51 protein-coding genes (2 of these 51 cut by a window edge) are annotated in these 55,796 nt (G+C 68.8%); 19 read left to right on the forward strand and 32 right to left on the reverse strand.

Annotated features, from left to right (window positions below; all coding sequences use genetic code 11):
- Nucleotides 1-1,016, reverse strand: partial view of a tyrosine-type recombinase/integrase gene (locus FBY21_RS09285; protein WP_409563790.1) — the 5' portion only. The gene continues 121 nt to the left of window position 1, outside the view; the window shows 1,016 of its 1,137 coding nt (coding positions 1-1,016); the start codon lies at nt 1,014-1,016; its stop codon lies off the left edge, out of view.
- 99 nt (nt 1,017-1,115) lie between these two features.
- Between FBY21_RS09285 and dusA the strand changes: the two genes are divergently transcribed.
- Nucleotides 1,116-2,126: a tRNA dihydrouridine(20/20a) synthase DusA gene (dusA, locus tag FBY21_RS09290; RefSeq protein WP_142010552.1), complete on the forward strand. Its 1,011-nt coding sequence runs from the start codon at nt 1,116-1,118 to the stop codon at nt 2,124-2,126.
- On the opposite strand, the gene FBY21_RS09295 is transcribed toward dusA, so the two are convergent.
- Nucleotides 2,096-2,398 carry a Fur family transcriptional regulator gene (locus tag FBY21_RS09295; protein ID WP_253543694.1) on the reverse strand — a complete coding sequence of 101 codons (303 nt, stop codon included), beginning with the start codon at nt 2,396-2,398 and terminating at the stop codon, nt 2,096-2,098. The two genes, dusA and FBY21_RS09295, sit on opposite strands and share 31 nt — an antisense overlap.
- A 259-nt stretch (nt 2,399-2,657) precedes the next feature.
- Here FBY21_RS09295 and tal point away from each other — a divergent pair, with 259 nt between their 5' ends.
- A complete protein-coding gene (tal, locus tag FBY21_RS09300) occupies nt 2,658-3,581 on the forward strand; it encodes a transaldolase (protein ID WP_142010554.1) in 924 nt (307 codons plus the stop codon).
- Between the two features lie 61 nt (nt 3,582-3,642).
- On the opposite strand, the gene rssC is transcribed toward tal, so the two are convergent.
- Both rssC and rssB read right to left on the reverse strand, forming a co-directional pair.
- Entirely contained in the window at nt 3,643-4,125 is a 483-nt protein-coding gene (gene rssC / locus FBY21_RS09305) for an anti-sigma factor antagonist RssC (RefSeq protein WP_044404192.1), read from the reverse strand.
- Nucleotides 4,122-5,306 (reverse strand): two-component system response regulator RssB, encoded by a 1,185-nt coding sequence (gene rssB / locus FBY21_RS09310; protein ID WP_107330778.1) that lies wholly within the window; start codon nt 5,304-5,306, stop codon nt 4,122-4,124. The genes rssC and rssB overlap by 4 nt, the downstream gene beginning before the upstream one ends.
- 216 nt (nt 5,307-5,522) lie before the next feature.
- Between rssB and FBY21_RS09315 the strand changes: the two genes are divergently transcribed.
- Entirely contained in the window at nt 5,523-5,825 is a 303-nt protein-coding gene (locus FBY21_RS09315; protein WP_044404188.1) for a PilZ domain-containing protein, read from the forward strand.
- Nucleotides 5,826-5,892: 67 nt separating this feature from the next.
- Here the strand turns inward: FBY21_RS09315 and FBY21_RS09320 are convergent, their stop codons facing one another.
- On the reverse strand, nt 5,893-6,594 hold the full coding sequence (locus FBY21_RS09320) for a VacJ family lipoprotein (protein ID WP_107330776.1): 702 nt from the start codon (nt 6,592-6,594) through the stop codon (nt 5,893-5,895).
- Nucleotides 6,595-6,703: 109 nt separating this feature from the next.
- On the opposite strand from FBY21_RS09320, the gene FBY21_RS09325 reads away from it, so the two are divergent.
- From FBY21_RS09325 to FBY21_RS09335, 3 genes are all read left to right on the forward strand, one after another.
- Nucleotides 6,704-7,132 carry an acyl-CoA thioesterase gene (locus tag FBY21_RS09325; RefSeq protein WP_142010556.1) on the forward strand — a complete coding sequence of 143 codons (429 nt, stop codon included), beginning with the start codon at nt 6,704-6,706 and terminating at the stop codon, nt 7,130-7,132.
- A 57-nt stretch (nt 7,133-7,189) separates the two neighbouring features.
- A complete protein-coding gene (locus FBY21_RS09330; protein WP_044404183.1) occupies nt 7,190-7,930 on the forward strand; it encodes a phosphatase in 741 nt (246 codons plus the stop codon).
- Between the two features lie 128 nt (nt 7,931-8,058).
- Nucleotides 8,059-8,319 carry a DUF4404 family protein gene (locus FBY21_RS09335; RefSeq protein ID WP_142010559.1) on the forward strand — a complete coding sequence of 87 codons (261 nt, stop codon included), beginning with the start codon at nt 8,059-8,061 and terminating at the stop codon, nt 8,317-8,319.
- A gap of 82 nt (nt 8,320-8,401) precedes the next feature.
- Here the strand turns inward: FBY21_RS09335 and queF are convergent, their stop codons facing one another.
- The 4 genes from queF to FBY21_RS09355 all read right to left on the reverse strand — a co-directional run bounded on the left by queF (nt 8,402) and on the right by FBY21_RS09355 (nt 12,251).
- Complete coding sequence (gene queF, locus FBY21_RS09340; protein WP_142010561.1) at nt 8,402-9,232, reverse strand: NADPH-dependent 7-cyano-7-deazaguanine reductase QueF; 831 nt, start codon at nt 9,230-9,232, stop codon at nt 8,402-8,404.
- An 85-nt stretch (nt 9,233-9,317) separates the two neighbouring features.
- Nucleotides 9,318-10,019: a copper resistance protein B gene (locus FBY21_RS09345; protein WP_142010563.1), complete on the reverse strand. Its 702-nt coding sequence runs from the start codon at nt 10,017-10,019 to the stop codon at nt 9,318-9,320.
- The gene (locus FBY21_RS09350) at nt 10,006-11,685 is read right to left on the reverse strand and encodes a copper resistance system multicopper oxidase (RefSeq protein WP_142010564.1); all 1,680 of its coding nucleotides are present in this window, start codon (nt 11,683-11,685) and stop codon (nt 10,006-10,008) included. Before FBY21_RS09350 ends, FBY21_RS09345 begins: the two co-directional genes overlap by 14 nt.
- Complete coding sequence (locus FBY21_RS09355; protein ID WP_253543696.1) at nt 11,685-12,251, reverse strand: plastocyanin/azurin family copper-binding protein; 567 nt, start codon at nt 12,249-12,251, stop codon at nt 11,685-11,687. Before FBY21_RS09355 ends, FBY21_RS09350 begins: the two co-directional genes overlap by 1 nt.
- A 142-nt stretch (nt 12,252-12,393) precedes the next feature.
- Between FBY21_RS09355 and FBY21_RS09360 the strand changes: the two genes are divergently transcribed.
- The 3 genes from FBY21_RS09360 (at nt 12,394) to FBY21_RS09370 (ending at nt 15,651) form a co-directional block, all read left to right on the forward strand.
- A complete protein-coding gene (locus FBY21_RS09360) occupies nt 12,394-13,074 on the forward strand; it encodes a heavy metal response regulator transcription factor (RefSeq protein ID WP_044404171.1) in 681 nt (226 codons plus the stop codon).
- Nucleotides 13,074-14,420 carry a heavy metal sensor histidine kinase gene (locus FBY21_RS09365; RefSeq protein ID WP_222119521.1) on the forward strand — a complete coding sequence of 449 codons (1,347 nt, stop codon included), beginning with the start codon at nt 13,074-13,076 and terminating at the stop codon, nt 14,418-14,420. Before FBY21_RS09360 ends, FBY21_RS09365 begins: the two co-directional genes overlap by 1 nt.
- 229 nt (nt 14,421-14,649) lie before the next feature.
- Complete coding sequence (locus FBY21_RS09370) at nt 14,650-15,651, forward strand: DctP family TRAP transporter solute-binding subunit (protein WP_142010567.1); 1,002 nt, start codon at nt 14,650-14,652, stop codon at nt 15,649-15,651.
- A gap of 98 nt (nt 15,652-15,749) precedes the next feature.
- Here the strand turns inward: FBY21_RS09370 and FBY21_RS09375 are convergent, their stop codons facing one another.
- The 4 genes from FBY21_RS09375 to FBY21_RS09390 are packed head-to-tail and all read right to left on the reverse strand — an operon-like array spanning nt 15,750 to nt 24,754.
- Nucleotides 15,750-17,240, reverse strand: coding sequence for an efflux transporter outer membrane subunit (locus tag FBY21_RS09375; RefSeq protein WP_142010568.1), 1,491 nt, complete (start codon nt 17,238-17,240; stop codon nt 15,750-15,752).
- The gene (locus FBY21_RS09380; protein WP_142010569.1) at nt 17,237-20,344 is read right to left on the reverse strand and encodes an efflux RND transporter permease subunit; all 3,108 of its coding nucleotides are present in this window, start codon (nt 20,342-20,344) and stop codon (nt 17,237-17,239) included. Before FBY21_RS09380 ends, FBY21_RS09375 begins: the two co-directional genes overlap by 4 nt.
- A 37-nt stretch (nt 20,345-20,381) precedes the next feature.
- A complete protein-coding gene (locus FBY21_RS09385; RefSeq protein ID WP_142010571.1) occupies nt 20,382-23,477 on the reverse strand; it encodes an MdtB/MuxB family multidrug efflux RND transporter permease subunit in 3,096 nt (1,031 codons plus the stop codon).
- A complete protein-coding gene (locus FBY21_RS09390; protein WP_142010573.1) occupies nt 23,474-24,754 on the reverse strand; it encodes an MdtA/MuxA family multidrug efflux RND transporter periplasmic adaptor subunit in 1,281 nt (426 codons plus the stop codon). The genes FBY21_RS09385 and FBY21_RS09390 overlap by 4 nt, the downstream gene beginning before the upstream one ends.
- 237 nt (nt 24,755-24,991) lie before the next feature.
- Between FBY21_RS09390 and FBY21_RS09395 the strand changes: the two genes are divergently transcribed.
- Both FBY21_RS09395 and FBY21_RS09400 read left to right on the forward strand, forming a co-directional pair.
- Complete coding sequence (locus FBY21_RS09395; RefSeq protein ID WP_142010576.1) at nt 24,992-26,422, forward strand: TldD/PmbA family protein; 1,431 nt, start codon at nt 24,992-24,994, stop codon at nt 26,420-26,422.
- Complete coding sequence (locus FBY21_RS09400; RefSeq protein WP_142010578.1) at nt 26,422-27,762, forward strand: TldD/PmbA family protein; 1,341 nt, start codon at nt 26,422-26,424, stop codon at nt 27,760-27,762. The genes FBY21_RS09395 and FBY21_RS09400 overlap by 1 nt, the downstream gene beginning before the upstream one ends.
- 37 nt (nt 27,763-27,799) lie before the next feature.
- Here the strand turns inward: FBY21_RS09400 and FBY21_RS09405 are convergent, their stop codons facing one another.
- Nucleotides 27,800-28,798, reverse strand: coding sequence for an amidohydrolase family protein (locus FBY21_RS09405; RefSeq protein ID WP_142016375.1), 999 nt, complete (start codon nt 28,796-28,798; stop codon nt 27,800-27,802).
- Between the two features lie 147 nt (nt 28,799-28,945).
- Between FBY21_RS09405 and FBY21_RS09410 the strand changes: the two genes are divergently transcribed.
- From FBY21_RS09410 to FBY21_RS09420, 3 genes are read left to right on the forward strand one after another with little or no spacing between them, the layout of a single operon-like run.
- A complete protein-coding gene (locus FBY21_RS09410) occupies nt 28,946-29,905 on the forward strand; it encodes a substrate-binding periplasmic protein (RefSeq protein ID WP_142010580.1) in 960 nt (319 codons plus the stop codon).
- A gap of 22 nt (nt 29,906-29,927) precedes the next feature.
- A complete protein-coding gene (locus FBY21_RS09415) occupies nt 29,928-30,347 on the forward strand; it encodes an OsmC family protein (protein WP_074969475.1) in 420 nt (139 codons plus the stop codon).
- Nucleotides 30,348-30,402: 55 nt separating this feature from the next.
- Nucleotides 30,403-31,266, forward strand: coding sequence for a pirin family protein (locus FBY21_RS09420; RefSeq protein ID WP_142010582.1), 864 nt, complete (start codon nt 30,403-30,405; stop codon nt 31,264-31,266).
- A 98-nt stretch (nt 31,267-31,364) separates the two neighbouring features.
- Here the strand turns inward: FBY21_RS09420 and pobA are convergent, their stop codons facing one another.
- Nucleotides 31,365-32,552, reverse strand: a complete 1,188-nt coding sequence (gene pobA / locus FBY21_RS09425) for a 4-hydroxybenzoate 3-monooxygenase (RefSeq protein ID WP_142010584.1) — start codon at nt 32,550-32,552, stop codon at nt 31,365-31,367.
- Between the two features lie 192 nt (nt 32,553-32,744).
- Between pobA and FBY21_RS09430 the strand changes: the two genes are divergently transcribed.
- A complete protein-coding gene (locus tag FBY21_RS09430; RefSeq protein ID WP_142010586.1) occupies nt 32,745-33,635 on the forward strand; it encodes a helix-turn-helix domain-containing protein in 891 nt (296 codons plus the stop codon).
- Nucleotides 33,636-33,653: 18 nt separating this feature from the next.
- Here FBY21_RS09430 and FBY21_RS09435 read toward each other — a convergent pair whose 3' ends face one another.
- A complete protein-coding gene (locus FBY21_RS09435) occupies nt 33,654-34,154 on the reverse strand; it encodes a lactoylglutathione lyase family protein (RefSeq protein ID WP_044407880.1) in 501 nt (166 codons plus the stop codon).
- Between the two features lie 95 nt (nt 34,155-34,249).
- On the opposite strand from FBY21_RS09435, the gene FBY21_RS09440 reads away from it, so the two are divergent.
- A complete protein-coding gene (locus tag FBY21_RS09440) occupies nt 34,250-35,128 on the forward strand; it encodes a LysR family transcriptional regulator (RefSeq protein WP_142010588.1) in 879 nt (292 codons plus the stop codon).
- Nucleotides 35,129-35,194: 66 nt separating this feature from the next.
- Nucleotides 35,195-36,016, forward strand: coding sequence for an ROK family protein (locus tag FBY21_RS09445; protein WP_142010591.1), 822 nt, complete (start codon nt 35,195-35,197; stop codon nt 36,014-36,016).
- Between the two features lie 10 nt (nt 36,017-36,026).
- Here the strand turns inward: FBY21_RS09445 and FBY21_RS09450 are convergent, their stop codons facing one another.
- Genes FBY21_RS09450 through FBY21_RS09495 form a run of 10 tightly spaced genes read right to left on the reverse strand, consistent with a single transcriptional unit; the run spans nt 36,027 to nt 46,299 of the window.
- The gene (locus FBY21_RS09450) at nt 36,027-36,968 is read right to left on the reverse strand and encodes a helix-turn-helix domain-containing protein (protein ID WP_142010593.1); all 942 of its coding nucleotides are present in this window, start codon (nt 36,966-36,968) and stop codon (nt 36,027-36,029) included.
- 55 nt (nt 36,969-37,023) lie between these two features.
- On the reverse strand, nt 37,024-37,797 hold the full coding sequence (locus FBY21_RS09455; protein WP_142010595.1) for a 2-keto-4-pentenoate hydratase: 774 nt from the start codon (nt 37,795-37,797) through the stop codon (nt 37,024-37,026).
- Nucleotides 37,794-39,401, reverse strand: a complete 1,608-nt coding sequence (locus tag FBY21_RS09460; protein WP_142010597.1) for a bifunctional 3-(3-hydroxy-phenyl)propionate/3-hydroxycinnamic acid hydroxylase — start codon at nt 39,399-39,401, stop codon at nt 37,794-37,796. Before FBY21_RS09460 ends, FBY21_RS09455 begins: the two co-directional genes overlap by 4 nt.
- Nucleotides 39,398-40,267 (reverse strand): alpha/beta fold hydrolase, encoded by an 870-nt coding sequence (locus FBY21_RS09465; RefSeq protein ID WP_142010599.1) that lies wholly within the window; start codon nt 40,265-40,267, stop codon nt 39,398-39,400. Before FBY21_RS09465 ends, FBY21_RS09460 begins: the two co-directional genes overlap by 4 nt.
- A 28-nt stretch (nt 40,268-40,295) precedes the next feature.
- Nucleotides 40,296-40,898: an amino acid synthesis family protein gene (locus tag FBY21_RS09470; protein WP_142010601.1), complete on the reverse strand. Its 603-nt coding sequence runs from the start codon at nt 40,896-40,898 to the stop codon at nt 40,296-40,298.
- A 10-nt stretch (nt 40,899-40,908) separates the two neighbouring features.
- Nucleotides 40,909-41,358: a VOC family protein gene (locus FBY21_RS09475; RefSeq protein ID WP_074969451.1), complete on the reverse strand. Its 450-nt coding sequence runs from the start codon at nt 41,356-41,358 to the stop codon at nt 40,909-40,911.
- Nucleotides 41,359-41,368: 10 nt separating this feature from the next.
- On the reverse strand, nt 41,369-42,424 hold the full coding sequence (locus FBY21_RS09480; protein ID WP_142010604.1) for a WD40/YVTN/BNR-like repeat-containing protein: 1,056 nt from the start codon (nt 42,422-42,424) through the stop codon (nt 41,369-41,371).
- A 12-nt stretch (nt 42,425-42,436) separates the two neighbouring features.
- A complete protein-coding gene (locus tag FBY21_RS09485) occupies nt 42,437-43,231 on the reverse strand; it encodes an SDR family NAD(P)-dependent oxidoreductase (RefSeq protein ID WP_074969446.1) in 795 nt (264 codons plus the stop codon).
- Between the two features lie 25 nt (nt 43,232-43,256).
- Nucleotides 43,257-44,744, reverse strand: coding sequence for an aldehyde dehydrogenase family protein (locus FBY21_RS09490; RefSeq protein ID WP_074969444.1), 1,488 nt, complete (start codon nt 44,742-44,744; stop codon nt 43,257-43,259).
- Between the two features lie 13 nt (nt 44,745-44,757).
- Nucleotides 44,758-46,299 (reverse strand): acetolactate synthase large subunit, encoded by a 1,542-nt coding sequence (locus FBY21_RS09495; RefSeq protein ID WP_142010606.1) that lies wholly within the window; start codon nt 46,297-46,299, stop codon nt 44,758-44,760.
- Between the two features lie 187 nt (nt 46,300-46,486).
- Between FBY21_RS09495 and FBY21_RS09500 the strand changes: the two genes are divergently transcribed.
- Nucleotides 46,487-47,251 (forward strand): IclR family transcriptional regulator, encoded by a 765-nt coding sequence (locus tag FBY21_RS09500; protein WP_074969440.1) that lies wholly within the window; start codon nt 46,487-46,489, stop codon nt 47,249-47,251.
- Between the two features lie 86 nt (nt 47,252-47,337).
- On the opposite strand, the gene FBY21_RS09505 is transcribed toward FBY21_RS09500, so the two are convergent.
- The 5 genes from FBY21_RS09505 to FBY21_RS09525 all read right to left on the reverse strand — a co-directional run bounded on the left by FBY21_RS09505 (nt 47,338) and on the right by FBY21_RS09525 (nt 54,071).
- Entirely contained in the window at nt 47,338-48,657 is a 1,320-nt protein-coding gene (locus tag FBY21_RS09505) for an alginate export family protein (RefSeq protein ID WP_142010609.1), read from the reverse strand.
- Nucleotides 48,658-48,752: 95 nt separating this feature from the next.
- Nucleotides 48,753-50,102, reverse strand: a complete 1,350-nt coding sequence (locus tag FBY21_RS09510; protein ID WP_142010611.1) for an aminotransferase class III-fold pyridoxal phosphate-dependent enzyme — start codon at nt 50,100-50,102, stop codon at nt 48,753-48,755.
- A gap of 11 nt (nt 50,103-50,113) precedes the next feature.
- Nucleotides 50,114-51,535, reverse strand: a complete 1,422-nt coding sequence (locus FBY21_RS09515; protein ID WP_142010613.1) for an aldehyde dehydrogenase family protein — start codon at nt 51,533-51,535, stop codon at nt 50,114-50,116.
- Between the two features lie 66 nt (nt 51,536-51,601).
- Nucleotides 51,602-53,056, reverse strand: a complete 1,455-nt coding sequence (locus FBY21_RS09520) for an APC family permease (protein WP_142010616.1) — start codon at nt 53,054-53,056, stop codon at nt 51,602-51,604.
- A 211-nt stretch (nt 53,057-53,267) separates the two neighbouring features.
- A complete protein-coding gene (locus tag FBY21_RS09525) occupies nt 53,268-54,071 on the reverse strand; it encodes an AraC family transcriptional regulator (RefSeq protein WP_142010617.1) in 804 nt (267 codons plus the stop codon).
- A gap of 84 nt (nt 54,072-54,155) precedes the next feature.
- On the opposite strand from FBY21_RS09525, the gene panB reads away from it, so the two are divergent.
- Nucleotides 54,156-54,986 (forward strand): 3-methyl-2-oxobutanoate hydroxymethyltransferase, encoded by an 831-nt coding sequence (gene panB, locus FBY21_RS09530; RefSeq protein WP_142010619.1) that lies wholly within the window; start codon nt 54,156-54,158, stop codon nt 54,984-54,986.
- A gap of 34 nt (nt 54,987-55,020) precedes the next feature.
- On the opposite strand, the gene FBY21_RS09535 is transcribed toward panB, so the two are convergent.
- Nucleotides 55,021-55,796: the 3' portion of a two-component system response regulator gene (locus FBY21_RS09535; RefSeq protein ID WP_142010621.1), read on the reverse strand. The gene runs 232 nt beyond the window's last position; the window shows 776 of its 1,008 coding nt (coding positions 233-1,008); its start codon lies beyond the right edge, outside the window; its stop codon occupies nt 55,021-55,023.

Below are 55,796 nucleotides of genomic sequence, written 5' to 3' on the forward strand. Positions count from 1 at the left end.
AGTGAGTTCCAGTCCCGATGGCCCGACACGCTGGCCACGCGCGGAATGTCCCACTCCATTTCGAACAGGCGACTGACACCGTCGTGGCGAAGGTCGTGGAAGTGCAGATCCTCGATGCCGAGGAACTTGCAAGCCTTGGACCACGCAGTCCCAATCGAATCGCCGTTGTAGGGGAAGATCTCGGGGCACTCCTTGGGCATCGACTCGATGATGCGCATGGCCTCGTCCGGCAGGTGGCACCAGACGTCGTTGCCGATCTTCTGCCCGGGGTTCTTCATGTCGCGCACCAGGACGCGCCGGCCGGGCACGTCCAGGTCATCCCAACGGATGCGGGTGATCTCTTCCTGCCGGCGGGTGGAGAAGATGGCGAAGCCCACTACCTTGGGCATGTTGATCGCCGAGGGCTTCCAGCGGAGGGTGTCGAAGAAGTGCGCGAGCAGCTTGTCCAGCTCCTCCGCGGTGGGCCGGCGGTCGCGCTCCCGACTGCGGCTGATGGCCCCGAGCTTGCGCAGAACCTTCCGGGCATCGCTGACTGCATGGGGGTCGATCTCGTAGCCCCAGGCCGGGCGGGCGACCGATAGCACGGCGCCGAGGTGCGCCAGGTCGTTGCCAACCGTCTGCGGCATGACCGCCCCACCCTCGGGGCTGATGCGCCACTGGGCGAACTCGACCAGCTTCTGACTGGTCAGCTCGCGATCACTCACCTGGCCGAGCCAGGTCTTGCCGATGGCCTCCAGGCAGGTCCGCTTGGTCCTGCCCAGCGGGCGGATGCGTTCGTACTCTTCGAGGTAGCGGTCGATTATGTCGACCAGCAGCTCGCTCTTGCGACTGGCCCTGTCGATGGCACCCGGCTCGGCCAGTTCCGCCTCCCTCCGGCCAGCCCAGGCCTTGGCGGTCTGCAGCCGGTCGAATGTCTGGCTTTCCTGATAGACTTGCGCGCCATCGCGCATGATCCGTATCTGCGCTGTATAGCCGAAAGTCCCGTCCTTGCGCTTCCGCTTTCTGATGGTCGCCATAATTTGGTACATGAGGTTTTGAGGTTGGTACATTGTACCAGTGACATCTCAAAAACAAGCGGAAACGGGGTAAAACGGGCAGAAATCAGACGTACCCAAATGCCTCTAGAATCAAGCTCTACGCCAGTAACCCCGCGCCCTGCGCTGTCCCGCCGCTTCTCCGTGGCGCCGATGATGGACTGGACCGACCGGCATTGCCGCTTCTTCCTCCGCCAACTGTCCCGGCACGCGCTGCTGTACACGGAGATGGTGACCACCGGCGCGATCCTGCATGGGGATCGTGCTCGCTTCCTCCGCCATGACGAGCAGGAGCATCCGCTGGCGCTGCAGCTGGGCGGTAGCGTGCCGGCCGACCTGGCAGCCTGCGCGCGGCTGGCGCAGGAAGCGGGTTACGACGAGGTGAACCTCAACGTCGGCTGCCCCAGCGACCGGGTGCAGAACAACATGATCGGCGCGTGCCTGATGGGGCATCCGGCGCTGGTGGCCGACTGCATGAAGGCCATGCGCGATGCGGTGGAGATCCCGGTGACGGTCAAGCACCGCATCGGCATCAATGGCCGCGACAGCTACGAGGCGCTCTGCGATTTCGTCGGGCAGGTGCGAGATGCCGGTTGCCGGAGCTTCACCGTGCATGCTCGCATCGCCATCCTCGAAGGCCTCTCACCGAAGGAGAACCGCGAGATCCCGCCGCTGCGCTATGAGGTGGCCGCCCAGCTGAAGCGGGACTTCCCGGACCTGGAGTTCATCCTCAACGGCGGCATCAAGACCCTCGATGAGTGCGAGGCGCACCTGGCCACCTTCGACGGCGTGATGCTGGGCCGCGAGGCCTACCACAACCCCTACCTGCTGGCATCGGTGGATGGGCGCCTGTTCGGCTCGGAGGCCCAGCCGATCACCCGCGCCGCCGCGCTGGAGGCCATGCGCCCCTATATAGAACGGCACATCGCCGAGGGCGGGCAGATGCATCACATCACGCGCCACGTGCTGGGTCTGGCCCAGGGATTCCCGGGGGCACGACGCTTCCGCCAACTGCTCTCGGTGGACGTGCACAAGACCCAGGCGCCGCTGGAACTGCTCGATCAGGCCATCGACCTGCTGCGCGGCCACTGAGCCGCGTTCTGCGGGGCCAGGGCATAGCCCTTGTGCCCCTCCGGCACCACCAGGCCGCTTTCCAGCATCCGCCCTAGCACCTGCCGCACGCTGACCAGGGAGAGCGGCTCACCGGCGGCGTTCAGCCGCTGGTGCAGCAGGCGGGTGGAGATGCCGCCGTCTTCGTTCTGCGCGTCGCAGAGTATCTCCAGCACCTTCAGGCGCGGCAGGCTGGCCTTCAGGCCGGCGTCCTGCAGCATTTGGCGCAACTGGGCATGGTCACTGCGGGGCATGGCGAAGCTCCTTCTGGTCTGTTGCCTGTGGCGTGTCGGCACCGAGGCGGCCTTCCTGCGCCACCCCACCCGCTCAGCGGGCCCTCATCAATAAAGACGAACCAGCACGGAAAACCCGCAAGGAAATACGGAATTTTTTTCGCGGCCATGGTCTGACGAACGTGGCGGCAGCGCCGCCATGAAATTCCCCTGGCCGCCCGTTGAGCCCGCCCGGGCTGCTCGGGTAAGGTCACGCAACCTGCAACGACAAGGCCTCGTCATGACTTCCAAGCTGGACCAACTGAAGCAGTTCACCACCGTGGTAGCCGATACCGGCGACCTGGATGCCATCGCCCGCCTCAAGCCGGTGGATGCCACCACCAACCCCTCGCTGCTGCTCAAGGCAGCAGCCCTGCCCCGCTACGCCGATCTGCTGGACCAGGCCGTGGCAGGCAGCGCCGGCGACCTGGGGCTGGCATGCGACCGTTTCGGGGTGGCCGTGGGCCAGGAGATCCTCAAGGTGATTCCGGGGCGCATCTCCACCGAGGTGGACGCGCGCCTGTCCTTCGATACCGAAGCGACCCTGCGCCGTGCCGAGCGCCTGGTGGGGCTATATGACAAGGCCGGCATCGGCCGCGAGCGCGTGCTGATCAAGATCGCCTCCACCTGGGAAGGCATTCGCGCCGCCGAGCGCCTGGAGCGCAGCGGCATCCAGACCAACCTGACCCTGCTGTTCAACTTCGCCCAGGCAGTCGCCTGCGCCGAGGCCGGGGTGTTCCTGATCTCTCCCTTCGTCGGGCGCATCTACGACTGGTACAAGAAGGCCGAAGGCCGCGACTACGCAGGCGCCGAGGACCCGGGCGTGCAGTCGGTCTCGCGCATCTACCGCTACTACAAGGCCCACGGCTACGAGACGGTGGTGATGGGTGCCAGCTTCCGCAACCTGGGGCAGATCGAGGCCCTGGCTGGCTGCGACCGCCTGACCATCAGCCCGGACCTGCTGCAGAAGCTGGCCGAGGATGACGGCCAGCTGGTTCGCCAGCTGAGCGAGGGCGCGGCAGAACCGCGCCAGACACTGGATCAGCCGGCCTTCCGCTGGCAGTTTAACGAAGACGCGATGGCCACCGAGAAGCTGGCCGAGGGCATCCGCCTGTTCGCCCGGGATCAGGAAAAGCTCGAAGCCCTGCTCAAGGCACGCGCCTGATACGAAAGCGCCTGGCTGCAACAGCCAGGCGCATCAGGTTCAAGCGGGGAAGGTTGAAAGGTCAGCTGCGCTCGAGCGCGCTGACCAGATCATGGAAGGCTTCGCGGTTGGACTCGTTCAGCCCCATCAGGATGCGGTGTGCTTCGAGCACCTTGGTGCGCACCACGTCCTCGGTCTGGTCCTGAGGCGGCAGGTCCTCCAGGCACTCAGGGCACGGCAGCGGCTTGTCGACAATGTTGAACACCTGATCGAAGCCCATCGACTGCAACAGCCGGGTGATGTCCGGGTGGGTGGTGACGACGGTGGGCAAGAGCCCGACCTTCTGCCGGGAGAGGATCGACAACTTGGCCAGCAGGCCCAGGGTGGTGCTGTCGATGCTGCGCGTTTCGGTCAGGTCGATGACGATCGCCGAAAAGTTAAGCGCGGAGAAGATCTTCTCGATAGTGGCGTCCAGGGCCGAACACAGGGTCAGGCGGATTTCACCGACGAACTTCAGGACAAAGGTGCCGTCCTGCTCGGCAAACTGGATTTTACCGGTACTCATGCAAGGTTCCTGCTCAACACCAGCAAGGCGATATCATCTGGCATATCCCCCAGGTTGGCCAGGCCAAAGGCCTTCTTGAGGCCATCCAGGGATCCACCAGCTGCCTGCACGATTTCCGGCAGGGCAGCTTCTTTCTCTTTGAGCGTGTCGCCCGGCAAAAGGTCCAGGATGCCGTCGGACATCAGCGTCAGGCTGAACGAGGCCGGCAGGTCCATCACCTGGTCCTCGTAGGTCGCTTCCTCGAACAGGCCGACGGGCAGGCCGCGCCCGGTGAGGTAATGCGCCTGGCCTTCGCTGTACAGCACAGGCAGGGGCAGGTGCCCGCCGATGCTGTAGGTCAGCTTGCCGCTCTCCTCGTCGATCACCCCGCCCAGCATGGTCACGTGCTTGCCCAGCTTGCAGTTGATCAGGCCACGGTTGATGTGGCCGAGCACCTCGGAGGGCTTGAACTCCGGCAAGGTACCGCCACGTCGCGACTCGTAGAGCAGCCGGGTGGTCATGAACTTGAGCAGGACGGTGACGAAAGCGGACGAGGCGCCATGACCGGAAACATCCGCCAGGTAGAAGGCGATGCGCCGCTCGTCGACCCGGAAGTAGTCGACGAAGTCCCCCGACAGGTAGAGGGACGGGATGATCTGGTGGGCGAAGTGCAACCCGTCCACCGTCCAGGGCGTGACCGGCAGCATGTTCATCTGCACCTGGCGCCCGGCGTTCTGGTCTTCCTGCAGCAGGTGCAGGCTGGCCTGGAGTTCGCGGTTGGCGGCTTCCAGCTCCTCGCGGTAGCGCTGGTTCTCCAGCCGCAGGGCGTGGCGATCCAGCGCGCGGCGCACGGAGTGCTCCAGCACCGCCAGATCTTCCAGGGGCTTGATCAGGTAGTCCGCCGCTCCGAGGCGCAGGGCTTCGACGGCGTCGCTCATCACACCGGCCCCGGACACGACGATCACCGGCGTGTCGGTTTCCAGCTGGTTGATGCGGCGGATGAGTTCCAGCCCGTCGACCTGGGGCATGCGCAGGTCGCAGATGATCAGATCGGGATGTTCCTGCTCGAAGACCTGCAACCCCTGCAGACCATTACCTGCCTGCAGGACGTTGAAACCACTGTCTTCCAGATAGGCTGCGAGGCTGGTGCGGACAACCTCGTCGTCGTCGATGATCAGCAGCTTGGCACTGGTATTGTGCATGGAGTATCCAGGCAAACGGCGCCGGGGGTGGGCTGGTTGAGGCACCGACCTAGGCCGGATGCGGGTAAGGGGTTCGCTTCAAGGCGCAGACGGTACTCCCATCCGCAGGGCGATTCAAGCGTGCGCCGATTGTCGAAACCTGCCTTTACACATGAAAAGAGCGGGAGTTATAAGAGGCCGGGGGTCAGTCCATCCAATACCAGAGGACAGCAGATAATGAGTCAGAACGATCATCGTTCTTACAGCGAGAAGCGCGACTTCATCCGCATGCAGGTCGAGGCGCAGGTCGTTCTGCACCATGGAGGCCGCGAGTACCCGGCCCTGTGCCGCGACCTGTCGAGCACCGGCATGCAACTGGAAGCCGATGCCCACCTGTCGATAGGTGACAAGGTGCGCGTCCACATCCCGTCCGACCACGCCGAGCTCAAGGGCCTGGACGCCGAAGCCGAGGTGGTCCGCATATCGGCCGGCGACGATGGGCGCATGTCCATCGGCCTCGCCATCACCTCGATGAGCTGATCGGCGCACATAGAAAGAAGGCGGCCCATTGGCCGCCTTTTTCATACCCGCAAAACGAGGGAGGCGATCAGAAATCGTCCTCAACCTCGCCGTCGCGCACCTTGAACTCGCGGTTCTGCAGGTAGGCGTTGCGGATGAACACGTACTTGTCGCCGGTGATCATCTTCTCGGCCGACAGCAGGCTGGCGCGGGTGTCCACGGTGTTCACCCCGAGGATCACGTTACGGGTCGGCACGTGGTCGATGTAGGGATAGGGCGTGGTGTAGCTGTCCACGAAGCGCGCCGGCGCATCGCGCAGGGTGCTCGGGCCCAACAGCGGCAGCACCACGTACGGGCCGCTGCCCACGCCCCAGGCGCCCAGGGTCTGGCCGAAGTCCTCGTCGCTGCGCTGCAGCCCCATGCGGGTCGCCACGTCGAATACGCCAAGCACGCCGAAGGTGGTGTTGAAGATCAGCCGGCTGGTGTCCACGCCCGCCGCGTGCAGCTTGCCCTGCAGCAGGTCGTTGGCCAGGTTGCCGACGTCACCGACGTTGCGGAAGACATTGTGCACGCCGTCTTCCACGAACTGCGGCGTCACGTACTGGTAGCCCTGGGCGATCGGCTTCAGGGCGTAGGTGTCGACCGTGTCGTTGAAGCTGAACACCGCGCGGTTGACGCCCTCCCACGGGTCTTCATCCGCAGCCTGGGCCACCAGCGGCAGCGCCACCAGGCCGGCGACCGCCAGCAGGCGGCCCATTCGATCGAGCCAACCCGCACCGATCATTCGCATTGCAGTCTCTCCTAGGGAAAAGTAGTGTGGCGCCCCCAGCGGGCCGCCCGACAAGGCGCGCAGTATACGGCCATTGGATGGCCAATAGGCAGCATAGGTAACGCGACCAATGGCGGAAAAGAATTTACTCCATGTAGCGCACATCCCCGTGCGCTGGGGCGATATGGACAGCTACGGCCACGTCAACAACACCCTCTATATCCAGTACCTGGAAGAAGCCCGCGTCGCCTGGTTCGAGCGCCACGGCATCGCCATGAACCACGTGGCCCAGGGCCCGGTGGTGCTGCAGACCCTGCACACCTACCTGCGCCCCGTCGTGCACCCGGCCACCGTGGTGGTGGAGCTCTACGCCGGCACGCTGGGCAATTCCAGCCTGGTGGTCGAGCACCGCCTGGGCACCCTGGAGGCACCTGGCGTGGTCCATGGCGAAGGCCACTGCAAACTGGTCTGGGTCGACCACGCCAGCAACCGCCCGGTCCCCGTACCGGAAGCCCTGCGGCACATCTTCCAGGGCCCGCTGGCCGTCACGGAACCGTAACCTGCGCGTCATCCCGGGCAGCTAGGCTGGAAGCGCCCACGTCAGGATGACCTGCCCATGCCCAGCACCCCGCCGCCCCCTTTCACTGCCCTGCTCCTCGGCCTGACCGGCTGCCTGGTGGACTTCGGCTCCCGGACCCTGCCCCTGGCCCTGCAGCGCACCGTTGTGCGCCACACCGACGGGCAGCTGGATGAGGTTGCCCCCCTTGCCCCGACCGACCAGTTGGAAGCGCTGCTGAAGCGGCGCCCCCGCCCAGCCGAGCGGGCCCGGCTGCAGGATGCCCTGGTCGAGGCCGCCCATGAGCGTGCTGAACCGGCACCGGGCCTGGACGCCCTCCTCGATCGCCTGGCCAGTCAGAACATCCCCGCAGCCTGGCTGGACGAACTGCCCGAACACGTCACCACGGTGCTCGCCCAGTCGCTGCCCGACTCGCTCCCACCGGCCCAGGCCGGCACCGGGCGCCCCTGGCCAGCCCCGGACAGCTGCTGGAACGCCCTCACCGGCCTCGGCGTCGAACGCCTGGAAGGCTGCGTGCTGGTCAGCGGCGAACCCCGCCTGCTCCAGGCCGGCCTCAACGCCGGGCTCTGGACCGTCGGCCTCGCCGCCAGTGGCCGACTCTGCGGCCACGCCCTGGGGGACTGGCAGGCACTGCCGGCCAACGAGCGCGACGCCCGGCGCGCCCGCGCCACCCTGGAGCTGTATCGCCTCGGCGCCCACTCGGTGATCGACCACCTCGGCGAGCTGCCCGACTGCCTCGACGACCTGGCGAGCCGCCGGCAGAAGGGCGAGAAGCCCTGACCCCGTTTTGTAACGGCATTGATCACGATCAGGCAGCGCCGCCCCGCCTGGATTAATCTCACAGGCACCGGGACCTTTTGCCGTCAGACGGCGGTCCACTCCTGAGTCATGTCAAAAGGGAGAACACCATGTCCGAACGCCTGCAGCAGCAACTGAACGAACTGCGCGACCAACTGGCCCAAGACACCCCGATGGATGCGGAAGAGCGCGCCCACCTCAACGGCCTGATCCGCGACATCGAACTGAAGCTGGCGAACGAGGCCCACACTCCGGAAGACAGCCTGGTGGACGGCGTCAACCTGGCCGTCGAGCGTTTCGAGCTGAGCCACCCGACCCTGGCCGGCACGTTGCGCAACATCATGCAGAGCCTGGTCAGCATGGGCATCTGACCCCCCACCCCGAATGCAGGAACCCCGGCCAGGTGCCGGGGTTCTTCGTTTCAGCTTGCCGCTGGGCGCAGCCCGGAATCAGTTACTGCCGCACCAGCCGACCGTTGTCCGGGCTGATGGGGTGCGTGCTGCGGTAGGGGTTGATGTCCAGCCCGCCGCGGCGCACATAGCGTGCCTGCACCGTCAGGTGCTCGGGCTCGAGCAGGCGCAGCAGGTCGAGGAAGACACGCTCGACGCACTGCTCATGGAAGTCGCAATGCTGGCGGAAGCTCACCAGGTAGGCCAGGAAGCTGGCGTGGTCCAGGCGAGCCCCCTTGTACTGCACCACCAGCGTGCCCCAGTCCGGCTGGCCGGTGACCGGGCAGTTGGATTTCAGCAGGTGGCTGTGCAGTGCCTCCTCCACCAACTCGGCGGCATCGGCGCGCAGCAGCTCCGGTTGCGGATGGTCGTAGTGGTCAATGCTCACATCCAGGTCATCGATGCAGGTGCCGGCGGCGCGGGCCACACCCTCGGCCTCCACCTCCGCCAGGCTGCGCACGCGCACCTTCACCTCGGCCCCTGCCGCGGCCGACAGGTCCCTCTCCAGCACCGCCACCAGCTCCGCCGCCGTGGCAAAGGCGCTCTGGTTGAGGGAGTTGAGGTACAGCTTGAAGGACTTCGACTCGATGATGTTCGGCGAATCGGCCGGGATGGCGAACTCGCCGATGGCCACCACCGGCTTGCCCGACGGGGTCAGCCACGACAGCTCGTAGCAGTTCCAGAAATCCACGCCTTTATAAGGAAGGGTCTCCGCCGTCAGCCCCAGCTCGTTCCACTTCGCCACGCGGGAAATGGGGAACAGCAGCTGCGGGCTGTAGGTGCTGATGTACTCACTGGACTTGCCCAGCGGCGAGTGTTCGGCGGGATGCTGCATGAGAGGCGACCTGGCGGGGGGAGAAAACCGCGCAATTGTATACAGCCCGGGCCTGCCGCAAAACCTCGGCGACACGCCCGGCCCCTTACAACCAGAAGCGCAGCCCCAGCACCCAGGCGCCCTCCTCGTCCGGCTCGCCGGCTGCGCGGAGCCAGTCCCCGCTGCGGCCGTGGGTACGCTCCCACTCATAACCCAGGTAAGGCGAGAACGCCGGCGTCACCCGCCAGTGCAGGCGCAACCCCGCCTCCAGCGTGCCGCTGCCGGCGCCGCGATCCAGGTCGCGGTCGTCCGCCAGGGCCAGGTCGTATTCCAGCCGGGGCTCCAGCACCAGCCGCTGGGTCAGCAGCACCTGGTATTCCGCCTCCAGGCGCAGCGAGGGATCGCCCCGTTCGCTCACCAGCAGGTTGCCCTCCACCTCGAACCACTGCGGTGCCAGCCCCTTGATCCCCACCAGCGCATGGCTGCGCGCCGGCCCTGGCTGGTCGTCATGGGCCACGCCCGCCTGCCAGTCGAAGAAGTCGCTGAACATCCGCCGGTACAGCAGCTCGGTGCTGCTCGACGTGGTCGGCCCACCGGCATCCCGGGCGCCTTCGTTCTTCAGCACCAGCTTGTGGGTGTCGGTGCCGTACCAGCCCTCCAGCTCCCAGGCCAGCTGGGTGTCCTTGCCGTGGAAGCGCTGCTCCAGGCGATCGAACCCCAGGTAGCCGATCGGCATGGCGTCCATCTCCATCGCCCAGGACAACGGGCTGGCCAATGCCGCCAGCACCCCCCATTCAATGACCCGCATGAGCAGCCTCCTCCATCGGTTGCATGGCCTCACCCAGGGAGCGGCTGCTGCCATCGGGCGCCTCGACGATCACCTTGCGGAACATTCCGCTGGCCATGTGGTAGATCAGGTGGCAGTGAAACGCCCACTGGCCGATGGCATCGGCCGGCACGTCCACTTCCAGCGTGCTGCCGGGCGCCACGTTGACCACGTGCTTGAGCGGGTTGAGCCGGCCGTTGCCCTTGTCCAGCTGCATCCACATGCCGTGCAGGTGCATCGGGTGGTTCATCATCGTCTGGTTGACGAAGCGGAAGCGCACCCGCTCCCCGTAGCGCAGGCGGATGGGCTCGGCCTCGGAGTACTTCACCCCGTCGAAGGACCAGAAGTAGCGCTCCATGTTGCCGGTGAGCTTCAGCTCGATGGTGCGGTCCGGCGCGCGGTAGCGGGCATCCGGGCGCATCGCCTTGAGGTCGCCGTAGACCAGCACCCGCCCGCCCTCCACCAGCTCGGGAGCGATGCCGCTGCCCGGCGCGTAATCCGGGTTGCCACCGGCGGCCGGCATCCCGTGGCCCATGGCGGCATGGTCCATCCCGGCCATTTCTGCATCGCCCATGCCCGCCATCGCACCGCGGTCCATCCCCGGCATGGCGTGATCCATGCCCATGTCGGCCATGCTCAGCAGGCGCGGCGGCCCCAGGGTCGGCACCTCGGCCACCATGCCCGGCCGGGGCGCCAGGGTGGCGCGGGCGTAGCCACGGCGGTCCATGGAGGCGGCGAACAGCGTATAGGCCCGATCCTCCCGGGGCTGCACGATCACGTCATAGGTCTCGGCCACCGCCAGTCGCACCTGGTCCACCGTCACCGGCAGCACGTCGTTGCCATCCGCCTGCACCACCGTCATCGGCAGGCCGGGGATACGCAGGTCGTAGTAGCTCATGCCCGAGGCGTTGATGATGCGCAGGCGCACCCGCTCGCCCGGCTTGAACAGCGCCGTCCAGTTCTGCTCCGCGTCGCGGCCGTTGACCAGGAAGCGAAACCCGCTGACATCGGCGATGTCCGTCGGCGACATGCGCATGTCGCCCCAGCCCCAGCGGTCCTTGAAGGTCGCCCAGACGCCATCGCGGGCGGCATCGGTGAAGAAGTCCCCCAGGGTGCGCTTGTGGTCGTTGTAGTACTCGGCGTCCTTCTTCAGGTTGGCGAGGGTGCGCTCGGGCTTTTCGTCCTGCCAGTCGAACAGCATCACCGTGTACTCGCGGTCGTAGCGGTACGGCTCGCGCCCGCGCGGTTCGATCACCAGCGGCCCGTACAGCCCTTCCTGCTCCTGGAAGTCACTGTGGGCGTGATACCAGTAGGTGCCCGACTGCTGCACGCGGAAGCGGTAGGTGAAGGTCTGCCCAGGCTTGATGCCCGGGAAGCTGATGCCCGGCACGCCGTCCTGGTCGTAGGGCACGATCATCCCGTGCCAGTGCAGCGAGGTGTCGCGGTCCAGGCGGTTGGTCACGCGGATCTGCACCTCCTCGCCTTCCTTGAAACGCAGCTCCGGCGCGGGCGACTGGCCGTTGATGGTCAACGCCGGCCGGCTGCCATCGCTCAAGGCCACGCGCCCCTCATCGATCACCAGCTCATAGGTGCCGGCCCCGGCGTCTGCCGCCAAAGCCAGCAAGCCGGCGCCCATCAGCGCGCGCATCAGGGCTTGACCTCGACCTTGCCGACCATGCCGGCCTGGTAGTGGCCAGGAATGTTGCAGGCGAACTCCAGCCCGGTGGCCTGGGTGAAGGTCCAGGTCAGCTCGGCCGTCTTGCCCGGCTCCACCAGCACGCTGTTGGGGTCGTCGTGCTTCATCATCGTCCCGTGATCCATGCCGGCCATGTCCATGCCGGCCATGTCGTGCCCCATCTGGCTGTGATCCATGGCGCCCATGTCGTGCTTCATGTTCATGCCGGTGGGGGTGAGCATCCCCATCTGCTGCATTTTCAGCATTTCCTGCTGGTGGCGGGCATGCATGGCCGCATCGCCGAGGTTGAACTCGTGGAGCAGGCTGCCGGTGTTCTTCAGCACGAAGCGCACCGTCTCGCCGGCCTTCACCTGCAGGCTGGCGGGCTCGTAGTACATGTCACCCAGGGTGATCTCTACGGTACGGCCGGCATCGGCCGCCTTGGCCGGGTGGCCGAACGCGAAGGTGGCGGCACCGTCGGCCAGCACGGGCAGGCTGAGGAACAGGCCGCAGGCGAGAACAAGGGCGGATCGTTTCATGACAGGGTCTCCTGATGGACAGGCCCCCATCCTGCCGCCCTGCCACTGGCGCCTGGCTTACCGGCACATTACAACTTTGTCAGCCAGGCCCACCGCACCGGCCCGGCACGGTATAAAGGAACCCCCACGACACAGGCCCGCCATGAAACTGCTCATCGTCGAAGACGAACCCAAGACCGGTCAGTACCTGCGCCAGGGGCTGGGCGAAGCCGGCTTCCTGGTCGACCTGGCCAGCGACGGCATCGCCGGCCAGCACCTGGCGCTGACCGGCGACCACGACCTGATCATCCTCGACGTGATGCTCCCCGGCCGCGACGGCTGGCAGGTGCTGCGCACCCTGCGCGAAGCCGGCCTGGAGACGCCCGTGCTGTTCCTCACCGCCCGCGATGCCGTCGAGGACCGCGTACGCGGCCTGGAGCTGGGCGCCGACGACTACCTGGTCAAGCCCTTCGCCTTCGCCGAACTGCTGGCGCGGGTGCGCACCCTGCTGCGCCGGGGTACCACCGGCCAGCAGGACACCAGCCTGCAACTGGCGGACCTGCGCCTCGACCTGCTGCGCCGCCGGGTGGAGCGCGGCGGCCAGCGCATCGACCTCACCGCCAAGGAGTTCGCCCTGCTGGAGCTGCTGCTGCGGCGCCAGGGCGAAGTGCTGCCCAAGTCGCTGATCGCCTCCCAGGTCTGGGACATGAACTTCGACAGCGACACCAACGTCATCGAAGTCGCCATCCGCCGCCTGCGGGCCAAGGTGGACGACGCCTGGCCCACCCGCCTGATCCACACCGTGCGCGGCATGGGCTACGTGCTCGAGGCGCGGGACGCCTGATGCGCCTGTCCCTCGGCGCTCGCCTCAGCCTGCTGTTCGCCGCAGCCACCGCCAGCGTCTCGCTCATCGCCGGCGCCCTGTTCGACCGGGCCAGCGAGGCGCACTTCCTTGAACTGGACAACCAGTTGCTGGCCAGCCGCGCCGAAGCCCTGCGCAGCCTGCTCGGCCCGGTGGGCAGCGCCAAAGCCCTCGCCGCGCGGGAAGACGACCTGCACGCCGAGCTGCAACGCCAGCCCGACCTTGCCCTGCGTATCCTCGGCCCCCAGGGCGAGCTGTGGTTCGACAGCCAGGTCGTTGCCGCCCACGCCCAGCACGGCGAGACCGCCTGGCGCGCCTACGGCACCGAGCTGCTCCCCGGCCAAGCCGACAGCCCGCGCCTGGACCTGCGGCTGGACATCACCCACCACCAGCACTTCCTCGAACGCATGCAGCGGCTGATCTGGCTCACCGTCGGCCTCAGCGCCCTGGCCACCGCACTGCTCGGTGCCTGGGCCGTGCGCAGCGGCCTGCGCCCCCTGCGGCAGATGGCCGAGGTGGCCGCCGGCATCTCCGCCCACTCCCTCACCACCCGCCTCGACCCGGCCAGCGTGCCGGCCGAGCTGAGCGACCTGGTGAGCGCCTTCAACGCCATGCTGGCGCGCCTGGAAGACGCCTTCCAGCGGCTCTCCGCCTTCTCCGGCGACATCGCCCACGAGCTGCGCACCCCGCTGTCCAACCTGCTGACCCAGACCCAGGTCACCCTCGCCCAGCCCCGCGACCTGGCCACCTACCGCGAAGCCCTGCACTCCAACCTGGAAGAGCTGCAGCACCTGGCGCAGATGGTCAACGACATGCTGTTCCTGGCCAAGGCCGAGCACGGCCTGCTCACCACCCGCCGCGAGCCTCTGGTACTGGCCGACGAGCTGGAGGCACTGGCCGAGTTCTTCGCCCCCCTGGCCGAAGAAGGCGGCATCCGCCTCACCTGTTCCGGCAGCGGCCAGCTGGAGGGCGACCGCGCCATGCTGCGCCGCGCCCTCTCCAACCTGCTGGACAACGCCCTGCGCTTCACCCCGGCCGGCGGCACCATCGAACTCAGCGCCCACCCCGCCGGCCATGCGCTGCGCCTGGAGGTGGCCAACCAGGGCCCGGCCATCCCCGCCGAACTGCAACCGCGCCTGTTCGACCGCTTCTTCCGCGCCGACCCGGCCCGCCGCGAAGGCCAGGCCGAGCATGCCGGGCTCGGCCTGGCCATCACCCGCTCCATCGTCCGCGCCCACGGCGGCGAAGTCCGCTGCGTGAGCGCGGACGGCTGGACGCGCTTCCAGATGGACTTCCCCGCCACAACCACGACCGCATCGCAGAACTGAGCAGTGCTACCCCTCGTAGCAGCGTCTACTCTGGGATAATCGCCGGTCGGCGAAGGACTGCCTGGCCCTGCCACACCCTGCCGAACCGTCACCTCCCGGCCATGTACCGGACGGGGCGATACCATGAGAACCGCGCCTGTCGGTGCTGCCACGAGCGGCACCGTCCAGCCGGCACTGTCCGCATGTCGCGGCCACCTACTGTCTGCCCAGAACAAAAAAGGCACACACCATGATCAAGAAGTACATCGCTGCCCTGACCTGCGCGCTTACCCTCGCCAGCGGCCACGCCCTCGCGGCGGAAACCGGCCCCATCACCATCCGCTTCTCCCATGTCGTCGCCGACGACACCCCGAAGGGCCAGGGCGCCTTGCTGTTCAAGCAGTTGGTGGAGAAACGCCTGCCCGGCCTGGTGAAGGTCGAGGTCTACCCCAACTCCACGCTGTTCGGTGACGCCGACGAGCTGCAGGCCCTGCAGGACGGCAAGGTGGACATGCTCGCCCCCTCCCTGGCCAAGTTCGACCAGTACACCAAGCAGCTGCAGCTATTCGACCTGCCCTTCCTGTTCGATGACCAGGACGCGGTCAACCGCTTCCAGAAGCGCGCCAAGGGCCGCCAGCTGCTGCGCGCCATGGAGGACAAGAACATCATCGGCCTGGCTTTCTGGCACAACGGCATGAAGCAGCTTTCCGCCAACCGCCCGCTGCACACCCCGGCGGATGCCAAGGGCCTGGCCTTCCGCATCCAGGCATCCAACGTGCTGGAGTCGCAGTTCGCCCAGATCGGTGCCAAGGCCGTGCCCATGCCATTCGCCCAGACCTTCGACGCGCTCAAGGGTGGTCAGGTGCAGGGCACCGAGAACACCTGGTCGAACTTCGCCAGCCAGAACCTCGACACCGTGCAGCCCTACATCATCGAGACCAACCACGGCGCCCTGGACTACATGCTGGTGAGCAACTCGCGCTTCTGGTTCGCCATTCCGCACCAGACCCGCACCGAGCTGGAAGCCATCATCGACGAGGTCACCTTCGCCGTGAACAACGCCGCCGCCCAGCAGAACCAGGCGGACCGCCAGCGCATCCAGGCGGCCGGCAAGGCCCAGATCATCACCCTCACCCCCGAGGAACGCACGGCCTGGCGTGCCGCCATGAAGCCAGTCTGGGACCAGTACACCCCCGACATCGGCGAAGACATCGTCAAGGCCGCCCAGGTGGTCAACCGCAAGTCCCGCTGATCCCCTCGCCCGGCCGGCGCTCGCCGCGCCGGGCTTCCCCCGCTGCCCATCCCCCGGCAGCCCTCGATTGCCCCAGCTCACCAGACAGCACGCAGGTCCTAGCGGGTCGGCAGGCTCTCGTCGTCCGCCTGCACCTGCTCCAGCCCGGCCCGATCCCAGCCGCCGCCCATGGCCGCGATGAGCTGCACGCTGGCGGTGAGGCGACTGCCGGTGAGGGTGAGCACGCTGCGCTCGTTGGACAGCGCCGTGGCCTGGCTGCTGACCACGCTGCTGTAGTCCTGCGTGCCGGCCTTGTACTGGTTGCTGACCAGGCGCAGGGCCTCGCGGGCGGCGTCCAGCGCCTGTTGCTGCACCCCGCTCTCCTCTTCCAGCACGGCCAGTTGCACCAGGTAGTCCTCCACCTCGCGGAAGCTGGTGAGCACGGTCTGCCGGTAGGTGGCGACGGTCTGGTCGTAGCCGGCCTCGGCCTGCTCCACCTGGGAGCGGATGCGGCCGCCGTCGAACAGGTTGAGGGCGAACTCGGGGCCGATGGACCAGAAGCGGTTGGGCGTGGTGATCCAGTCGTGCAGGCTGCTGGTGCGGTAGCCGCCGCTGGCGGTGAGGTTGAGGCTCGGGTAGTACGCGGCCTTGGCCACGCCGATCTGCGCGTTGGCAGCCATGACCTTGCGCTCGGCCGAGGCCACGTCGGGGCGGCGCTCCAGCAACTGGCTCGGCACCAGGGCCGGGACCGCGGGCAGGCTGGGGATGCCCTCCACCTCCGCCAGGCTGAAGGCCGACGGCGGCTCGCCGATCAGCACCGCGATGGCGTTCTCCAGCTGCGCCCGCTGGTACTTCAGGTCGATGGCCTGGGCCTCGGTGCTTCTCAGCTGGGTGGTGGCCTGGGCCACGTCGGCGCCGGTGACGATGCCGGCGCGGAACTGGTTCTCGGTGAGCTTCAGGGCCCGCTTGTAGGCCTCGACGGTGGCGTCCAGCAGACGCTTCTGGGCGTCGAGCACGCGCAACTGCAGGTAGCTCTGCGCCAGCTGCGACTGCTGGCTGAGGCGCACGGCCGCCAGGTCGGCGGCGCTGGCCTGGAGGCTGGCGTCGTCCGCCTCCAGCTGGCGGCGCAGCTTGCCCCACAGGTCCAGCTCCCAGCTCACGCCCAGGGTGGCGCTGTAGCTGTTGGAGATGGCACCGCTGCCCCCGCCGCTGTTGACGGTGGAGCCGTCGGACAGGCGCACGGTGCTGCTGCCGCCGCCCTGGCCGGAGCGGGTCTTGCTGGCGTTGGCGTTCACCGAGGGGAAGAACGAGGCACTCGCGCCACGGGCCAGCGCCTGGGCCTGGCGGTATTGGGCGACGGACTGGGCGAGGGTCTGGTTGGAACGCTCCAGGCGCTGCTGCAGGTCGTTCAGCACCGGGTCGTTGTACAACTCCCACCAGGCGCCACGGGCCAGGGTGTCGGCCGGCGCGGCGGCCTTCCAGCCCTCCACGTGCTTGAACTGGGCAGCGCTGGCTGCGTCCGGGCGCTGGTAGTCGGGGCCCACGGCGCAGCCGGCCAGGGCGACCGCAAGGGCCAGGGCCGGGAACAGAAGGCGGGCATGGGGATTCATAGCGGTGTCTCCAGCGAAGCGTCGGTGCGCACGCCGCGCCAGCGGTTGAAGCGATGGCGCAGGCGGTCGAGGTACAGGTAGACCACGGGGGTGGTGTAGAGGGTGAGGATCTGGCTCAGCACCAGGCCGCCGATGATGGTCACGCCCAGCGGCTGACGCATCTCCGCGCCCTCGGCGCCGCCGATCAGCAACGGCACGGCACCGAGGATGGCCGCCAGGGTGGTCATCAGGATCGGCCGCAGGCGCAGCAGGCAGGCGCGGTGGATCGACTCCGCCGGCGACAGGCCATCGTTGCGCTCCAGTTGCAGCGCCAGGTCGATCATCAGGATGGCGTTCTTCTTGACGATGCCGATGAGCAGGAACAGCCCCAGCAGCGAGATCAGGCTGAACTCGCCGCCCAGCAGCTGGATGGTCAGCAGCGCGCCCACCCCCGCCGACGGCAGCGTCGAGAGGATGGTCAGCGGGTGGATGTAGCTCTCGTAGAGGATGCCCAGCACCAGGTACACCAGCAGCAGCGCAGCGAGGATCATCCACGGCTGGTTCTGCTGGCTGCTGGCGAAGGCGTCGGCGGTGCCGCCCAAGCGCGCGATCACGCTGCTGGGCATGCCGATGGCCGCCACCGCCCGTTCGATGGCCACGGTGGCCTGGTCCAGGCTCACCCCCGGCGCCAGGTCGAAGGAAATGCTCTCCGAGGCGAACTGGCCCTCGTGGTTGACCCGGTCGTTCTCCAGGCTGCGCTCGTAGCGGGCGATGGCCGAGAGCGGCACGCGCTGGCCGTCGGCGGTGATCACCTGCACCTGCTCCAGGGTCGACGGGTCCTGGGCGTACTTCGGGTTCACCTCCATCACCACCTGGTACTGGTTGAGGGTGTCGTAGATGGTGGAGATCTGCCGCTGGCTGTAGGCGTTGTTGAGCACCGTGGTGACCATCGCCATGTCGATGCCCAGGCGCTTGGCCGCGTCCCGGTCCACCTTCAGGGTCACCTGCTGGGCGCCCTCGCCTTCCCGCGCGTCGATGGCGGTCAGCTCCGGCAGGGATTTCAACGCGTCGGTCACCTTGGGCAGCCAGGTGCGCAGGTCGGCCAGCTCGCCGGCCTGCAGCACGTACTCGTACTGGGAGCTGCGCTGCTCGCGGGAGCCGCCGGTCATGATGTCCTGGTCGGCCATCAGCATCAGCCGGCCGCCGGGCACCTGGGGCATTTCCTTGCGCAGCCGCTCGATCACCTTCTGGGCGGAGAGCTGGCGCTCCTTGATCGGCTTCAGCCGCACGATCATGAAGGCGTTGTTGATGCCGCCGCTGCCACCGATGAAGCCGGCCACGCTCTCCACCGCCGGGTCCTTGAGCACGGCACGGCGGAAGATCTCCATCTTCGGCTGCATCACGCTGAACGAGAGGCCGTCGTCGCCACGGACGAAGCCGATCAACTGGCCGGTGTCCTGCTGCGGCAGGAAGGTCTTGGGCACGATCACGTAGAGCGCGACGTTGAGGCCGATGGTCACCAGCAGGCTGGCCAGGGTCAGGCGCGGGTGGCGCAGGGCCCAGCCGAGGCTCACGTCATAGAGCCGCGTCATGCGCTCGTGGATGGCCTCGCTCCAGCGTTGCATGCGGCTGTCGGCATCCGGCACGTGAGGCTTGAGCCAGCGCGCGCAGAGCATCGGCGTGAGCGTCAGCGACACCAGCAGCGACACCAGGATGGCCGCCGTCAGGGTCAGGGAGAACTCGCGGAACATGCGGTCGATGATGCCGCCCATGAACAGGATGGAGACGAACACCACCACCAGCGACAGGTTCATCGACAGCAGGGTGAAGCCCACCTCGCGGGTGCCCTGCAGCGCTGCCTTGAACGGCGGCATGCCCTCGTTGATGTGCCGGGCGATGTTCTCCAGCACCACGATGGCGTCGTCCACCACCAGCCCGGCGGCGAGGATCAGCGCCATCAGCGACAGCACGTTGAGGGAGAAGCCGCACAGGTACATCACCGCGAAGGTGCCCACCAGCGACACCGGCACCGCCAGCGCCGGAATCAGCGAGGCACGCAGGCTGCCGAGGAACAGGTAGACCACCAGTATCACCAGCGCCACGGCGATCAGCAGGGTGCGCTCGGCCTCGTGCAGGGTGGCGCGGATCACCGGCGAGCGGTCCATGGCCAGGTTCAGCTTGACGCTGGCCGGCAGCACCGCCTGCAACGCCGGCAGCTGGGCCTTGATGCTTTCGATGGTCTCGATGATGTTGGCGCCGGCCTGGCGGTTGATCACCAGCAGCACCGCGTCCTGGTCATTGAAGAAGCCGCTGTTGTAACGGTCCTCCACGGCGTCGCGCACCTTGGCCACATCGCCCAGGCGCAGGGCCGCGCCGTCCTGGTAGCGGAGGATCAGCGGCGCATAGTCGGCGGCCTTCTCCAGCTGGTCGCTGGCGCCCACCTGCCAGTGGCGCTCGGCGTCTTCCACCGCGCCCTTGGGGCGGCGCTGGTTGGCGGCGGCGATGGTCTTGCGCACGTCATCCAGGGCGATGCCGTACTGGTTGAGCAACTGCGGCTCCAGCTCCACCCGCACCGCCGGCAGCGAACTGCCGCCGATCTGCACCTCGCCCACGCCCTTAACCTGGGACAGGCTCTGCGCCAGGATGGTCGAGGCCAGGTCGTACAGCTGGCCCTTCTCCAGCACGTCGGAGGTCAGCGACAGCACCATGATCGGCGCCTGGGAGGGATTGACCTTCTTGTAGGTGGGCATGCTGCGCATACCGCTGGGCAACAGGTTGCGCGAGGCGTTGATGGCCGCCTGCACGTCGCGGGCGGCGCCGTTGATGTCCCGGTCCAGGTCGAACTGGATGATGATCCGCGTCGAGCCCTGGCTGGTGCGGCTGGTCATCTGGGTGATGCCCGAAAGCGTGCCCAGGGAGCGCTCCAGCGGCGTGGTGACGCTGGAGGCCATGATCTCCGGGCTGGCGCCGGGCAGGCTGGCCTGCACGGTGATCACCGGGAAGTCCATCTGCGGCAGCGGCGAGACCGGCAACAGGCCGAAGCTCACCCCGCCCAGCAGCATGATCGCCAGGCTCAGCAGCAGGGTCGCCACCGGCCGGCGGATGAAGGGAGCGGACAGGTTCACGGCGCCGCTCCGGCCGGGGTAGCCGGCACGTGGCGCATCATGCCGCCACCCCTGCCGCGCTGCGGCCGGTGAAGCGCCGCGAGAGGCGGTCGAAGAACAGGTAGATGACCGGCGTGGTGAACAGCGTCAGCACCTGGCTCACCAGCAGGCCACCCACCATCACCAGGCCCAGGGGCTGGCGCAGCTCCGCGCCGGAGCCGCTGGCGAGCATCAGCGGCACGGCGCCGAACAGCGCGGCCAGGGTGGTCATCAGGATCGGCCGGAAGCGCAGCAGCGCCGCCTGGTAGATGGCCTCCTCCGGCGCCATGCCCTGGTGGCGCTCGGCCTCCAGGGCGAAGTCGATCATCATGATCGCGTTCTTCTTGACGATGCCGATCAGCAGGATGATGCCGATGATGGCGATCAGCCCCAGGTCATTGCCCGACAGCAGCAGCGCCGCCAGGGCGCCGACGCCGGCCGAGGGCAGCGTGGAGAGGATGGTCACCGGGTGGATGTAGCTCTCGTAGAGCACGCCGAGGACGATGTACATGGTCACCACCGCCGCCAGGATCAGCAGCAGCGTGCTCGACAGCGAGGCCTCGAAGGCCGCCGCCGCACCCTGGAAGCGGGTCTGGATGCCTTCCGGCAGGCCGATCTCCTGCTGCACCCGCTCGATCACCTGCACCGCCTCGCCCAGGGCCACGCCCGGCGCCAGGTTGAAGGAGAGGTTCACCGCCGGGAACTGGCTGATGTGGTTCACCACCAGGGACGACTGGCGCTCCTGGATGCGCGCCAGGGTCGCGAGCGGCACCTGCACGCCGTCGGTGCCGGCCACCCGCAGCTGCTCCAGGGCCTTGGGCCCGATGCGATCACCGGTGGCGGACTCCAGCACCACGCGGTACTGGCTGGCCTGGGTGAAGATGGTGGAGATCTGCCGCTGGCCGAAGGCGTCGTAGAGCGCATCGGTGATGGCCGAGACCTCCACGCCCAGGCGCCCGGCCATGTCGCGGTCGATGTCCAGGTACACCTGCAGGCCCTTGTCCTGCAGGTCGCTGGCCACGTCGGACAGCTCCGGCTGCTGGCGCAAGGCGTCCACCAGCTTGCCGGTCCACTCGCGCAGCAGCTCGGCGTCCGGGGACTCCATGCTGAACTGGAACTGGGTACGGCTGACCCGGTCCTCGATGGTCAGGTCCTGCACCGGCTGCAGGTACAGGCGGATGCCCACCAGGCGCTCCAGCTGCGGCTGCAGGCGCTGGATCACTTCGCTGGCGGTGACGTCGCGCTCGCCGTGGGGCTTGAGGTTGATCAGCATGCGCCCGCTGTTGAGGGTGACGTTGTCGCCGTCGACGCCGATGTAGGAGGTCAGGCTGGCCACCGCCGGGTCCTTGAGGATCACCTCGGCCGCCTGCTGCTGGCGCTCGCCCATGGCGCGGAACGACACCGACTGCGGCGCCTCGGTGATGCCCTGGATGACGCCGGTGTCCTGCACCGGGAAGAAGCCCTTGGGCACCGCCAGGTACAGCACCACGGTCAGCGCCAGGGTGCCGAGGGCCACCAGCAGGGTCAGCGCCTGGTGGCGCAGCACCCAGCGCAGGCCATGGGAATAGCGCTCGATCATGCCGTCGATGAAGGCGCCACTGGCGCGGTAGAAACGGCCCTGCTCCTTCTCCTCCGGCTCGGGCTTGAGCAGCCGCGCGCACATCATCGGCGTCAGGGTCAGCGACACCACCAGGGAGATCAGGATGGCCACCGCCAGGGTGATGGCGAACTCGCGGAACAGCCGCCCCACCACGTCGGCCATGAACAGCAGCGGGATCAGCACCGCGATCAGCGAGAAGGTCAGGGAGATCAGCGTGAAGCCGATCTGCCGGGCGCCCTTGAGCGCGGCCTCCAGCGGCGTGGCGCCCTCCTCCAGGTGGCGGGCGATGTTCTCCAGCATGACGATGGCGTCGTCCACCACGAAGCCGGTGGCGATGGTCAGGGCCATCAGCGTCAGGTTGTTCACCGAGAAGCCGGCCAGGTACATCACCCCGAAGGTGCCCACCAGGGACAGCGGCACGGCGATGGAGGGAATCAGCGTGGCGCTGAAGCGGCGCAGGAACAGGAAGGTCACCATCACCACCAGGGCGATGGCCAGCATCAGCTCATGCTGCACGTCGCGCACCGAGGCGCGGATGGTCTGGGTGCGGTCGGTCAGCACCATCACGTCCAGGCCCGCCGGCAGGTTGGCGGTCATCTTCGGCAGCAGCTCCTGGATGCGGTCCACCACCTCGATGACGTTGGCGCCGGGCTGGCGCTGGATGTTCAGCAGCACGGCCTGGTTCTGGTTGGCCCAGGCGGCCAGGCGCTCGTTCTCGGCGCCTTCGACGATGGTCGCCACGTCCTTCAGGCGCAGCGCCGCACCGTTCTTGTAGGCAAGGATCAGGTTGGCGTACTCGTCCGCCGACTTCAGCTGGTCGTTGGCATCCAGCATCGAGGTGCGCGTCGGGCCGTCGAAGTTGCCCTTGGGCTGGTTGACGTTGGATGCGGTGATCAGCGAACGCACGCTGGAGAGGTTCAGGCCGTTGGCCGCAAGTGCCTCCGGGTTGACCTTGATGCGCACCGCCTGGCGCTGGCCACCGGCGATGCTGACCATGCCGACGCCGCTGATCTGCGACAGCTTCTGCGCCATGCGCGTGTCCACCAGGGTGTGCAACTGCGGCAGCGGCAAGGTGCGCGACATCACCGCCACGGTCAGCACCGGGGTGTCGGCGGGGTTGACCTTGTTGTAGACCGGCGGCGCCGGCAGGTCATTGGGCAGCAGGTTGGTGGCGGCGTTGATGGCCGCCTGCACTTCCTGCTCGGCCACGTCCAGCTGCACGTCCAGGTTGAAGCGCAGGGTGATCACCGAAGCGCCGCCGGAACTGGTGGAGGACATCTGGTCCAGCCCCGGCATCTGCCCGAACTGGCGCTCCAGCGGCGCGGTCACGGCACTGGTCATCACGTCCGGGCTGGCACCCGGGTAGAGCGTCATCACGCGGATGGTCGGATAGTCCACCTCCGGCAGCGCCGACACCGGCAGCAGGCGGTAGGCGATCAGGCCGGCCAGCAGGATCGCCAGCATGCTCAGCGTGGTGGCGACCGGCCGCAGGATGAACAGGCGGGAGATGTTCATACGCCTTGTTCAGCCTTGCCGCCCTGCTCGCCCTTGTCGGCGCCCTGCAATTGCTCGCTCGGCGCGGCCGGCACGGTATCGCTGTCGTGCACCACTTCCACGTCGCTGCCGTCGCGCAGGCGGTCGGTGCCTTCCAGCACCACCCGCTCTCCGGCCTTGAGGCCACTGCGGATCACCGTGCGCTCACCGTCGCTGGGGCCGGTTTCGAGCTTCTGCACCCGCACCTTCTTCTTGCCGTCCAGCACGTAGGCGAAGGTGCCCTGGCTGCCGAACTGCACCGCAGCCGAGGGCACCAGCACGGCCTGGGCCAGGGTGTCGGCCAGCAGGCGCACGTTGACGAACTGGTTGGGGAACAGGGTCTCGCTGTCGTTGGCGAAGCGCGCCTTGAACTTAAGGGTGCCGGTGGTGGTGTCGATCTGGTTGTCCAGGCTCTGCAGCACGCCCTCGGCCTGCTTCAGGGTGTCGCCCCGGTCCCAGGCCTCCACCGGCATCGCCTGGCCGCTGCGGAAGCGGCTGACCACGCCGGGCAACTGGTTCTCCGGCAGGGTGAAGGTGACGCTGATGGGGCGGTTCTGGGTGATCACCACCAGCGGCGTGGTGTCGCCGGTGCCGACCTGGTTGCCCAGGTCCACCTGGCGCAGGCCGACGCGACCGGCCACCGGCGCGCGCACCTGGGTGAAGCTGAGGTTCAGCTTGGCCTCGGCGACGGCGGCCTGGTTGGCCTTGACCGTGCCCTTGTACTGGCCCACCAGCGCTTCCTGGGTGTCCAGGGTCTGCTTGGCGATGCTGTCCTCGGCGTACAGGCCGCGGTAGCGGGCCAGGTCGATCTCGGCGTTCTTCAGCTGCGCCTGGCTCTGCAAGAGCGTGCCTTCGGCCTGCTGCAGGGCGACCTCGTAGGGGCGCGGGTCGATCACCGCCAGCAGGTCGCCGGCCTTGACCTGCTGGCCTTCCTCGAAGGCCAGCTTGACCACCTCGCCGCTGACGCGGGCCTTGACGTTCACCGTGTTCAGCGCGGTGACCGTGCCGAGGGCCTTGTAGTAGACGGGGAAGTCACCCTGGGTGGCGGCGGCCACGCGCACCGGCACCGGGCCGCTGAACGGGCCGAAGCCCGGGCGCGCCATGCCGGCCGCTCCCGGACGGGTGCGGGGCTCCTCGGCCTTGTGGCCGGAGGCGGCGGGCCATAGCCACCAGATCAGCGCCACCAGGGCGAACAGACAGACAAGGATGAGCGGCCAACGCCGGGCGGGACGAGCGTGCGGGTCTTGGATCGAGGGCATGATTCTGCGGTCGGTTCGTGCGAGAGCGTGCACGATAAGCACTCGGCGGGGCCAGGCAAAGCCTCTTTACCGCCTATTTACCCATTCCTTACCCCTACGAGGGCGCGGCCTTGAGCGGTGGCGGCCCTTGGCGGCCCGCTGCGCAACTGTCACAACACCTTTCCGCCCCCGTTCTTGTCCATCCGCGCGTACCGCGCGACCATGCGCGCTCGCCTTTCCGCTTCCTGGGAGTGCCCCGTGTTCGAACGACTCAAGCAGCAGTTCTCCACCCTGCGCAGCCGCGCCGATTTCCACGCCCTGCGCATCGTCCGCCAGAGCGGCGAGCACTGCCAGGTACGGCGCAACGTCGCCGAGCCGCCGTTCTTCTCCAGCGACCTGGGCGCCATGCTCAGCGTGCGCATCGGCGGCGTCGAAGCCTATGCCGCCACCAGCGACCTCAGCACCGCCGGCCTGCAGCGCGCCCTCGACCTGGCCGAAGCGCGCGCCCGGCTGATCGCCCCGTACAACCTGGTGGACGCCCGCGTCGCGCCGCCCCAGGGCCGCGCCGACTACCGCTCCCCCGGCCTCGACCAGCCGCTGCCCGGCATCGCCGAGCGCATCGAACTGCTGCGCGAGGAATCCGCCGCGGTGCCCTCCGACCCGCGCCTGGTCAACTGGACCCTGCTGCTCAGCGTCGACCGCCACGAGCAGCTCTACCTCAACAGCGCCGGCGCCGAGCACTGGCAGGAGCTGCAATTCGTCTACCCCGGCGCCAGCGTCACCGCCTTCGACGGCCACGACAGCCAGACCCGCAGCTTCGGCGGCTACCACGGCGGCCAGCAGGGCGGTGCCGAGGTCATCCAGCGCCTGGGGCTGCGCGGCGCGGCCCCGCGCGTGGCCGACGAGGCGCTGCAGCTGCTGCTGGCGCCCAACACCCCGGAAGGTCCGCGCGACCTGCTGCTGATGCCCGAGCAGATGATGCTGCAGATCCACGAATCCATCGGCCACCCGCTGGAGCTGGACCGCATCCTCGGCGACGAGCGCAACTACGCCGGCACCAGCTTCATCCGCCAGGAAGACTTCGGCCACTACCAGTACGGCTCGGCGCTGCTCAACGTCAGCTTCGACCCGGGCATCCCCGAGGAACTGGCCAGCTACGGCCACGACGACGATGGCAGCGCCGCCCGGAAGACCCTGCTGATCGAGAAGGGCCTGCTCCTGCGCCCCCTCGGCGGCGCCCTCTCGCAGCAACGCAGCGGCCTGCCGGGCGTCGCCAACAGCCGCGCCTGCAGCTGGAACCGCGCGCCCATCGACCGCATGGCCAACCTCAACATCGAGCCCGGCGACCAGCGCCTGGAGCAACTGATAGGCGGCATCGAGCGCGGCATCCTGATGACCACCAACCGCTCCTGGTCCATCGACGATGCGCGCAACAAGTTCCAGTTCGGCTGCGAATGGGGCCAGCTCATCGAAAACGGCGAGCTCAAGGGGGTGGTGAAGAACCCCAACTACCGGGGCATCTCCGCCAGCTTCTGGCGCAGCCTCGCGGCGGTGGGCGACGCCAGCACCTTCGAAGTGCTCGGCACCCCCTTCTGCGGCAAGGGCGAACCCAACCAGGTGGTGCGGGTGGGCCATGCCTCCCCCGCCTGCGTATTCAGCCAGGTCGACGTATTCGGAGGTGCCGCCTGATGAGCATCCAGATCGACACCCGCGAAGCCGGCTTCGCCGCCCTCGCCGACGCCCTGCGCCAGGCCATGCGACCCGGCGAGGACTTCACCCTGTGGTACAGCGCCGAGGCCTCCGACTTCATCCGCTTCAACCACGCCCGCGTGCGCCAGGCCGGCCACGTGTCCCAGGCCGGCGCCACCCTGCAGCTGATCGCCGCCGAGCGCCAGGCGCAGATGGCCGTCACCCTTTCCGGCCAGCCGGACGAAGACCGCCAGCGCCTGGCCGACGGCCTCGAACGCCTGCGCGCGGTGATCGGCCAGTTGCCGCCCGATCCCTACCTGATGCCCGACCGCACGCCCTGGCAGCGGCGCCACGTCGACACCCAGCCGCTGCCCGACCCGGCCACCGTGCTGCCCTGCATCAGCGCCGCCGCCGAAGGCCTGGACCTGGTCGGCATCTACGCCGCCGGCCCGCTCTACCGGGGCTTCGCCAACAGCTGGGGCGCCTTCGGCTGGCACAGCGCCCATTGCTTCAACTTCGACTTCAGCCTGTTCCACGCCAACGGCCAAGCGGTGAAGGCCGACTACGCCGGCCAGGGCTGGAACGACGACGAATTCCATCGCCGCTTCGCCGCCGCCCGCGCCCAGCTGGAGCACCTGGGCAAGCCGCTGCGCGTGCTGGCACCCGGCGGCTACCGCGCCTACATCGCCCCGGCGGCGCTGGAGGAGATCACCGGCATGCTCTGCTGGGGCGGCTTCTCCGCCCGCGCCCTGGCGACCAAGGAAAGCCCGCTGCAACGCCTGGACGGCGACGGCGCCCGCTTCAGCCCGCTGCTGGGCCTGCACGAGCAGGTGGCCGGTGCCCTGTCCCCGGCCTTCACCGCCGAAGGCTCGCCGCGCAGCGATGTCGCCCTCATCGAACAAGGGCGCCTCACCGGTCGCCTGGTGGGTTCGCGCAGCGCCCGGGAATACGGCCTGGCCGGCAACGGCGCCAGCGGCGACGAGAGCCCCCAGGCCCTGGTGATGGACGCTGGCACCCTGCCCGAGGCGGACGCCCTCGCCGCCCTCGGCACCGGGCTCTACATCGGCAACCTCTGGTACCTGAACTGGTCCGACCTGCCCGCCGCCCGCATCACCGGCATGACCCGCTTCGCCACCTTCTGGGTGGAGGACGGCCGCATCCAGGCGCCGGTCAGCACCATGCGCTTCGACGACAGCCTCTTCGACCTCTTCGGCGAGCAGCTCGAAGCCCTCACCGCCGAACGCCAGCTGCGCCTCTCCGCCAGCACCTACGGCGAACGCCAGACACTCTCCTCCCTGCTCCCCGGCGCCCTGGTCAAGCGCCTGCAGCTCACCCTGTGAGCCCCCGCCCGGCCCAGGCGCCCTGGGCCGGGCCGGCTCAGTCGGCCGTGCCCTTGGCCGGGCGTACGTGGCGCGGCAGCACGGCGAGGAAGTTGTCCCGTGCCACCTGGCGCGCCACCGCCTCGGGCAAGGCATCAAGGAAGGGGTCGTAGGCGCTCAGGTACTCGCCCAGGCCGTCGAAGCGGCCGACCACGTCGGAGCCGAGCATGAAGCGCTCGGGGTAGCGCTTCACCAGCGCCACCCACTGCGGGTCGGCGCGGCCGTCCCGGTCCAGCAGGTAGGGCTGCAGCACCGTCCAGGACAGGTCGACATAGAGGTTCGGGTAGCTCTCCAGCAGGCGCTCCAGGGTCGGCAGGAGGAAGTCCAGCTTCGTCTGGTGGCGGTGGATCTCCTTGCTGGTGCCGGCGTGGGCCCAGATGAAGCGCACGTGGGGGTGGTTGCGCAGCGGCTCTTCCAGCTCCGCCAGGTACAGCGGGTTGCGCTCGCGCTTGGAGGTGATGTTGGAGTGCAGCATCACCGGCAGGTCGTATTCGGCGGCCAGGTGGTAGACGCGGGCCATGGCCTCGTTGTTGGCCCGTGGCGTGTCGCCGTCGATCAGGGCGGTGAGGTCGTCGTGGCGGGTGAACACCTCGCCGATCCCCTGCCACAGCCCCGGGTCCAGCTCCAGCATCCGGCGGATATGGGCATCGGCGTTCTTGTCGTTGGGGTTGAAGCCGCTGAGGAAGGGGTGGAAGCGCCCGCGTTGCGCCTCCGGCAGGCGCTTCACCGCATCGGCCACCAGCACGTCGGTGGCGCTGTACCAGTAGGCGCCGGCATCGTCGCCGGCGTAGTAGCGCGGGCGCTTGGGCTCGTCCTCGTGCCACTTCTTGGCCACCGGCACGCCGGCAATCATCACGTGGTCGATGGCGCCCTTGTCCATGGCCTCAAGCAGCGGGCGCATGCCGTCGCTTTCCTGGAAGAAGTCCACGTAATGCAGGTGCGCGTCGCTGTAGTGGTAGTCACGCGCCTGCGCCGCCAGCGCGCAGAACGCCAGCATTGTGGCCAGGCAGGTTCGGGTCAGGGGCAAGGCAAGGTCCTCCAGGGTGCTTGCCGAGGTAGACCCGCGCTTCGCTTGCCGGGTTCAGAGAATGATCTGACCGGATTTACGGATTATGCTTGCCCAGCTGCCACGAGAGCCTCCGCCATGAAACGCTGCCTCCCGCTGCTTCTCGCCTGTGTTGCCTGCACCGTCGGCGCCGCCGAACGCCTGGTCTACCCGATGCATTCCCACGGTGCCGACCCGGAGGCATACGTGGTCGAGCTGCTGCGGCTGGCCCTGGACCACAGCGGCGGCGACTACCGCCTGGAGCCCAGCCTCGAACCGGTGCCGCAGTCCCGCGCCCAGTACTCCCTGGAGCAGAACGACGGCAACTTCCAGGTGATGTGGGCCATGACCACGCGGGAGCGCGAAGCGGTGCTCGCGCCCATCCGCATCCCCATCTACAAGGGCCTGATCGGCTGGCGCGTCCCACTGGTACGGGCAGACCAGGCCCAGCGCCTGGCCAGCATCAACAGCCTGGACGACCTCAAGACGCTGCGCATCGGCCAGCGCCATGACTGGCCCGACACCGCCATCCTGCGTGCCAACGGCCTGACCGTGCTCACCTCGCCGAGCTACGAAGGCCTGTTCCGCATGCTCCAGGCCGGGCGCTTCGACCTCTTCCCCCGCGAGGTGGTGGTGGCCTGGGACGAGGAAAAACGAGCCCGCGAACAGGGCCTCGACCTCGCCGTCGACGAGCACCTGGTGCTGCACTACCCCACCGCCCTCTATTTCTTCACCTCGAAGGCGCGCCCAGACCTCACGGCTGCCCTCGAGCGCGGGCTGGAGCGGGCCATTGCCGATGGCAGCTTCGAGAGGCTGTTCCAGCGCCGCCACGGCGAGAGCATCCGCCGCGCCCGCCTGGACCAGCGCCGGGTGATCGAACTGCAGAACCCCGACCTGCCCGACACGGCGCCCCTCGGCCGCGCGGAGCTCTGGTACGACCCACTGGCGCGCCCGGCCAGCGCCCGCAACGCCATGGCGGACGGAAAATCCCGGGAACACCCGGCCCGCTTGCAGGCTCCAAACACCACGGCCCCCGTGCACACGCCGGGAGCCCCATGAACCCACGACCCGAGGACTGCCGATGACCATCACCGTCACCACCGAATCCGCCGACGGCTACCGCCACGCCATCCGCGTCGACGAAACCCACGAGCTGTTCACCGACATGCCCAAGACCCTGGGCGGCGACGGCAGCGCGCCCGAACCCCATGACTACTTCGACACCGCCCTCGGCGCCTGCAAGGCGCTGACCGTCACCTACTACGCCCGCCAGCACGACATCCCGCTGACCGGCGTGGGCGTGGAAGTGGTCCACGACAGCAGCCGCGAGAAGGAGGGCCACTACGGCGTGAGCGTGAAGTTGACCCTGCGCGGCGCCCTCACCGACGAGCAGCGCGCCACCCTGCTGCGCATCGCCGACAAGTGCCCGATCCACAAGCTGATGACCACCACCGAGGTGAAGATCGAAACGCGCCTGGCCGAAGGCAACTTCAGCCAGTGACGCCACCGGCTCCGGCGCGGCGCTATGCTTGCCGCTCAGCCCGCCGGAGCCGCCCATGACCAACCCCCTCGTGATCCGCCCCCGCCCCGAAGACGTGGCGGGGCTGCCCATCCTCCGGCCGATCCCCTCGGCCCAGTGCCGCAGCGTCGGCCCCTTCGTGTTCTTCGACCACATGCTCGCCACCGCCTTCGCCCCCGGGCAGGGCATGAACGTGCGCCAGCATCCGCACATCGGCCTCTCCACCCTCACCTACCTGTTCGAGGGCACGCTGCAGCACAAGGACAGCCTCGGCTCCGACCAGCGCGTGGGGCCCGGTGACGTCAGCTGGATGACCGCCGGCGCCGGCGTCGCCCATGTCGAGCGCACCCCGGCCGAGCTGCTCGCCAGCGGCTCGCGCCTGCACGGCCTGCAGGTGTGGCTCGCCCTGCCCCGTGAGCAGGAGCAAGGCGCCCCCCGCTACAGCCACCACCCCGCCGCCAGCCTGCCGCAGCAGGACAGCCTGGGGGTGAGCATCCGCCTCATCGCCGGCCACGGCTTCTGCCTGGAATCCCCCGTGCCGGTCACCAGCCCCACCCTCTACGCCGAGCTGCGCCTGCAGACCGGCGCCACCCTGCTGCTGCCCGACGAGCACCCGCAGCGCGCCCTCTACCTGCTGGATGGCGAAGCCCTGCTCGACGACCAGCCCCTGGAACGCCACAGCCTCACCGTGCTCTCCGAGGGCGAGACCTTCAGCCTCAGCGCCTGCAGCGAAGCGCACCTGGTGATGATCGGCGGCGCCCCCCTGGACGGCCCGAGGCGGATGAACTGGAACTTCGTCGCCAGCGACCCGACCCTGATCGACGCGGCCCGCCAGCGCTGGGCAGCGGCCGACTGGCCGGTGGTGCCGGGGGAGCAAGAGCGGATCGAACTGCCGCGTTAAGCTGGCGAACGCCGCAGCAACAGCAACAGCGCTCGACTCATGAAAAAGCCCCCGGCAACCTGGGTCACCGGGGGCCCTCCACAGCTGCCGAACAGGCCTCACTCCACCCGTTCGTAAGGCAGGCCCACATAGTTCTCGGCGATGTTCACCAGCCCCGCCCGGGAGCTGAGGAAGTACTCACGGTCGGCCTGCTGCATCTTCTGGTCCCAGGCGTCCTGGTGGCCGTTGAAGTCGTGCAGCAGGTTGGTCATGAACCAGCTGAAGCGTTCACCCTTCCAGACCCGGCGCAGGGCCAGTTCGGAGTACTTCTCCAGCAGGTCGGTGCGCCCTTCGCGGTAGACCTTGACCAGGATGCGGTAGAGGTAGCAGACGTCGGACGCCGCCAGATTCAGGCCCTTGGCGCCGGTGGGCGGGACGATGTGGGCGGCATCCCCCACCAGGAACAGGTGGCCGTACTGCATGGGCTCCACCACGAAACTGCGCAGCGGGGCGATGCTCTTCTCCAGGGACGGCCCGGTCACCAGACGCTCGGCCACCTCCTCCGGCAGGCGCGCCTTCAGCTCGGTCCAGAAACGCTCGTCGGACCAATCCTCCACCTTGTCCGTCAGCGGCACCTGCAGGTAGTAGCGGCTGCGGGTCAGGGAACGCTGGCTGCACAGGGAGAAGCCACGCGGGTGCTGGGCGTAGATGAGTTCCTCGTGAACCGGCGGGGTGTCGGACAGCAGGCCCAGCCAGCCGAAGGGGTACACGCGCTCGTACTCGGTGAGCACCCCGGCCGGGATGCTCTGGCGCGACACGCCGTGGAAGCCGTCGCAGCCGGCGATGTAGTCGCAGTCGACCCGGACCTGCTCGCCAGCGTGCTCGAAGGTGACGTAGGGGCGCTCGCCCTTCAGCTCGTGCAGCGCCACGTTGCTGGCACCGTAGAGGGTCGGCGCACCGCTGGCGGCGCGGGCCTCCATCAGGTCGCGGGTGACCTCGGTCTGGCCGTAGACCATCACGCTCTTGCCGCCGGTGAGTTCGCTCAGGTGGATCGGCACCCGCTTGCCGTCGAACACCAGCTCGACGCCCTCGTGCACCAGTCCCTCGGCGTCCATCCGGGCACTCACGCCGGCCTCGCGGAGCATGTCCACCGTGCCCTGCTCCAGCACGCCGGCACGGATGCGGCCGAGAACGTAGTCGGGGGTCTGGCGTTCGATGATGAGGGTGTCGATACCGGCCTTGTGCAGCAACTGGCCGAGCAGCAGGCCCGAAGGACCGGCACCGATGATGGCAACCTGGGTTTTCATTGTTCTTGTCTCTCAGTGAGGCGTTGCGGCCCGATGGCTGACAGCGACCGCAAACGAGTGGCTTGGATGCCCCTGCATTTTTGCTGACAAGAATGGGAAAAGAAGGGTGCTTTCCGCGCCAGGAATTGCACTTTTGAAAACAGCGTCCGATTATCGGGCAGCCATCCACCGCTGATCCGTACCAGGCCCTCCATGACCGACCGCATCCCCGGCGTGCCCGTGTTCAAGCTCTACGGCGAGAACCAGGCCTGGCCGACCCCCGACCTGCTGCATTGCGAGTCCATCCCCAAGCGCAGCAGCCTGCACCACTGGGAGATCAAGCCGCACCGCCATGCCGACCTGTTCCAGCTGCTCTACGTGCAGCGCGGCCAGGCGGTGGTGGAGGTGGAAGGCCGGCGCAGCCCGGTCGACGAACCCTCCATCCAGGTGACGCCGCCGCTGTGCGTCCACGGCTTCCAGTTCTCCGAGAACATCGAGGGCTACGTGCTCAGCCTCGGCGCGCCGCTGGTGGAACGCCTGGAACAGCAGCTGGGCGCGCCGCTGGCGGTGCTGGCCTCCTCGGGCTGCTACCCGGTGGGCCGCGACCGCCGCTACATCAGCACACTGTTCGCCGCCCTGCTGCAGGAGTACGAAGGCAGTGCCGCCTCCCGCGACCTGGTGCTGGCGTCCCTGGTCAACGTGCTGGTGGTGTGGATCACCCGCCAGCGCCAGCAGAACACCCCGCCCAGCGGCCGCGACGAGCGCAACCGGCAGCTGCTGGGCCGCTACATCAAGCTGGTGGAACAGCACTACCGCGAACACCTCTCGGTGGAGACCCTCGCCCACCGGCTGGACCTCTCCAGCGTCCACCTCAATACCCTGTGCCGCCGGCTGGCGGGCCAGAGCGCGCTGCAGATCATCCACCAGCGCCTCTTGCTGGAGGCCCGGCGCAGCCTCATCTACACCAACATGACCATCGCCCAGGTCTCCGACAGCCTGGGCTTCAGCGATCCCACCTACTTCTCGCGCTTCTTCCGCCGCCTCAGCGGCCAGTCGCCCAACGCCTTCCGCCAGGCCAACGACCGCCCCGCCGAGCACGGCTAGGGCGGCCGGCGCAGCCGGTCACTGGTAGGCGCCGGCGGCGTAGGTCAGCTCATAGCTGTGGCTGTAGATCTCCAGGATGTTGCCGAAGGGGTCTTCCATGTAGACCATCCGGTACGGCTTCTCACCGGGGAAGTACTCACGGATCGGCATGCGCTGCTTGCCACCGGCGGCGACGATCCGGGCCGCCAGGCCCTCCACGTCCGGGTCCTGCACGCAGAAGTGGAACACCCCGCCCTTCCAGTACTGGAACTCGCCGGACGGACGCTCGGCATTGGGGAACTGGAAGATCTCCACGCCGATGCGATCACCGGTGGACAGGTGGGCGATGCGGAACGAGCCCCACCCCGCACCGAACACGTCGGTGCACATCACGCCGATGGCCGAGTCGTCCTCGGTGATGGTGGTGGGCGGCATGATCAGGTACCAGCCGAGCACCTCGGTGTAGAAGGTCACCGCCGCATCGAGGTCGGTCACCGAAAGGCCAATGTGGGAAAAGCTGCGGGGATAGGTCGCGGTCATGGCGAAAGCTCCTGTCGTTGATGATGGGAGCAGCCTAAGGACGCATCGCTATAATTAGAACCACGCCACGATTATTGAATTGATAAGTTATCGTTATGCTCAATCCCCAATGGCTGTTGACCTTCGAACACCTGGCCGAGCTGGGCAACTTCACCCGCACGGCTGAACGCCTCGACCTGACCCAGGCTGCAGTCAGCCAGCACATCCGCCACCTGGAAGAACGCCTCGGCCCGCTGCTGATCCGCCGGCCCCGGCAGATCGAACTGACACCCGCCGGCCACGCCCTGCTGGACTACTGCGGCGAACTGCAGCGCGCCGACCAGCGCCTGCGGCAGCGGCTGGACGAGACCCGGGCCGACGAGGGCGACATCAGCCTCATCAGTCCCGGCAGCATCGGCCTGGTGCTCTATCCCCTGCTGCTGGACCTGCAGCAGGCCAATCCGGGCCTGGTGGTGCGCCACCGTTTCGCGCCGGACAGCGAAGTGCTCGCCGCCGTGCTGGACAACCGCTTCGAGCTGGGGCTGGTCAGCCTCAGGCCGGACGACGCCCGCCTGGAGGCCCGGCTGTTTGCCGAAGAGCCCCTGGAGCTGGTCCTGCCGGCCGGCGAACAGGCCCGCGACTGGAGCGACCTGCAGCGCCTGGGCATGATCGACCACCCCGACGGCCAGGCCATGGCCGGCCGCCTGCTGAGCCGCTGCTTCCCCGGCCATCCGGGCCTGCACAGCCTGCCGCTGCGAGGCTTCAGCAACCAGGTCGGCCTGATCCTCGAACCCGTCGCCCGTGGCCTCGGCTTCGCCGTGCTGCCGCGCTACGCCCGCCAGGCCTTCGCCAACCAGGCCGCAATCCAGGTCGCCGAGCTGGAGGCGCAGGTGGTGGACAGGCTCTGGCTGATCCACCGCGCCGAGTGGCCCCTGTCCAGCCGGGCCGAACGGGCCATCGAGCACCTCCAGCGAGGCCTGGTCGCGCTCCCCTGACGGCCTGCATCGTTTTCCCTCGCCTGTGGTCTCATAAGGCCCCTCCCCCTGACCAGGAGCCTCACCATGGCCGTACTCGGCGTCGATGTCGGCGGAACCAAGCTGCTCATGCTTGCCGGCGAGCCCGGCAACCCCCGGAGCCGCAAGGTGGCCACCGGCCCGAACTTCACCCTGGCACAACTGAAACAGGCCCTCGCGGCGTTCATCCAGGACCTGGGCGAGCCGGTGGAGCGCATCGGCATCGCCCTGCCGGGGCTGGTGATCGGCGACCACGAACTGCGGCTGTCGGACGTGCTGCCCGCCCTGCAGGGCCTGAAGGCCGACGACCTCGCCTCCCTCGCCGGCCGGGTGCGACTGATCAATGACGTCAGGGCCGCCCTGCACCACGAAACCGCCGCCGAACCGAATGTCGACACCGCCGTCGTCATGATCGGCACCGGCATTGGCGCGGCCATCCAGCAAGGCGGCCGGGTGCTGGAGGGCAGCCGTGGCTGGGCGGGCGAACTGGGCAGCATCCCCCTCGCCACCGACGACGGCCCGCGCACGCTGGATCAGTTGGCCAGCGGCGCCAGCCTCCTGGCCCGGGCCGGGGTGGATGCCGCCACCCTCAACGCCCGGCTGGCCGCCGGCGATCCGGCCACCCAGGCCCTCGTCCGCCAGGCCGGCCACTGCCTCGGCCTGGGCATCGCCACCCTGGTCAACCTGCTCAACCCCCAGCGCATCGTCTTGGGCGGCGGCACCCTGCACTACCCCGGCTACCTCCAGGCCGCCCTCGACGCCGCACAACGGCACAGCCTGGAAGACCTCTGGAACGCCTGCAGCATCACCCGCTCGGGCAATACCGAGCAGATGGCCGCCCTGGGCGCCCAGCGCTTCGCCGCCCGTTGAGGGCGCCCGTTCAGGGCCGCCGCGTTTCCGAGGGGCATTCGCCAAACAGCTCGCGGTAGCGCGCCGAGAAATGGCTGAGGTGATAGAAGCCCTGCTCCGCCGCCGCCTCACCAACGTTCAGCACGCTCGCGGGCGTGCTGGTCAGGCGGCGGCGCACCGCATTCAGGCGCAGGGTGCGCAGGTATTCCACCGGGCGCATGCCGGCCACCAGTTGGAAGCTGCTCTGCAGGGTGCGACGGCTGACCCGCAGTTGCTCGCAGAGCGCGAGGATGCTCGGCAACTCGTCGGTGTTGGCCAGGGCGATCTCCTGGCACTTGCGCACCAGGTAGGCCGACACGGCGACATTGCCACGGCGGCCCCGGGGGGTGTCCCGCGCATGGATGAACAGGTCGAGGAAGGTCTCCAGCAGCTGCTCTTCCAGACGCGCCTCGCACGCCCGGTCCAGGACGATGTCACCTTTGACCAGCGCGCTGAACACCGGCTGGATCCGGCTCCGCACCCGCTCCAGCACCGCACGGGAGACGGCCATCTGCGGCTGCGTGCGCAGGGCACCGAGCTGCTCGCGGGACAGCTCGACCTCCGCCAGGCGGGCGAACCGCTCGGCGTCGATGTTGATGGCGAAGAAGCTCATGCCCTCCGGCGCGTGCAGCAGGAACTCCTCGCCGTCGCGCAGCAACGGCACGCTCTGCGGGCCGGCCTCGTAGCCCTGCACCACCGGGAAGCGCCCCGCCCCCAGGGACATGGCGATGCACAGCCGCCCACGGGGCGCGCAGCCGTGCTGCACCACCCGCTTGTCCAGGGTTTCCTGGAAGATCTGGAAGCGCTCGGCGGCCACCTGTTGCAGCTCGCTGGACAGGTGGCCCCGCCCCAGCTGGTCGTAGACCTGGTTCCAGCCCAGGATCGAGCCGGCGTGTTGCTGGGAATCATCGAAGGAACGCACTTCAGCCAACATCTGGGTCTCTCCTCCGGCGCCGAGCGGCGCCAGCCATTGAGCACGCCTCCCTGGCTCAGGAATCGTCCTGGACGAACCTCAGGGCAAGTTCCGTGCCCAGCATCCGCAAGCGGTACTCCACCGGCCGGATGTCCAGCGGCGGCAGCAGCGCCCCGCTGAGAATCACCTGGCCGGGCTGCAACGAGGCGCCGTCGGCCAGCAGGCGACGCAAGGCCCAGCAGGCATTGGGCAACGGCGCATCGCCCTCCCCCGGGCTGCTGCCCGCACCCAGCACGGCGCCCTCGGATTCCAGTTGCCAGTCCAGCCCGGCGTGATGCGCCGGGCCGAACGCCTGGGGTTTGCCCAGGCAGTAGAGGGCCGCCGCCGCGTTGTCCGCAAGGAACGCCCCCGCGCCGAACCGCCATCCCGACCAGCGGCAATCCGCCACCTCGAATGCCGGCGCCACCGCCGCCACCGCCCCGAGCAGTGCCGCGTCGTCCCAGGTGCCCGGCCGCAGCGGCGCACCGAGGATCAGCGCCAGCTCCACCTCCAGCTTCGGCTGGACCAGCCCGCCCAGCGCCAGCGTGGTGCCCGGCGGCACGCACATGGCATCGGTCAGCGTGCCGTACACCGGCTCGCTCAGGCCGAAGCGGCGCTGGGCAGCGGCACCGGCGAAGGCCACCTTCCACCCCGTCAGGCGCTCACCTGCTGCCAGGCGCCGCGCCAGCGCCTGGTGCTGCACCTGCAACCCGTCGTCCAGCGTCAGCCCCTCGCCGCAGGCGGGCGCCAGCGGCGTCGCGCGGGCCTGGGCCTGCAACAGGGCGGCCGCCAACCCGGCACCCCGGCTCACGCCAGTTGCCTCGCCAGCTTGCCCAGCACTTCGTCCAGGCGCTCGGGGGTGGTGATGGCGGCGATGAAGCGATCCGGCCGCACCACCACGATGCTGTCGCGGGCGCTGGCGAACCAGTCGCCCAGCTGGTTATCGACGTCCTCCACGCTGATGGCGCCCTCGGCCACCAGGGGCTGGTGACGGCCAAGACCGCTGCGCGAACGGTTGACCTGGATGAAGCGCGTCTCCAGCCCGTCCCAGAAGGCACGGGTCTGTGCCGACAGCCCCGCTGCGGGGTTGACCCGGTAGCCGATCACCGCGAACCAGGGGCCCAGCACCTCGTCCAGGCGCTGGCGGCCGCCCTGGCCGTCCTCGACGAAGGGCTGGATGAACAGCTGACCTTCCAGGTCGCCTTCGCGCAGGTCGGGGCGCTCATGGTGGACGAAGCCCTTGGAGATGGTCGCCTTGGGCTTGAACTTGAACTCCAGCAGGTGCGAACGCAGGCTGTCGACGGTGTTCACAGCCTGGAACATCCAGTCCCGCACCCCGGCCATCAGCGGGTTGGTCAGGCCCAGCACCGCGCCCATGTTGTCGGCCAGCGAGATGAGGTCCAGCGCGTGCCCGCGGCGCTCGGTGTCGTAGGTCTGCAGCAGCGCCGGGCGCGCACGGCCCTTGAGCACGGCGGCGATCTTCCAGCACAGGTTGGCCACGTCGCGCAGGCCGGAGTTGAGCCCCTGCCCGGCCCAGGGCGGGGAGATGTGCGCGGCATCGCCGATCAGCGCCACCCGCCCTTCCACGAAGCGCTCGGCCACCCGCGAGTTGTGGGTGTAGGCGCGGATGCGGACGATCTCCAGCTGGTCCACGGCCTCGCCGATGTGGCCACGGATGAGCCGGCGGATGTTGGCCTCCTCGCACATCTTCGCCTCGTCCTCATGCTCCATCAGCATGAATTCCCAGCGGCGCTGGCGGTACGGCAGGTAGATGCACACGAAGGGCCGCTGCGGGTCGGCGTGCAGGGCCGTGTAGGGCGCATCCAGGGAATCGTTGGTGGCGTCCACCACCACCCATTTGCGCGGGTGGGTCAGCCCCACCAGCTCGATGCCCAGTTGCTTGCGCACCGCCGAACGACCGCCGTCCGCCGCGATCACGTAGCGGGCCTGGAGCGCGTAGACCTCACCCTGGCGATCCTTGACCTGGAGCGTCACGCCGTCGTCGTCCTGCTCCAGCGCCAGCATTTCATGGCCCAGGCGGACATCCACGTGCTCGCGCCCGGCCAGCTCGTCCCGCAGGGTGCGTTCGAGCAACTGCTGCATGAAGATGTTGCGCATCGGCCAGCCGTACTGGGCGGTGCTCGGCTTTACCTCGGCGAAGCACACGCCCCGCGCGTTGTAGTAGCGCAGCGGGACGTTGCTGATCATGTCGCGGTGGGCCAGGTCGGCCACGCCGACGGTCTGCAGCACCCGCAGCGCCTCGTCGTCCATGCCCACCGCGCGCGGATAGGGCAGGATCTCCTCGGCCAGCTCCAGCACCACGCAATCGATGCCGTACAGGCCCATGTAGTGGGCCGCCGTGATGCCGTTCGGCCCCGCGCCGACGATCACCACCTCCGTGCGTTCGCGTCTCATGCTCTCTCACCCGCTTCTTGTTGTTGTCGTGCCAGCTGCTCGTCGAGGTACAGGGCCACCAGGCAGTTGAACGCCGTGCCCTGCTCGTCGTGCACATAGTGGCTGGCATTGGCGATTTCCGCCGTCGCAATGTTCGGATTGGCCTCGCGCAGGGCCGCCAGCATCGCCGGTGGCAGGAAGTCCGAGCGGCCGCCGCGGATGAACAGCGCCGGGCAGTCGAGCGCCCGCACCGCTGGCCAGAGGTCCGTCGGCTCGATGCTCAGGCGGGCCTCGGCGATGCCCTGCTGGTCATGCCGCCAGGTGACGCCCTGGCCATCGGCCTTCATAGAATGGGCCAGGCGCGCGGCCAGTCCCTGCGCCGAGAGCCCGCTGCGCGCCTGGCGCCAGAAGGCCTCCGCGTCGGCCCAGTCGGCGAAGCGCAGGGGCGTCTCGCGCATCTCCCGGCGGATGCGCTCGGCACCCTGGCCGCTGCTGGAGGAGCCGGGGCCGATGTCCTCGATCACCAGCGCCCGCAGCCGCCCCGGATTGCGCCGCGCATACTCCAGCGCGTTGGCGCCGCCCAGGGAGTGCCCCACCAGCACGAAGCGCCCGAGCCCCAGGTGCGCCACCCAATCCTCCAGGTCGTCCACGTAGACCTCGGTGCGGTAGCTGGGCCAGTCGGCCCAGTCGCTCAGGCCCCGGCCGCGCTGGTCCAGGGCATGGCAGCAGTAGCCCGGCCCCAGGGCGCCGGCCAGCGCCTCCCAGGTCTGGGCATAGGCGCGCAAGCCGTGCAGCAGCAGCACCGGAATGCCGCCGGGCTCGCCCCAGCGCAGGTGGTGCAGCCGCAGGCCGCTGCGGTTGTTGAAGAACAGGCTGTGCGCAACCATCACGTCTCCCCCGGCGCCAAGGCGCTACTCAGACCAGGCCGTTGTCGCCCTGGATGTCCTGGGCTGCCAGGCCGCCCAGGCGCGCATGCAGGCGGCCACGGGTGGCGAAGGCCCAGATGATGATCACCTCGTCCGGCGCGGGGCCGTCGCCGAAGGACACGGAAACCGTGTCGTAGTGGGAGCGCACGTAGAGCGCGTCCTTGTGGGCCAGCGGCACGTCGATGGTCGCCCCCGGCGCGCCCCGCTTGCCGGTGGACGGCACCCAGGACTTGCCGCCCCCGAGCGCCACGCGCACCGGGTCGGCCGCCGGGTTGGTGAGGAAGGCGTTGCCGTGCTCGTACTCGCACTGGGTGCCCACCAGGCAGGCCTTGCCGTAGCTCTCGATGGCGCGCTCGCCGGCCAGTTCCCGGATGCGCCGACCGAACTCGCGGCCCAGTTCCGGCGAGCCCTCCACCAGCTCGGTGAGGTCCTGGCTGAAGCGACCGGCATAGGGGTTGTGGATCGCCGCCGCGACCACGTACTTGAACAGTGGCTCGCCGTCGGCCAGTTGGCCGCTCTCGTTGGCCAGGGTTTCCTCGACGAAGCTGTACCACTTGCGGATGTGGTAGTGGGCGAAGGTGTTCGGTTTCATGGGCGGTTCCTCAGAGCGGGTCGAGATGGAAATGACGGCTCGGTGCGCCGGCGGCCTTGAAGCGCGCCTTGGCCCGTGCGTCGTCGTGGTCGGTTTCGAGGAAGAATTCGAGGCGGTTGCCGTCCGGGTCGTTGAAGTACACCCCGTGGCCGATCTCGTGGTCGGTGATCTTCACCACCTCCACGCCCTTGGCCAGCAACATGCCGTAGAGGCCCCGCAGCGTGTCCATGTCGCCGGCGATCTCCAGCCCGTAGTGCTGCAACCCCAGGCCGCCCTGCTGGGCGCCGGGCTCGGCCTCGATCAGGGCGATGTCGTGGTGCTTGCTGCCGAACGCCATCATGATCCAGCGCTCGCCCCGGGCGCTCTCGTGCATCCCGAGGATGTCCGCGTACCAGCGCGCAGAGTGCGCCGGGTCGCGCACGAAGAGCGACAGGTGGGTCCGTACGACCTCGACTTTCATGGCGGTCTCCTCAGGGCTGGGTGGCGATGGTCGGGGTGACGATGGACTGGTGCGCCGGACGGATGTCGGCCACCGCCGGGGTCCAGAGCACGTCGGCGATCTCGCTGAAGTCGCGCCACTGCTTCTGCCAGCCATCGCCGCCGTTCTCCGAGGTGAACAGGTGGCCGTACTTGGTCCCGGCGACGATGCGACGCGGGTTGGACGGGTCGAAGGCGATGGCCCAGACGCAGGAGTTGGGCTGCTGCGGCAGGGGCAGGACCTCCCAGCTCGCCGCGCAATCGCGGGAGACCAGGATCTTGCTGGTGGTGCCCGGCGTGCCGTCGGAGATGCTCAGGTAGAGCGTGTCCTGGCTGCCCAGCGGGGCGTTCAGCGCGCGCACGTAGTAGAGCCCGAAGGCTTCGCGGGCCAGGGTGCCCTCCCAGGTCAGGCCCTCGTCGACGCTGCGGTAGACGGCGTTGACACAGGCGACCACGATCACCTTGCGCCCGTGGTTGGGCAGCACCTGGATGTTGTGGATGTCCGAGTTGTAGTCCCACAGCAGGCGGTCATCGACGCGGGTGAAGGTGTCGCCGCCGTCGCGGCTGTGGAACAGGCCGCCCTCCTCCAGGCCGAACCAGACCTGCTGGCGGTCGGTCGGGTCGTAGGCGAAGGCCAGCAGCCGGGGGCGGTTCACCCCGCCGCAGAACTCGGGGATCTCCACCGGCACCCGGTACCAGCTGGCGCCGGCATCCAGGCTGCGCCAGAGCACCGCGCGGGACGGGGCGCCGGTGCCGACGAAGATCCGCTGCGGGTCCTGCGGGTCCACGGCGACCTTCCACACGGTCTGGCCGTTGAACGGCGACTCCACCCGCGTCCAGCTGTTGCCCACGTCGCGGCTGACGATCAGGCCCACGTCGGCGCCGGCGTAGATCACCTCCGGCGCCTGCGGGCTGAGGCTCAGCGAGCGGGTGATGGCGTCGAACTCCAGTGGCTGGCCGAGCCCCAGGCGGTGCCAGCTGCGGCCCTGGTCGGCACTGCGGATCACGGCCTGGCCGACGGTGGCGACGAGCAGCGTTCCGTTACTCATGTCTGGTCCTCCTCAGATGAAGATGCCGCGGGTCAGGCCGCCATCGATGCCGATGGATTCGCCCGTGACCGCGCCGGCCTTGGGTGATGCCAGGAAGCCGATCAGCCAGCCCATCTCGATGGGTTGCAGGGTGCGGCGGATGGGCGTGGCGTCGATGTAGCCCTGCTCCACCTGCTGCGGCGTCTTGCCCTGCTTGAGGCCTTCACGCTCGTACAGCTCCTGGATGTGCGGGGTGTCCACCACGCCGGGGTGGATCAGGTTGACGGTGACGCCGAAGGGGCCGAGCTGGTCGGAGAGCGTCTTGGTCATGTGGGCGATGGCCAGGTTGCGCATGCCCGACAGCACCTTGCTGCCGCGCCCGGTGAGGCCACCGATGTTGATGATGCGGCCGAACCCGGCGGCCTTCATGTGCGGGGTCACGGCCTTGGCACAGCGGAAGTAGCCGATCACCTTGGTGTTCAGGTCCGCCAGCAACTCATCGTCGCCGGCGTGCTCGATGTCGTTGCGCACCACGCCCGACGGCGCGGCGGCGCCATTGACCAGGATGTCGATGCGGCCGAAGTGGCGCTGGGTCTCGCTGACCATGTCGGCCACGGCGGACATGTCGTTGGTGTCGCAGAACAGCGGCAGCACCTCGTTGCCGGTTTCGGCGCTGATCTCCTCGGCGGCCTGCTTCAGGTATTCCATGCGCCGCGCGCAGACCACCACCTTGCAGCCCTCCTGGGACAGGAAGCGGGCGACCTCCTTGCCGATACCCATGCCGCCGCCGGTGACGATGGCCACGCGGCCGTTCAGTTCCAGATCCATGTTCGTTCCTCTTGTCGTGGGTGCGTCAGGCGAGATCGACGTACACGCTCTTGGTCTCGGTGTACGCGTCGATCACGTGCTTGCTCATTTCCCGGCCCCAGCCGGATTGCTTGTAGCCGCCGAAGGGCGAGGCCGGGTCGACCACGTTCCAGCAGTTGATCCACACCGAGCCGGCCTTGAGCGCGGCGGCGATGCGGTGCGCCGAGCGCAGGTCGCGGGTCCAGACCCCGGCGGCCAGTCCGTAGGGCGAGTCGTTGGCGCGCAGCACCAGGTCGTCCAGGTCGGACCAGCGCATCACCGTGAGCACCGGGCCGAAGATCTCTTCCCGGGCGATGCAGGCGCGCTCGGCGCGGTCGAGGAACACCGTCGGTTCGATGAAGTGGCCGCGCTCCAGGTGCCCGGGGCGAGCACCGCCGCACACCAGCTCGGCACCCTCGGCCAGGCCACGCTGCAGGTAGCCGCTGACGGTGCCCCACTGACGGCCGGAGACCAGCGGCCCGAGGGTGGTGGAAGGCACCAGGCCCGCGCCCAGCACATGGGCGGCAGCGTGCCGGCGCAGCTCGTCGAGCACCGGCTCCAGCACGCTGTCGTGGACATAGAGCCGGGAGCCGGCGGTGCACACCTGGCCCTGGTTGTAGAAGATGCCGTCGGCAGCGCCCTTGGCGGCGCGGGCGATGTCGGCATCCGGCAGGATGATGTTCGGTGACTTGCCGCCCAGCTCCAGGGACACCTTCTTCATGTTGCCGGTGGCCGCCTGGGCGATCAGCCGGCCGATCTGGGTCGAGCCGGTGAAGGCGATCTTGTCCACGTCCGGGTGCTGCGCCAGCGGCGCGCCGGTGTCCACGCCGAAGCCGGTCACCAGGTTGACCACGCCGGCGGGGAAGCCCGCCGCCTCGATCAGTTGCACCAGGCGCACCGCCACCAGCGGGGTCTGCTCGGCCGGCTTGAGCACGGCGGTGCAGCCGGTGGCCAGGGCCGGGCCGAGCTTCCACACGCACATGGTCAGCGGGAAGTTCCACGGCACGATCAGCGCGCAGACGCCCACCGGTTCGCGCAGGGTGTAGTTGAGCATCGGCCCGCTGGCCGGCGACACCGGCAGCGTGCCGCCCTCGATCTTGGTGGGCCAGCCGGCGAAGTAGCGGATGATGTTGGCCGCGCTGGCGGCCTCGCCCCGGGCATTGGCGATGGGCTTGCCGTTCTCCAGGGTGATCAGCTGCGCCAGCTCCTCCTGGTGGGCCTCGATCAGCTCGGCCAGGCGCCACAGCAACAGGCCACGCCGGGCGGGCGTCTCGCGCCGCCAGGGGCCTTCGAAGGCGGCACGGGCGGCGGCGACGGCGGCGTCCACATCCGCCGCCGCGCCCTGGGCCACTTCGGCGATCGGCGACTCATCGGCCGGGTTCTCGACGCTGAAGCGGCGCCCGCTGGCGGCCTCCTGCCAGGTGCCGCCGATGAACAGCTGGCGGGGCGTGGCGAGGAACGCGCGAACACTGGGAAGCAAGGGAATCGGGTGCATGGGCGGGCCTCCGTCAGAGTGCCATTTCGATCAGGCAGGGACCGTCCGCCGCGCTGGCGAGCGCCAGGGCGCGCTGCAGCTCGGCGTTGCTGTGGACGGTGCTGGCGGGTACGCCGTAGCCCTTGGCCAGGGCCTTCCAGTCGACCCGGGGGCGGTCCAGCTCGGTGAGGCTCAGCGCCTCGGGGCCGAGTTCGCTGACGCCGAAGCGCCGCAGCTCGTTCTGCAGGATTGCGTAGCGGTGGTTGGCGGCGATGAGGATCACCACCGGCAATTGCTCGCGGGCGATGCTCCACAGCGTCTGGATGGTGTACTGGGCGCTGCCGTCGGACTGCAGGCAGAACACCCGGTTGCCGCGCTCGGCCAGGGCCGCGCCGAAGCCCACCGGAATCCCCTGGCCGATGGCGCCGCCGGTGTTGGTCATCACCCGGTGCCGCGCGGCGTTGGCCGAGGCGGTGAAGAACGGGTAGCCGCAGGTGCCCCCCTCCACCGAGACGATGCTGTCCTCTGGCAGGGCCGCCGCCAGCACCCGGCCGACGGACTGCGGCGTGAGGGCGGCATCGGCCGCCGGCAGCTCGACACCCACCGGGGTCGCCACCCAGTCCGGCGCCTCCATCAGCTCGGCCAGCGCATCGAGGGCGGCGGCCACGTCGTCCCCCACGTCGGCCAGGTGCAGCAACCGGTCGCGCTCGGCGAGGCGCGAGGGGATGCCCTCGTAGCCGAAGTAGCTGATGGGCTCGGGCACGCCGGCGCAGACCACCGCGTCGTACTGGTCGAGGATCTCGATGGCCACCTCGGGGAAGTACGGCAGCCGGTCCAGGTCGGGCAGGCCGCCGCCCCGCTGGCTGAGACGCGGGAAGGTCTCGGCGAAGCAGCGCACGCCCGGCAGGCCGGCCAGGCGACCGGCCGCCTTCAGGCCGACCTCTGACAGGCCGCTGTCGCCAACGATGAACACCAGGCGTTTGCCGGCACGCAGTGCGCGGGCCAGCGCCTCCACCTTGGCGTCGTCGTAGCGGCGCTGCGGCGCGCGAATGGCCGTAAGGGGCCGCAGCGGGCCGACCGCCTGGGCCTGGAAGTCCATCGGCAGCACCAGGCTGGCGACCTGGCCACGGGGCTGCCAGGCAGCCTGCACGGCGCTCTGCAAGTCCTCACCGATCAGCGCGGCACTTCGGGTGGTGCGCACCCAGCCGGACACGGCGCCGGCCAGGGCATCGATGTCGCTGGCCAGGGGCGGGTCGTAGTTGACGTGCCAGGAGGCGTGGTCGCCGATCACGTTGACGATCGGCGTATGGGCGCGGCGGGCGTTGTGCAGGTTGGCAATGCCGTTGGCGAAGCCCGGCCCCAGGTGGGTCAGGGTCAGCGCCGGTCGCTCGGCGATGCGGCCGTAGCCGTCGGCAGCGCCGGTGCAGACCCCTTCGAACAGCGACAGCACGGGCTTCAGGCGAGGCTCGCCGGCCAGGGCGGCGACCAGGGGAATCTCGGTGGTCCCGGGGTTGGCGAAGCAGTATTCGATCCCGCTGGCGACAGCGGCCTTGATGAGCAGTTCGGCACCATTCATGGGAAGCGATCTCACTGGGTTGCATGACTCGGTGTGAGATTTATTCCACTCGGAATGACGCACCACAACGCATTACGAATCAAAAAGCTCAAAATACGAGATAAATGAGATTTTCCAGCCCCTTTCAAACGCCACAACGCGGTATCGTTCCGTCCACCGCCCAGCCCGCCCCGCAGGTACGCCCCCAATGAGCAGCTTGAGCAAGACCCTGGCCGTCCTCGACCTCTTCGGCCCCGACCAACTCCAGGTGGACCCGGACACCATCGCCTCGCGCATGGGGCTTTCCCGCGCCACGGTGTACCGCTACGTGAAGGACCTGTGCGAAGCCGGCCTGCTCACCCGGGTGGGTGCCGGCAGCTATGGGCTGGGGCCACGCATCATCGAACTGGACTGGATGATGCGGCAGTACGACCCGATCCTCAGCGCCGGCCGCGAGCTGATGCATGCCCTGGCTGAAGAGACCGGGCTGGCGGTGTTCGCCAGCGTCTTCTACGACGACCGCATCATCAACACCTACATCACCGAGAACAGCGACACCTACCACTTCGCCTTCGGCCGGGGGCAGCCGCTGCCCCTGTTCCGGGGCGCACAGTCGAAGGTGCTGGTGGCCTACCAGAAGGGCAAGCGCCTGCAGAAGCTGTTCGAGGAACGCATTTCGAAGGACCCCGGCAACCCCTACAGCGCCGGCAGCTGGTCGGAGTTCGCACGGGCCGCCAAGCGCATCCGCAAGGACGGCTACTGCCTGACCCGCGACGAGCTGAACATCGGCCTCACCGGCATCGCCGCGCCCATCCTCAGCCTCGATGACAAGAGCATCCTCGGCAGCCTCTCCGTGGTCGGCCCCACCCACGACTTCAAGCTGCTGCGCCAGGAAACGGTGACCGACATGCTGGTGGACACCACCCGCCGCATCGCCGCCAACATGCAGCGGCAAGGGGGGTCGGGCGGCTGACGCCGGGGGAACATGCAGCGGATTTGCAATCCGCTGCATGGGGTCGATTGCGGGCCTGAACGCCAGCGACAGGCCCGCCTCCTGTCCTAGAACGGCACCGCCACCACCAACTGGCTGTAGACATTGGTGCCATGGCCGCCCACCTGGTTGCCGCCGTTGCTGGCGCTTTTGTCCGGCTGGTAGAGGCCGATCAGCGGCGTGATGATCAGGTGCTCGGTGGCCGCCCATTCGACGTAGAGGTCCAGCTCGCGGGCATCCAGGTCGAGGCTCTGGCGGTCGTGCAGGGTGTGGAAGTCGAAGTACAGCGCGCCGACCTTCACCGTCTCGGTGGGTTGCAGCGTCAGGCCAAGGTGGTGGATGCCGGTGTTGCGGTTGAACGGCCCGGCGTAGTTGGCCGCCACCTCGCCCTGGAACCAGGTGCCGTAGGTGGTGCTGAGGCCGGTGAACAGCGCATCCCAGCTTTCGGAGTAGCGGGTGTAGCGGTAGGTGAGGTCCGGGGTCCAGGGCAGCTCGGCGAAGGTGTAGCCGGCCTCGGCGTACCAGGCCTTCTCGCGGCCGGCGTCCTTGTCCTGCCAGGCGTACTCGAAGGCGAAGTGGGCGTGTTCGATGCCGGCATCGCCCTCCCCGCGCAGGCTGACGATGTCCATGCCTTCGCGCTGCTTCTGGAAGTCGCTGGCCCAGCGGTCGGTCACGTCGAGGCCATGCACCCAGGTCAAGCCCAGGGTGCCGGCCTGGCCGGTGTAGTCCAGGGTGCCGGCGGCAAGCTCGGTTTCGGCCTGGGCGCGGTTGTCCGACTTCAGCCACACCGCGCTGCCGTGCAGGCCGTCCTCGCCGCCCAGGCGTACAACGGCGGTGCGGTCGAAGGCATGGCGTGCGGCGATGTAGTAGGCACCGCCACGGTCGAGGGCGCCGTCGGCCGGGCCCTGGCCGAGGTTGGGACCGTCGTCGTTGACGATGAAACCGCGCCCCAGCTTGACCACCTGGCGGCCGGCGGAGAGGTCCAGGCCGTCCTGGCCCAGTTGCGGCAGCAGGTCGCCGGAGCGCCAGCCCAGGTAGGCGTCCTCGATCCGGGTGGTGCGCTCGCGGCCGGTCGTGTTGCCGCCGGCATCGCCATCGCCCCAGGTGCCGGAACTGACCCAGTTGAGAGCGCCGTAGGCGCTGCCACGGCCGCCAAGCCCCTGGTCGCCGCTGAGGCCGTACTTGACGAAGCCTTCGCGCCAGGTGGAGCCGCCCGAGGTGCCGTCGTAGTTCTTGCGGCTGTTCATCCAGCCGAACACGGCGAGGACATCCGCGTTCAGGTGGGTGTCGTCGTCGGCGTAGAGCTCATAGGCGCTGGCCTGGCCGCCGAGCCCCAGGGCCAGGATGAATCCGCCGGTGATGGCCTTGCCGATTTTTCGTTGCTGCATGACTGATGCTCCTCATCCGCACTGGGAGGTTGTTGTAGGTCTTCTGGGCAGAGGAAGGCCCGCGCGGCGCTGGCCGCGCGGGCGGGGCCGCGTGGTCAGCGGTTCTGGGCGAGCGCTGCGTCGAGCGCGGCCGCGAGGGTGCCGGCTTCGTCCAGGGTCAGGGTCAGCGGCGGCGAGAGGATGATCTTGTTGCCCACCGGGCGTACCAGTACGCCTTCGGCACGGGCGCTCTCGGCAATGCGTGCGGCGTGGCCAGCAGCCGGGTCCAGGGGTTGCCGGGTGCGTTTGTCGGCCACCAGGTCGAGGGCGATCATCAGCCCCTTGCCACGCACCTCGCCCACCACGTCGTAGCGTTCGGCCAGGGGCAGCAGTTGCTCGATGAGCGCCGCCCCGACCCGTGCGGCGTTGCCGGGCAGGTCCTCGGCTTCGACGATGTCCAGCACCGCCAGGGCGGCGGCGCAGGCGGTGGGATGCCCGCTGTAGGTGTAGCCGTGCATGACCACGTTGCTGAAGCCGGGGCCGTGTTCGATGGCGTCGCTGATGCGCTGGTTGAACAGCGTGGCACCCAGGGGGATGTAGCCGGCGGAGATGCCCTTGGCCAGGCAGAGGATGTCGGGGGCGACGCCCCAGCCACGGCTGCCGAGCATGCAGCCGGAGCGGCCGAAGCCGGTGACCACTTCGTCGGCGATCAGCAGGATCTCGTGGCGGTCGCAGACCTCGCGCAGGCGCTTCCAGTAGGTGGCCGGCGGCACGATCACGCCACCGGCGCCCTGCACCGGCTCGGCGATGAAGGCGGCGATGGTCTGGGCGCCGAGCAGGGCGATCTGCTCTTCGAGCTGTCGGATGCAGTGCTCCACCAGTTGCTCCGGGTCGCGGCAGTCCCAGGGGTTGCGGTAGAGCCAGGGGGTGTCCAGCAGGTGGCAGCCGCCCAGCAGCGGGCCGTGGTTGTAGTGGTACACGCCGTTGCCCCCCACCGAGGTGCCACCGATGTGCACGCCGTGGTAGCCGTTGCGCAGCGACAGGAAGCGCGTGCGACCGGGCTGGCCGGCGGCGATCCAGTACTGACGGGCCATCTTCAGGGCGGTTTCCACGGCGTCCGATCCGCCGGAGTTGAACAGCACCCGGGTCATGCGCTCCTGGGCGAACATCGCGGTGAGCCGGTCGGCCAGGTCGAAGACCCGGGGGTGGGCGATGCCGTCGAAGGTCTGGTAGTAGGCCAGCTCGTCCAGTTGCGCGGCGATGGCGGCCTTCACTTCGGCGCGGTTGTGCCCGACGTTGACGTTCCACAGCCCGCCGACGCCATCCAGCAGGCGATTGCCGTCGATGTCGGTGATGTGGTTGCCGTCGCCCCGGGCGATGACCAGGGTCTTGCCACGATGGGCGGCGGCGGAGGCACTCATGGGGTGCCAGAACTTCTTCTCGGCGGTCTTGTAGCGCTCGTACATGGTGCTGCTCCTCACTGGCCTTCTTGCTTGCGTACGTAGAGCAACTGCTGGGTGGTGAACTCCAGCAGGCCCTCCAATCCGAACTCGACGCCGAAGCCGGAAAGCTTGCAGCCGCCGAAGGGGGTGTTGGGCTGGATCTGGGCGTGGCAGTTGACCCAGGCCACGCCGCTTTCCAGGCGCTGGGCGAGTGCCTGGGCCTCGCCGGCATCGGCGCCCCAGACGGAGCCGCCCAGGCCCATGTCACTGGCGTTGGCGCGGGCCAGGACGTCCTCGACATCGCGGTAGGCGATCAGCGGCAGCACGGGGCCGAACTGCTCCTCGTCCACCAGGCGCTGGCCATCGGTGACGTCGGCAACCAGGGTCGGCGGGTAGAAGAAGCCCTCCCGGTCCAGCCGCGCGCCGCCACACAGCACGCGGCCGCCCCGAGCCTGGGCATCGGCCACCAGGTTCTCCACCAGCGCCAGCTGCTCGGCGTTCTGCACCGGGCCGAAGGTGACATCGGCTTCCAGGCCGTCGCCGATCACCTGGCGCCCGGCCAGTTCGACCAGGGCCTGGGAGAATGCCTGGTACTGGGACTCATGGATGTAGAGGCGCTTCAGCGCGGCGCAGGTCTGCCCCATGTTGAGGAAGGCGGCCTGGAAGATGGCCTCGGCCACCTGCTCCACCGGCGTGCCGGGCAGGACGATGCCGGCATCGTTGCCGCCCAGTTCCAGGGTCAGCCGCTTGAGGTTGCCGGCGGCGGCACGCATCACGCTCTGGCCGGTGGCGGTGGAGCCGGTGAAGACGATCTTGCGGATGCCCGGGTGGCTGGCGATGGCACCGCCGAAGCCGCGCTCGCCGGTGACGATGTTGATCACGCCCCGGGGCACGTGGCGGGCGATGATCTCCACCAGCTTGAGGGTGCTCAGGGGCGTGAGGCTGGAGGGTTTGCTGACCACGCAGTTGCCGGCGCGCAGGGCGGGCATGATGTGCCACACGGCGATCATGAACGGCCAGTTCCAGGGGGTGATGGAGGCCACCACGCCCAGCGGCTTGTGGTGCAGTACGATGCGCTGGGTCGGGGTGTCCTCCACCAGCCGCACAGGGATCTCGCTCTCGGCGCTGTAGCGGGTCCAGGCGGCGCCGCCCATGATCTCCGACATCGCCAGGGCGAAGGGCTTGCCCTGCTCCTGCACCACCAGGGTGGCCAGGGCCTCGGCTTCGGTCTCGATGTCGTCGGCGATGCGCTGCAGGGCCGTGCAGCGGGTGGCGTGGCTGCTCAGCCGCCATTGGCGGAAGGCCACCTGGGCCGCGTGTACGGCCTGGTCGACCTGCTCCAGGGAGCCGGCGGGACACTGCGCGAAGGCACGTCCGCTGGCGGGGTTGATCACCTCGAAGTGACCGTTTTCGCCTGCTACCCAGGCGCCGTCGATGAGCATTCGATAGTCGTGCATGACCGTCTTCCTTCACGTGCCACCGCTTGGCCGGCGGCTACAGGGTTTGCGTTGGGAAAGGCGCCGCTACAGCTTGTGGCTGCCCAGGGCGTGGAATCGCTCGGGGGAGAGCTTGCGCAGCCGCGCCGCCATGGCGACGCCGAGCAGCAGCGCCACCGGGATCACCGCGCACAGGCCGTAGGACAGGAGCTTGCTGGAGCCGGTGAGCACGTCGAAGTGCAGCACCGCGATGCCCAGCACACCCAGCAGGGCGATGCAGGAGAAGCCCGGGAGGATGCGGCTGCGCAGGATGCCCAGGCGCAGCTCGGGGTGGCGACTGAAATACACCAGCACCGCCGCCGAGGTCAGTGCCATCAGCAGCACCAGGCAGAGGGTGGCGAGGCTGGAGAACCAGGCGAACAGCTGCAGGATCGGATCGGCCCCCAGGGCGGCGAAGGCCAGCACCACCACCGCCGCGATCAGGCTCTGCAGGGCCGACCCCATGTGCGGGCTCTGGTGCAGCCGGTGGGTGGTGCCGAGCTGGCGCGGCAGCAGGCCGTCGCGGCCGATGGCGTAGAAGTAGCGGGCGGCGGCGTTGTGGAAGGCCAGCAGGCCGGCATAGATGCTGACCATGAACAGCACGCGGATCAGCGAGGTCAGGCCCGGCCCGACGAAGTGGTCGGACATGCCGTAGATGAAGGTGGTCGGGTCCGGCAGGGCCAGCAGGGTCGGGACGATCTTGTCGACCCCGACGCCGATCACCAGGGACCAGATGGACAGCGCGTAGAAGCAGCCGATCAGCAGGACCGAGGCGTAGGTGGCGATGGGGATGGTGCGCTGCGGGTCCTTGGCCTCTTCGCCGTAGATGGTGGTGGCCTCGAAGCCGATGAAGGCGGCGAAGCAGAACAGCAGGCCGATGGCGGGCGCGCCGCTGAGGACGTGGGTCGGCTCGAAGGAGGCGAAGTTGATGCCGCTGTCGCCGCCGCTGCGCAGGATCGCCACGTCGAGGGTGAGGATCGCCAGGTACTCGGCGATGACGATGACCGACAGCAGCCGTGCCGAGAGGTCGATGTTGCGGTAGCCGAGGATCGCGATGCTCAGCATGGCCAGCAGCGAGTACGCCCACCAGGGCAGGTCCAGCCCGAAGACGCTGGACAGGGTGCCGGCCGCGACGCCGCCGAACATGCCGTAGAGCCCCACCTGGAGGATGTTGTAGGCGCACATGGCGAGGACACCGGCGGCACCGCCTGCCAGCCCGCCAAGCCCCCGCGAGGAGAAGGCGTAGAAGCCGCCGGCGTTGGTCACATGGCGGGACATGGTGGTGTAGCCGACCGAGAACGCCAGCAGCACCAGCAGCGCCAGGACCAGCAGCGCCGGTGTGCCCGGGCCGTTGCCCAGCATGATGCCGATGGGGAAGCCGCCGGCGATGACGCTCAGCGGGCTGGCGGCGGAGACCACGAAGAAGATGATGAAGCCGACGCCCAGTGCGCCGCGCCTCAGCTCGTTGGATGAGGAGCCGTTGACCGACATAGATACGCTCATTTTCTTGACCTTGTTGTATGAGGCAGCCGATGTGAGGTTCGCCCGGGAACCGGATGGAGCTTGTTGTTGTGCAATCACAGGCAGGTTCGATCCTAGGGAGATCCCCCCGGGCGCGTTAACCCAAATCGGCAGCATCGGTCACCCTCGCCCCCGGGGCGACGGTCAGGTCAGGCAGAGGGAGGCGCGCCGGTTGGGCCGCCGCCCGCATCGGTCAGGCGGCCCCGCCCAGGCGCTTGGCCCAGGCACCCGGGGTGCAGCCGTAGTGGCGCTGGAACAGGGCGATGAAGGCGGAGGTGGAGTCGTAGCCGAGCTCGCCCGCCAGCGCGGTGACGCTGACGCCTTCGGCCAGGCGTGGCAGCGCGGCGAGCAGGCGCAGGCGTTGCCGCCACTCGCTGAAGGAGAGTCGCGTCTGGGCCTGGAACAGCCGTGCGAGGGTGCGGCGGGTGGCGCCCACCTCCTGGGCCCAGGCCTCGATGCCACGCCCGTCGCCGGGGTCGGCGCGCAGGCTGTCGGTGATGCGCCTGAGGCGCGGGTCGGTGGGCAGCGGCAGCTTGAAGGGCGCCTCGGGCAAGGCGCGGATCTCGTCCACCAGCACCCGCAGCAGGCGCGCTTCGACGCCGTCCTCGGGGTAGTCCGGGGTGAAGCAGGCGGCGCGCTCCATCAGCTCCCGCAGCAACGGGGTGACCTGCAGCACGGCACAGGGCCGCTGGAAGCCATCGAGAATGCTGGCGTCCAGGTAGAGGCTGCGGAATTCCAGGGTGCCTTCGCTGGAGGCGGTGTGGGCCAGGCCCGGCGGGACCCACAGGGCGCACTGTGGCGGCACCAGGTAGCTGTGGTCTTCGGTCAGCACCTGCATGAGCCCGGAGCGGGCGTAGGTGAACTGCACCCAGGGGTGGCTGTGCAGGGCGATGGGGTGGCCCCCAGGAATGTCGAACATGCGCGGGTACACCGGGCGCGGCAGGCGCGCGCAGGTGGGTATCGGCGGGATCACGGCATCTTGTCCCCGATGCGGCATGGGCTGTCTCTTCTGCTCAAGTGGGAAGCGAAAGGCCGATGGTAGCCTGCCTCGCGTTTCCATTGCCCTCCCCCGGAGTCCGTCATGAGCAGCCACACCCGCGTTTCCCGCATCAGCGTCCCCGAACTCGCCCGGCGCAAGGGCCCCGGCAGCATCGTGTCGCTGACCGCCTACAGCACGCCGATGGCGCGCTGGGTGGACGCCCAGGCGGACCTGATCATCGTCGGCGACTCGCTGGGCATGGTGCTCTACGGGCTGCCCAGCACGCTGGGGGTGAGCCTGGAGATGATGATCGCCCACGGCCAGGCGGTGATGCGCGGTTCGGAACGGGCCTGCGTGGCGGTCGACCTGCCCTTCGGCAGCTACCAGGCCAGCCCGGAGCAGGCCTTCCACGCTGCGGCGCGGGTGCTGCGGGAAACCGGGGCGGCCGCGGTGAAGCTGGAAGCCGGCGAGGCGCTGGCCGAAACCGTGGCCTTCCTGGTGGCGCGCGGCGTGCCGGTGCTGGCCCACGTGGGGCTGATGCCGCAGCAGGTGAACGTGCTGGGCGGCTTCAAGGCCCAGGGGCTGGAGGCAGTCGGCGCCGAGCGGGTGCGCCGCGATGCCCTGGCGATGCAGGCAGCCGGTGCCTTCGCGGTGGTGCTGGAGGGCATCGCCGAGCCGCTGGCCCGGCACCTGAGCGAGGAACTGGCGATCCCCACCATCGGCATCGGCGCGTCACCGGCCTGCGACGGCCAGGTGCTGGTGACCGAGGATGCGCTGGGCCTGTTCAGCGACTACCTGCCGCGCTTCGTCAAGCGCTATGCGGCGCTGGCGCCGAGCATCGAGCAGGCCCTGGCGGCCTATGCCGAGGACGTGCGCCAGGGGCGCTTCCCCGAGCTGGGGCATTGTTTTGGCGTGAAGACGGCGGTGCGCTGAAGCCGAGCGCCGCCCGGCCCACCCTGGGGCGCGGTTACGCCGTGCGCCCTTCGGCCCAGCGCGCCTTGACCTCCAGCACGGCGGGCAGTTGCTGGATGAACAGCTCCACCAGGTCCGGGTCGAAGTGCTGGCCGCTCTGCTCGCGGAGGAAGGCCACCGCCTCCTCCACCGGCCAGGCCTGCTTGTAGGGACGCTCGCTGGTGAGGGCGTCGAACACGTCGGCAATGGCGACGATGCGGCCCTCGATGGGGATGTCTTCACCCGCCAGGCCGTTGGGGTAGCCGCTGCCGTCCCACTTCTCGTGGTGGGTCAGGGCGATGCGCTGGGCTATGCGCAGCAACCCGGAGGGATGCTCGCCGATGATCTTGGCGCCGATGCTGACGTGCTGGCGCATCACCGCCCACTCGTCCGCATCCAGCTTGCCGGGCTTGCGCAGCACGGCATCGGGGATGCCGATCTTGCCCACGTCGTGCATCGGTGCGGCGTTGAGCAGGTCGTCGCAGTCGGCCTCGCTCCAGCCCAGGGCGCGGGCGAGGATGCGCGAGTAATGGCTCATGCGGATGACGTGCAGGCCGGTCTCGTTGTCCTTGTATTCGGCGGCGAGGCCGAGCCGCTGGACGATCTCCAGGCGGGTGCGCTTGAGCTCGTCCATGCGCACCAGGGACAGGTGGGTGCGCACCCGCGCCTTGACGATGGCCGGGCTGACCGGCTTGGTGATGTAGTCGACGGCGCCGACCTCGAAGCCCTTGGCCTCATCCTCGGTATCGGCCAGGGCGGTGACGAAGATCACCGGGATCTCGCGGGTGGCCG

This window comes from Pseudomonas sp. SLBN-26 (assembly GCF_006715895.1).
Lineage (GTDB): Bacteria > Pseudomonadota > Gammaproteobacteria > Pseudomonadales > Pseudomonadaceae > Metapseudomonas > Metapseudomonas otitidis.

Coding starts and splice junctions, on each gene's coding strand:
- dusA (WP_142010552.1), top strand. CDS start 1,116: ATGCCTCTAGAATCAAGCTCTACGCCAGTAACCCCGCGCCCTGCGCTG.
- FBY21_RS09295 (WP_253543694.1), bottom strand. CDS start 2,398: ATGCCCCGCAGTGACCATGCCCAGTTGCGCCAAATGCTGCAGGACGCC.
- tal (WP_142010554.1), top strand. CDS start 2,658: ATGACTTCCAAGCTGGACCAACTGAAGCAGTTCACCACCGTGGTAGCC.
- rssC (WP_044404192.1), bottom strand. CDS start 4,125: ATGAGTACCGGTAAAATCCAGTTTGCCGAGCAGGACGGCACCTTTGTC.
- rssB (WP_107330778.1), bottom strand. CDS start 5,306: ATGCACAATACCAGTGCCAAGCTGCTGATCATCGACGACGACGAGGTT.
- FBY21_RS09315 (WP_044404188.1), top strand. CDS start 5,523: ATGAGTCAGAACGATCATCGTTCTTACAGCGAGAAGCGCGACTTCATC.
- FBY21_RS09320 (WP_107330776.1), bottom strand. CDS start 6,594: ATGCGAATGATCGGTGCGGGTTGGCTCGATCGAATGGGCCGCCTGCTG.
- FBY21_RS09325 (WP_142010556.1), top strand. CDS start 6,704: ATGGCGGAAAAGAATTTACTCCATGTAGCGCACATCCCCGTGCGCTGG.
- FBY21_RS09330 (WP_044404183.1), top strand. CDS start 7,190: ATGCCCAGCACCCCGCCGCCCCCTTTCACTGCCCTGCTCCTCGGCCTG.
- FBY21_RS09335 (WP_142010559.1), top strand. CDS start 8,059: ATGTCCGAACGCCTGCAGCAGCAACTGAACGAACTGCGCGACCAACTG.
- queF (WP_142010561.1), bottom strand. CDS start 9,232: ATGCAGCATCCCGCCGAACACTCGCCGCTGGGCAAGTCCAGTGAGTAC.
- FBY21_RS09345 (WP_142010563.1), bottom strand. CDS start 10,019: ATGCGGGTCATTGAATGGGGGGTGCTGGCGGCATTGGCCAGCCCGTTG.
- FBY21_RS09350 (WP_142010564.1), bottom strand. CDS start 11,685: ATGCGCGCGCTGATGGGCGCCGGCTTGCTGGCTTTGGCGGCAGACGCC.
- FBY21_RS09355 (WP_253543696.1), bottom strand. CDS start 12,251: ATGAAACGATCCGCCCTTGTTCTCGCCTGCGGCCTGTTCCTCAGCCTG.
- FBY21_RS09360 (WP_044404171.1), top strand. CDS start 12,394: ATGAAACTGCTCATCGTCGAAGACGAACCCAAGACCGGTCAGTACCTG.
- FBY21_RS09365 (WP_222119521.1), top strand. CDS start 13,074: ATGCGCCTGTCCCTCGGCGCTCGCCTCAGCCTGCTGTTCGCCGCAGCC.
- FBY21_RS09370 (WP_142010567.1), top strand. CDS start 14,650: ATGATCAAGAAGTACATCGCTGCCCTGACCTGCGCGCTTACCCTCGCC.
- FBY21_RS09375 (WP_142010568.1), bottom strand. CDS start 17,240: ATGAATCCCCATGCCCGCCTTCTGTTCCCGGCCCTGGCCCTTGCGGTC.
- FBY21_RS09385 (WP_142010571.1), bottom strand. CDS start 23,477: ATGAACATCTCCCGCCTGTTCATCCTGCGGCCGGTCGCCACCACGCTG.
- FBY21_RS09390 (WP_142010573.1), bottom strand. CDS start 24,754: ATGCCCTCGATCCAAGACCCGCACGCTCGTCCCGCCCGGCGTTGGCCG.
- FBY21_RS09400 (WP_142010578.1), top strand. CDS start 26,422: ATGAGCATCCAGATCGACACCCGCGAAGCCGGCTTCGCCGCCCTCGCC.
- FBY21_RS09405 (WP_142016375.1), bottom strand. CDS start 28,798: ATGCTGGCGTTCTGCGCGCTGGCGGCGCAGGCGCGTGACTACCACTAC.
- FBY21_RS09410 (WP_142010580.1), top strand. CDS start 28,946: ATGAAACGCTGCCTCCCGCTGCTTCTCGCCTGTGTTGCCTGCACCGTC.
- FBY21_RS09415 (WP_074969475.1), top strand. CDS start 29,928: ATGACCATCACCGTCACCACCGAATCCGCCGACGGCTACCGCCACGCC.
- FBY21_RS09420 (WP_142010582.1), top strand. CDS start 30,403: ATGACCAACCCCCTCGTGATCCGCCCCCGCCCCGAAGACGTGGCGGGG.
- pobA (WP_142010584.1), bottom strand. CDS start 32,552: ATGAAAACCCAGGTTGCCATCATCGGTGCCGGTCCTTCGGGCCTGCTG.
- FBY21_RS09430 (WP_142010586.1), top strand. CDS start 32,745: ATGACCGACCGCATCCCCGGCGTGCCCGTGTTCAAGCTCTACGGCGAG.
- FBY21_RS09435 (WP_044407880.1), bottom strand. CDS start 34,154: ATGACCGCGACCTATCCCCGCAGCTTTTCCCACATTGGCCTTTCGGTG.
- FBY21_RS09440 (WP_142010588.1), top strand. CDS start 34,250: ATGCTCAATCCCCAATGGCTGTTGACCTTCGAACACCTGGCCGAGCTG.
- FBY21_RS09445 (WP_142010591.1), top strand. CDS start 35,195: ATGGCCGTACTCGGCGTCGATGTCGGCGGAACCAAGCTGCTCATGCTT.
- FBY21_RS09450 (WP_142010593.1), bottom strand. CDS start 36,968: ATGTTGGCTGAAGTGCGTTCCTTCGATGATTCCCAGCAACACGCCGGC.
- FBY21_RS09460 (WP_142010597.1), bottom strand. CDS start 39,401: ATGAGACGCGAACGCACGGAGGTGGTGATCGTCGGCGCGGGGCCGAAC.
- FBY21_RS09465 (WP_142010599.1), bottom strand. CDS start 40,267: ATGGTTGCGCACAGCCTGTTCTTCAACAACCGCAGCGGCCTGCGGCTG.
- FBY21_RS09470 (WP_142010601.1), bottom strand. CDS start 40,898: ATGAAACCGAACACCTTCGCCCACTACCACATCCGCAAGTGGTACAGC.
- FBY21_RS09475 (WP_074969451.1), bottom strand. CDS start 41,358: ATGAAAGTCGAGGTCGTACGGACCCACCTGTCGCTCTTCGTGCGCGAC.
- FBY21_RS09480 (WP_142010604.1), bottom strand. CDS start 42,424: ATGAGTAACGGAACGCTGCTCGTCGCCACCGTCGGCCAGGCCGTGATC.
- FBY21_RS09485 (WP_074969446.1), bottom strand. CDS start 43,231: ATGGATCTGGAACTGAACGGCCGCGTGGCCATCGTCACCGGCGGCGGC.
- FBY21_RS09490 (WP_074969444.1), bottom strand. CDS start 44,744: ATGCACCCGATTCCCTTGCTTCCCAGTGTTCGCGCGTTCCTCGCCACG.
- FBY21_RS09495 (WP_142010606.1), bottom strand. CDS start 46,299: ATGAATGGTGCCGAACTGCTCATCAAGGCCGCTGTCGCCAGCGGGATC.
- FBY21_RS09500 (WP_074969440.1), top strand. CDS start 46,487: ATGAGCAGCTTGAGCAAGACCCTGGCCGTCCTCGACCTCTTCGGCCCC.
- FBY21_RS09505 (WP_142010609.1), bottom strand. CDS start 48,657: ATGCAGCAACGAAAAATCGGCAAGGCCATCACCGGCGGATTCATCCTG.
- FBY21_RS09510 (WP_142010611.1), bottom strand. CDS start 50,102: ATGTACGAGCGCTACAAGACCGCCGAGAAGAAGTTCTGGCACCCCATG.
- FBY21_RS09515 (WP_142010613.1), bottom strand. CDS start 51,535: ATGCACGACTATCGAATGCTCATCGACGGCGCCTGGGTAGCAGGCGAA.
- FBY21_RS09520 (WP_142010616.1), bottom strand. CDS start 53,056: ATGAGCGTATCTATGTCGGTCAACGGCTCCTCATCCAACGAGCTGAGG.
- FBY21_RS09525 (WP_142010617.1), bottom strand. CDS start 54,071: ATGCCGCATCGGGGACAAGATGCCGTGATCCCGCCGATACCCACCTGC.
- panB (WP_142010619.1), top strand. CDS start 54,156: ATGAGCAGCCACACCCGCGTTTCCCGCATCAGCGTCCCCGAACTCGCC.